Annotated in this window: 54 protein-coding genes (2 of these 54 cut by a window edge); 26 read left to right on the top strand and 28 right to left on the bottom strand. The window is 73.2% G+C overall.

The annotated features are described in order from the left end of the window. The 10 genes from ACZ466_RS34385 to rimP form a co-directional block, all read right to left on the bottom strand. Positions 1-621, bottom strand: the 5' portion of a protein-coding gene (locus ACZ466_RS34385) for a bifunctional riboflavin kinase/FAD synthetase (protein ID WP_378290581.1). Its footprint begins 321 nt before the window's first position; only the first 621 of its 942 coding nucleotides appear in the window; the start codon lies at positions 619-621; the stop codon falls past the left edge of the window. A gap of 155 nt (positions 622-776) precedes the next feature. After that, the gene (gene trhA / locus ACZ466_RS34380) at positions 777-1,544 is read right to left on the bottom strand and encodes a PAQR family membrane homeostasis protein TrhA (RefSeq protein ID WP_378290542.1); all 768 of its coding nucleotides are present in this window, start codon (positions 1,542-1,544) and stop codon (positions 777-779) included. A 127-nt stretch (positions 1,545-1,671) separates the two neighbouring features. Then, entirely contained in the window at positions 1,672-2,553 is an 882-nt protein-coding gene (gene truB, locus ACZ466_RS34375) for a tRNA pseudouridine(55) synthase TruB (protein ID WP_378290540.1), read from the bottom strand. Further along, positions 2,550-3,860: a DHH family phosphoesterase gene (locus ACZ466_RS34370; protein ID WP_378290538.1), complete on the bottom strand. Its 1,311-nt coding sequence runs from the start codon at positions 3,858-3,860 to the stop codon at positions 2,550-2,552. The genes truB and ACZ466_RS34370 overlap by 4 nt, the downstream gene beginning before the upstream one ends. Then, entirely contained in the window at positions 3,857-4,336 is a 480-nt protein-coding gene (gene rbfA, locus ACZ466_RS34365; RefSeq protein WP_378290536.1) for a 30S ribosome-binding factor RbfA, read from the bottom strand. Before rbfA ends, ACZ466_RS34370 begins: the two co-directional genes overlap by 4 nt. A 39-nt stretch (positions 4,337-4,375) precedes the next feature. Next, positions 4,376-4,684: a DUF503 domain-containing protein gene (locus tag ACZ466_RS34360; RefSeq protein WP_378290534.1), complete on the bottom strand. Its 309-nt coding sequence runs from the start codon at positions 4,682-4,684 to the stop codon at positions 4,376-4,378. Positions 4,685-4,914: 230 nt separating this feature from the next. Then, positions 4,915-8,076 (bottom strand): translation initiation factor IF-2, encoded by a 3,162-nt coding sequence (gene infB, locus ACZ466_RS34355; RefSeq protein ID WP_464041793.1) that lies wholly within the window; start codon positions 8,074-8,076, stop codon positions 4,915-4,917. Positions 8,077-8,184: 108 nt separating this feature from the next. Further along, the gene (locus ACZ466_RS34350; RefSeq protein WP_378293253.1) at positions 8,185-8,526 is read right to left on the bottom strand and encodes a YlxR family protein; all 342 of its coding nucleotides are present in this window, start codon (positions 8,524-8,526) and stop codon (positions 8,185-8,187) included. Positions 8,527-8,738: 212 nt separating this feature from the next. Next, a complete protein-coding gene (gene nusA, locus ACZ466_RS34345) occupies positions 8,739-9,863 on the bottom strand; it encodes a transcription termination factor NusA (RefSeq protein ID WP_378293255.1) in 1,125 nt (374 codons plus the stop codon). A gap of 25 nt (positions 9,864-9,888) precedes the next feature. Continuing rightward, positions 9,889-10,545 (bottom strand): ribosome maturation factor RimP, encoded by a 657-nt coding sequence (gene rimP, locus ACZ466_RS34340; RefSeq protein ID WP_378293251.1) that lies wholly within the window; start codon positions 10,543-10,545, stop codon positions 9,889-9,891. A gap of 249 nt (positions 10,546-10,794) precedes the next feature. Between rimP and ACZ466_RS34335 the strand changes: the two genes are divergently transcribed. The 3 genes from ACZ466_RS34335 to ACZ466_RS34325 all read left to right on the top strand — a co-directional run bounded on the left by ACZ466_RS34335 (position 10,795) and on the right by ACZ466_RS34325 (position 12,264). Continuing rightward, on the top strand, positions 10,795-11,325 hold the full coding sequence (locus ACZ466_RS34335) for a hypothetical protein (RefSeq protein ID WP_378293249.1): 531 nt from the start codon (positions 10,795-10,797) through the stop codon (positions 11,323-11,325). Between the two features lie 33 nt (positions 11,326-11,358). After that, entirely contained in the window at positions 11,359-11,880 is a 522-nt protein-coding gene (locus ACZ466_RS34330; protein WP_378293247.1) for a ferritin-like domain-containing protein, read from the top strand. 81 nt (positions 11,881-11,961) lie between these two features. Beyond that, complete coding sequence (locus tag ACZ466_RS34325; RefSeq protein WP_378293245.1) at positions 11,962-12,264, top strand: hypothetical protein; 303 nt, start codon at positions 11,962-11,964, stop codon at positions 12,262-12,264. A gap of 2 nt (positions 12,265-12,266) precedes the next feature. Here ACZ466_RS34325 and ACZ466_RS34320 read toward each other — a convergent pair whose 3' ends face one another. Both ACZ466_RS34320 and ACZ466_RS34315 read right to left on the bottom strand, forming a co-directional pair. Then, on the bottom strand, positions 12,267-13,520 hold the full coding sequence (locus ACZ466_RS34320) for an alpha/beta fold hydrolase (protein WP_378293243.1): 1,254 nt from the start codon (positions 13,518-13,520) through the stop codon (positions 12,267-12,269). 52 nt (positions 13,521-13,572) lie between these two features. Continuing rightward, on the bottom strand, positions 13,573-14,259 hold the full coding sequence (locus tag ACZ466_RS34315; RefSeq protein WP_378293241.1) for an HAD family hydrolase: 687 nt from the start codon (positions 14,257-14,259) through the stop codon (positions 13,573-13,575). Between the two features lie 207 nt (positions 14,260-14,466). On the opposite strand from ACZ466_RS34315, the gene ACZ466_RS34310 reads away from it, so the two are divergent. The 5 genes from ACZ466_RS34310 (at position 14,467) to ACZ466_RS34290 (ending at position 21,324) form a co-directional block, all read left to right on the top strand. Next, on the top strand, positions 14,467-16,041 hold the full coding sequence (locus tag ACZ466_RS34310) for an NHL repeat-containing protein (protein ID WP_378293239.1): 1,575 nt from the start codon (positions 14,467-14,469) through the stop codon (positions 16,039-16,041). Positions 16,042-16,162: 121 nt separating this feature from the next. After that, positions 16,163-17,389, top strand: a complete 1,227-nt coding sequence (locus ACZ466_RS34305) for a lysylphosphatidylglycerol synthase transmembrane domain-containing protein (protein ID WP_464041792.1) — start codon at positions 16,163-16,165, stop codon at positions 17,387-17,389. Positions 17,390-17,518: 129 nt separating this feature from the next. Further along, positions 17,519-18,601 (top strand): LLM class flavin-dependent oxidoreductase, encoded by a 1,083-nt coding sequence (locus ACZ466_RS34300; protein WP_378287690.1) that lies wholly within the window; start codon positions 17,519-17,521, stop codon positions 18,599-18,601. Then, the gene (locus ACZ466_RS34295; protein WP_378287689.1) at positions 18,598-19,677 is read left to right on the top strand and encodes a phenylacetate--CoA ligase family protein; all 1,080 of its coding nucleotides are present in this window, start codon (positions 18,598-18,600) and stop codon (positions 19,675-19,677) included. The genes ACZ466_RS34300 and ACZ466_RS34295 overlap by 4 nt, the downstream gene beginning before the upstream one ends. Before the next feature lie 45 nt (positions 19,678-19,722). Then, on the top strand, positions 19,723-21,324 hold the full coding sequence (locus tag ACZ466_RS34290) for an AMP-binding protein (protein WP_378287688.1): 1,602 nt from the start codon (positions 19,723-19,725) through the stop codon (positions 21,322-21,324). Here ACZ466_RS34290 and ACZ466_RS34285 read toward each other — a convergent pair. Next, positions 21,321-21,737 carry a Zn-ribbon domain-containing OB-fold protein gene (locus tag ACZ466_RS34285; protein ID WP_378287687.1) on the bottom strand — a complete coding sequence of 139 codons (417 nt, stop codon included), beginning with the start codon at positions 21,735-21,737 and terminating at the stop codon, positions 21,321-21,323. The genes ACZ466_RS34290 and ACZ466_RS34285 overlap by 4 nt on opposite strands. Beyond that, complete coding sequence (locus ACZ466_RS34280; protein WP_378287686.1) at positions 21,734-22,909, bottom strand: thiolase C-terminal domain-containing protein; 1,176 nt, start codon at positions 22,907-22,909, stop codon at positions 21,734-21,736. The genes ACZ466_RS34285 and ACZ466_RS34280 overlap by 4 nt, the downstream gene beginning before the upstream one ends. Before the next feature lie 248 nt (positions 22,910-23,157). Between ACZ466_RS34280 and ACZ466_RS34275 the strand changes: the two genes are divergently transcribed. Beyond that, positions 23,158-23,673, top strand: coding sequence for a flavin reductase family protein (locus tag ACZ466_RS34275; RefSeq protein ID WP_378287685.1), 516 nt, complete (start codon positions 23,158-23,160; stop codon positions 23,671-23,673). A gap of 183 nt (positions 23,674-23,856) precedes the next feature. On the opposite strand, the gene ACZ466_RS34270 is transcribed toward ACZ466_RS34275, so the two are convergent. From ACZ466_RS34270 to ACZ466_RS34250, 5 genes are all read right to left on the bottom strand, one after another. Then, a complete protein-coding gene (locus ACZ466_RS34270; protein ID WP_378287698.1) occupies positions 23,857-25,122 on the bottom strand; it encodes an ROK family protein in 1,266 nt (421 codons plus the stop codon). Continuing rightward, a complete protein-coding gene (locus ACZ466_RS34265) occupies positions 25,122-25,910 on the bottom strand; it encodes an ATP-binding cassette domain-containing protein (protein ID WP_378287684.1) in 789 nt (262 codons plus the stop codon). Before ACZ466_RS34265 ends, ACZ466_RS34270 begins: the two co-directional genes overlap by 1 nt. A gap of 131 nt (positions 25,911-26,041) precedes the next feature. Next, positions 26,042-27,322: a sugar ABC transporter permease gene (locus ACZ466_RS34260; RefSeq protein ID WP_378287683.1), complete on the bottom strand. Its 1,281-nt coding sequence runs from the start codon at positions 27,320-27,322 to the stop codon at positions 26,042-26,044. 10 nt (positions 27,323-27,332) lie between these two features. Beyond that, positions 27,333-28,088, bottom strand: a complete 756-nt coding sequence (locus tag ACZ466_RS34255; RefSeq protein ID WP_378287697.1) for an ATP-binding cassette domain-containing protein — start codon at positions 28,086-28,088, stop codon at positions 27,333-27,335. Positions 28,089-28,289: 201 nt separating this feature from the next. Beyond that, a complete protein-coding gene (locus ACZ466_RS34250; RefSeq protein WP_378287682.1) occupies positions 28,290-29,360 on the bottom strand; it encodes a sugar ABC transporter substrate-binding protein in 1,071 nt (356 codons plus the stop codon). Positions 29,361-29,771: 411 nt separating this feature from the next. Between ACZ466_RS34250 and ACZ466_RS34245 the strand changes: the two genes are divergently transcribed. After that, on the top strand, positions 29,772-30,998 hold the full coding sequence (locus ACZ466_RS34245) for a hypothetical protein (protein ID WP_378287681.1): 1,227 nt from the start codon (positions 29,772-29,774) through the stop codon (positions 30,996-30,998). Positions 30,999-31,014: 16 nt separating this feature from the next. Here ACZ466_RS34245 and ACZ466_RS34240 read toward each other — a convergent pair whose 3' ends face one another. Continuing rightward, positions 31,015-32,082, bottom strand: a complete 1,068-nt coding sequence (locus ACZ466_RS34240) for a zinc-binding dehydrogenase (protein ID WP_378287680.1) — start codon at positions 32,080-32,082, stop codon at positions 31,015-31,017. A gap of 196 nt (positions 32,083-32,278) precedes the next feature. Here ACZ466_RS34240 and ACZ466_RS34235 point away from each other — a divergent pair, with 196 nt between their 5' ends. Further along, on the top strand, positions 32,279-34,831 hold the full coding sequence (locus ACZ466_RS34235) for a M14 family zinc carboxypeptidase (RefSeq protein WP_378287679.1): 2,553 nt from the start codon (positions 32,279-32,281) through the stop codon (positions 34,829-34,831). 57 nt (positions 34,832-34,888) lie between these two features. On the opposite strand, the gene ACZ466_RS34230 is transcribed toward ACZ466_RS34235, so the two are convergent. Next, complete coding sequence (locus tag ACZ466_RS34230; RefSeq protein ID WP_464041790.1) at positions 34,889-35,563, bottom strand: hypothetical protein; 675 nt, start codon at positions 35,561-35,563, stop codon at positions 34,889-34,891. A gap of 207 nt (positions 35,564-35,770) precedes the next feature. Between ACZ466_RS34230 and ACZ466_RS34225 the strand changes: the two genes are divergently transcribed. The 3 genes from ACZ466_RS34225 to ACZ466_RS34215 all read left to right on the top strand — a co-directional run bounded on the left by ACZ466_RS34225 (position 35,771) and on the right by ACZ466_RS34215 (position 38,465). Next, a complete protein-coding gene (locus ACZ466_RS34225) occupies positions 35,771-36,943 on the top strand; it encodes a hypothetical protein (RefSeq protein WP_378287677.1) in 1,173 nt (390 codons plus the stop codon). 114 nt (positions 36,944-37,057) lie between these two features. Beyond that, a complete protein-coding gene (locus ACZ466_RS34220) occupies positions 37,058-37,726 on the top strand; it encodes a TetR/AcrR family transcriptional regulator (protein ID WP_378287676.1) in 669 nt (222 codons plus the stop codon). Positions 37,727-38,234: 508 nt separating this feature from the next. Further along, complete coding sequence (locus ACZ466_RS34215; RefSeq protein ID WP_378287675.1) at positions 38,235-38,465, top strand: hypothetical protein; 231 nt, start codon at positions 38,235-38,237, stop codon at positions 38,463-38,465. Between the two features lie 113 nt (positions 38,466-38,578). Here ACZ466_RS34215 and ACZ466_RS34210 read toward each other — a convergent pair whose 3' ends face one another. After that, positions 38,579-39,682 carry a thiolase C-terminal domain-containing protein gene (locus tag ACZ466_RS34210; protein WP_378287696.1) on the bottom strand — a complete coding sequence of 368 codons (1,104 nt, stop codon included), beginning with the start codon at positions 39,680-39,682 and terminating at the stop codon, positions 38,579-38,581. A gap of 390 nt (positions 39,683-40,072) precedes the next feature. On the opposite strand from ACZ466_RS34210, the gene ACZ466_RS34205 reads away from it, so the two are divergent. Further along, positions 40,073-40,678: an ankyrin repeat domain-containing protein gene (locus tag ACZ466_RS34205; protein WP_378287674.1), complete on the top strand. Its 606-nt coding sequence runs from the start codon at positions 40,073-40,075 to the stop codon at positions 40,676-40,678. A 34-nt stretch (positions 40,679-40,712) separates the two neighbouring features. On the opposite strand, the gene ACZ466_RS34200 is transcribed toward ACZ466_RS34205, so the two are convergent. Further along, complete coding sequence (locus ACZ466_RS34200; RefSeq protein WP_378287673.1) at positions 40,713-41,012, bottom strand: Dabb family protein; 300 nt, start codon at positions 41,010-41,012, stop codon at positions 40,713-40,715. A 55-nt stretch (positions 41,013-41,067) separates the two neighbouring features. Beyond that, positions 41,068-41,523, bottom strand: a complete 456-nt coding sequence (locus tag ACZ466_RS34195; RefSeq protein WP_378287671.1) for a flavodoxin family protein — start codon at positions 41,521-41,523, stop codon at positions 41,068-41,070. 185 nt (positions 41,524-41,708) lie between these two features. Between ACZ466_RS34195 and ACZ466_RS34190 the strand changes: the two genes are divergently transcribed. The 4 genes from ACZ466_RS34190 (at position 41,709) to ACZ466_RS34175 (ending at position 45,786) form a co-directional block, all read left to right on the top strand. After that, positions 41,709-42,338 carry an RNA-guided endonuclease InsQ/TnpB family protein gene (locus ACZ466_RS34190; RefSeq protein ID WP_378287695.1) on the top strand — a complete coding sequence of 210 codons (630 nt, stop codon included), beginning with the start codon at positions 41,709-41,711 and terminating at the stop codon, positions 42,336-42,338. Continuing rightward, positions 42,339-42,908, top strand: coding sequence for an RNA-guided endonuclease InsQ/TnpB family protein (locus tag ACZ466_RS34185; RefSeq protein ID WP_378287694.1), 570 nt, complete (start codon positions 42,339-42,341; stop codon positions 42,906-42,908). Between the two features lie 236 nt (positions 42,909-43,144). Continuing rightward, on the top strand, positions 43,145-44,203 hold the full coding sequence (locus ACZ466_RS34180) for an LLM class flavin-dependent oxidoreductase (RefSeq protein ID WP_378287693.1): 1,059 nt from the start codon (positions 43,145-43,147) through the stop codon (positions 44,201-44,203). A 53-nt stretch (positions 44,204-44,256) separates the two neighbouring features. After that, entirely contained in the window at positions 44,257-45,786 is a 1,530-nt protein-coding gene (locus tag ACZ466_RS34175; protein WP_378287669.1) for an AMP-binding protein, read from the top strand. Positions 45,787-45,856: 70 nt separating this feature from the next. On the opposite strand, the gene ACZ466_RS34170 is transcribed toward ACZ466_RS34175, so the two are convergent. Further along, positions 45,857-46,783: a cyclase family protein gene (locus ACZ466_RS34170; RefSeq protein WP_378287692.1), complete on the bottom strand. Its 927-nt coding sequence runs from the start codon at positions 46,781-46,783 to the stop codon at positions 45,857-45,859. Between the two features lie 36 nt (positions 46,784-46,819). Between ACZ466_RS34170 and ACZ466_RS34165 the strand changes: the two genes are divergently transcribed. Then, on the top strand, positions 46,820-48,019 hold the full coding sequence (locus ACZ466_RS34165) for a serine hydrolase domain-containing protein (protein ID WP_378287667.1): 1,200 nt from the start codon (positions 46,820-46,822) through the stop codon (positions 48,017-48,019). 5 nt (positions 48,020-48,024) lie between these two features. Here the strand turns inward: ACZ466_RS34165 and ACZ466_RS34160 are convergent, their stop codons facing one another. Beyond that, complete coding sequence (locus tag ACZ466_RS34160) at positions 48,025-48,765, bottom strand: SDR family NAD(P)-dependent oxidoreductase (protein ID WP_378287665.1); 741 nt, start codon at positions 48,763-48,765, stop codon at positions 48,025-48,027. Continuing rightward, the gene (locus tag ACZ466_RS34155) at positions 48,765-49,388 is read right to left on the bottom strand and encodes an isochorismatase family protein (protein ID WP_378287663.1); all 624 of its coding nucleotides are present in this window, start codon (positions 49,386-49,388) and stop codon (positions 48,765-48,767) included. The genes ACZ466_RS34160 and ACZ466_RS34155 overlap by 1 nt, the downstream gene beginning before the upstream one ends. A 61-nt stretch (positions 49,389-49,449) precedes the next feature. Here ACZ466_RS34155 and ACZ466_RS34150 point away from each other — a divergent pair, with 61 nt between their 5' ends. The 6 genes from ACZ466_RS34150 (at position 49,450) to ACZ466_RS34125 (ending at position 55,393) form a co-directional block, all read left to right on the top strand. Next, entirely contained in the window at positions 49,450-50,154 is a 705-nt protein-coding gene (locus tag ACZ466_RS34150; RefSeq protein WP_378287661.1) for an endonuclease V, read from the top strand. Between the two features lie 65 nt (positions 50,155-50,219). Further along, entirely contained in the window at positions 50,220-50,621 is a 402-nt protein-coding gene (locus tag ACZ466_RS34145; RefSeq protein WP_378287660.1) for a Zn-ribbon domain-containing OB-fold protein, read from the top strand. Then, positions 50,618-50,962, top strand: a complete 345-nt coding sequence (locus ACZ466_RS34140) for a VOC family protein (RefSeq protein ID WP_378287659.1) — start codon at positions 50,618-50,620, stop codon at positions 50,960-50,962. Before ACZ466_RS34145 ends, ACZ466_RS34140 begins: the two co-directional genes overlap by 4 nt. 54 nt (positions 50,963-51,016) lie before the next feature. Then, a complete protein-coding gene (locus ACZ466_RS34135; protein WP_378287658.1) occupies positions 51,017-52,591 on the top strand; it encodes a class I adenylate-forming enzyme family protein in 1,575 nt (524 codons plus the stop codon). Next, positions 52,588-54,654 carry an acetate--CoA ligase family protein gene (locus ACZ466_RS34130; RefSeq protein ID WP_378287656.1) on the top strand — a complete coding sequence of 689 codons (2,067 nt, stop codon included), beginning with the start codon at positions 52,588-52,590 and terminating at the stop codon, positions 54,652-54,654. Before ACZ466_RS34135 ends, ACZ466_RS34130 begins: the two co-directional genes overlap by 4 nt. Further along, positions 54,641-55,393, top strand: a complete 753-nt coding sequence (locus ACZ466_RS34125; RefSeq protein ID WP_378287655.1) for a glucose 1-dehydrogenase — start codon at positions 54,641-54,643, stop codon at positions 55,391-55,393. The genes ACZ466_RS34130 and ACZ466_RS34125 overlap by 14 nt, the downstream gene beginning before the upstream one ends. Here ACZ466_RS34125 and ACZ466_RS34120 read toward each other — a convergent pair. Beyond that, positions 55,380-56,495, bottom strand: partial view of an amidase gene (locus ACZ466_RS34120; protein ID WP_378287654.1) — the 3' portion only. It continues 261 nt past the right edge of the window; only the last 1,116 of its 1,377 coding nucleotides appear in the window; its start codon lies off the right edge, out of view; it ends in the stop codon at positions 55,380-55,382. The two genes, ACZ466_RS34125 and ACZ466_RS34120, sit on opposite strands and share 14 nt — an antisense overlap.

Genomic DNA, 56,495 nt, shown 5'->3' with positions numbered 1-56,495 from the left:
GGTGGGGAAGCCGAGCGCCCTGCCCCGCTGGTGCCCGCGCACCACCACGCCCTCCACCCGGTGGGGACGGCCCAGCGCGCCGGCGGCGTCCTCGACCGCGCCGGCCTCCAGCCGCTCGCGGATGTAGGTGGAGGAGATCGTGTCGCCGTTGGCCACCAGCGGCATGCCCGCCACGGTGAAGTCGTACTTGTCGCCCAGCTCGGTCAGCAGCGGCACGTCGCCCTTGGCCCGGTGGCCGAACCGGAAGTCCTCCCCGACGATCACGTGCGCCGCGTGCAGCCGCTCCACCAGGACCGACTGGACGAACTCGTCCGGCGGCACCTTCGACAGCTCCAGCGTGAACGGGACCACCGCGACCGCCTCGGTGCCGAGGCCCTCCAGCAGCCCGATCCGGCGGCGGGTCGTGGTCAGCAGGGGCGGGTGGGTACCGGGCCTGACCACCTCGTCCGGATGCGGGTCGAAGGTGATCACCACCGACCGCAGGCCGCGCTCGCGGGCCAGCTCGGCGGCGGCGCGGACGATCCGCTGATGACCGCGGTGCACGCCGTCGAACACGCCGATCGTGACGACCGACCTGCCCCAGTCGGCGGGTACCTCCTCGAGGCCGTGCCAGCGCCGCACCATGCTCTCCCTGCGTTGACCTGCCTGCCGGCCTGTGCCGGTCTGCCGTCGCCCGAAGGCCTTGCTGTCGACTTAAAGAGTGCCATGCGGCCGGAAGAGAGATGACCGAGGGGCTCCCGCTGGCGAATTCTACCCACCGGTAGCCCCTCCCACCCTCAGGCGGACTGGTAGACGACCAGCGACACCGCCACGTACTGCAGGACGTAGGCCGCCAGCGTGCACGCGTGGAAGACCTCGTGGAAGCCGAACCAGCTCGGCGAGGGGTCGGGACGGCGCAGGCCGTACACCACACCGCCCACGCTGTAGGCGATCCCGCCGGCGGCGACGAGCACGCAGGCCGCGATCCCCGCGCCCTCGAGGAACTGCGGCATGAAGAACACCGCGACCCATCCCAGGGCGATGTAGAGGGTCACGTACAGCCAGCGCGGCGCGCCCACCCACGTGGTACGGAAGATCACACCGGCGACCGCGCCCGTCCAGACGACGGCCAGCACCCCGACGCGGGTGGCGCCGTCCAGGGCCACCACGGCGAACGGCGTGTACGTCCCGGCGATGATCAGGTAGATGTTGGCGTGGTCGAAGCGGCGCAGCAGTTCGATGAGCCGGGTGGAGCGCTGCCGGTGGTAGGTCCCCGAGATCCCGAACAGCAGGCCCGAGGCCGCCACGTACACCGCCGACGCCAGCCGCGCCTGGAGGGTGGGGCCGAGCGCGACGAGCACGAGCCCGGCCACCAGCACGGCGGGGAACGCGCCCAGATGCAGCCAGCCGCGCAGCCGGGGCCTGGTCGGGGACGGAACGCCGCCCGCCGCCGCGCCGTGCCCCGGCGGCCGCGTGGCGCGCACCACCGGCGGACTGCCGGGCCGCGGCGGGGAGTCGGTCGTCGACGGGGACGCCGTGGACGGGCGGTGGCGCGATGTGGCCACGGGCAACCTCCTCGCTCACTAACCTACGCATCCGTAGGTTACGCGACCGTAGGTTGCCGTGGGAGGTGCCGCCGCACGTGAGCCTCATCACCGCGGCCCGACCTGGGGCGACGCGGGACGACGCGGGTCAGGGGACGAAGACCGCCAGCGGCTTGGCCGCCCCGCCCTGCTCCTCCACCAGTGCCAGCAGCGTCCCGTCGGGCGCGAACACGCCCACCGGCCCCGGACCGAGCCCGACCGCCGGAAGCCGCCCCCCGTGCATGACCTTGCGCGCGTCGTCGGCGTCGACCTCGCGGCGCGGGAACGCCTCCGACACCGCCTCCCCCATCGGGAGGACCTCCAGCTTCTCGGAGAGCTGCTCGATCGTCCGCGCCATGCCGAGGTCGTACGGGCCCACCCTGGTCCTGCGCAGGTACGTCAGATGCCCGCCGGTGCCCAGCGCGGCGCCCAGATCGCGGGCCAGCGCCCGGATGTAGGTGCCCGACGAGCACGCGATCGAGGCGTCCACGTCGATGACGTCGCCGTCCCGGCGCACGTCCGTCACCGTGAACGAGCGCACCGTCACCGGCCGCGCCTCCAGCGCCACCCGCTCGCCCTTGCGGGCCATCTTGTACGCCCGCTCGCCGTTCACCTTGATCGCGCTGACCTGCGGCGGCACCTGCCGGATCTCCCCGGTCAGCGCGGCGATCCCCGCCTCCAGCGCCGCATCGGCCACGCCCGCCGCCGACGCGGTCGCCGTGATCTCGCCCTCGGCGTCGTCGGTGTTGGTGGACTGCCCGAGCCGGATCGTGGCGTCGTACCCCTTCTCGGTCAGCGCCAGATGGCCGAGCAGCCGGGTCGCCTTCTCCACCCCGATCACCAGCACCCCGGTCGCCATCGGGTCCAGCGTGCCCGCGTGCCCCACCCGCCGGGTCCGCGCCAGCCGCCGCAGCTTCCCCACCACGTCGTGCGAGGTCCACTCCGCCGGCTTGTCCACGATCACCAGCCCGGAGCCCGCCTTCTCGGTCATGCCGCGTCCCTCAGTGCGTTCCTCAGGCGGTCGATGATGGCGGCGGGCTCGCCGTGGAGGGTGAACGCCGCCGCGGTGCGGTGGCCGCCGCCGCCGAGGGCCACGCAGGCGCGGCCCACGTCGACGCGGCCCTTGGACCGGGTCGAGACGTACCAGTCGCCCTGGTCGTTCTGCTTGCAGACCACCGCGACCTCGGCCTCGTCGGTACGGCGGAGCTGGTCGATGACGCCCTCCAGCTGGTCGTACGGGACACCGCGGCTGTCGCGGTCGGCGCGGCCGATGGTCGTCCAGACCAGGCCGAGGCCGCCCGCGGCGTCACGTTCCAGACGGGCCCGGGCCAGGGCGCCCGCCAGCACCATCAGGTAGCCGAACGGGGCACGGTCCCACAGCTCGCGGCTCACCGCCTCGGGGCGCACCCCGGCGGCCAGCAGGCGCCCCGCCAGGTCGTGCACCTGCGGGGTGGTGCAGGGGTACTTGAACGAACCGGTGTCGCTGGCCAGCCCCGCGTACAGGCCCTGGGCGATGTCGCGGGACAGCGGGACGCCGAGCCGGCCGATCAGCTCGTCCACCAGCACGGCGGTGGCGGCGGCGTCGGGGTCGACGAGGCGCACCGCGCCGAAGCCGGTGTTGGACGCGTGGTGGTCGACCACGATCAGCGCGGAGGCGGCGGAGGCCGGCCCGGCCAGGGACCCGAGGCGTTCCACGCCCGCCGCGTCCAGGGTGACCATGACCTCCGGCCGCTCCGGCACCCGGAACGGTTCCACCAGCAGTTCCTGGCCGGGCAGGAAGCGCAGGCTGGCCGGGATCGTGAACGGCTCGCCGAACGAGGCGACGCAGCGCTTGCCCAGGGCCCGCAGTGCCTGGCCCAGAGCCAGCATCGAGCCGAGCGCGTCGCCGTCGGGGGCGATGTGGCAGGCCAGGACGATCTCGTCGGCGGCCTGGATGAGCTCGACGGCGCGGTCCCAGTCGAGCCCGGGGCCGACGTCCCCCGGACCGCGCCGGCCGCCCGGCCCTCCGGAACCGGCGCGGAGGCCGGAAACGCCGGGTACGGGGCCTCCGGGCCCGCCGGCGGGCCCGGCCGCGGCCTCCGCCCGGACCAGGACGGCGCGCTCGGGTGCGATCAGGACGCTCAGCTCGTCGGGGAGGCGCGGTGCGGGCCCGGCCGCCGAACGCAGCGAATGGTCCACGTGCTCGGACGCGGCTCCCCACGCCGCGGCGGGCAGGCCCCACGCCGGTGCGGGGGCCTCGTGGTCGCTGGTCCAGACGGCGCCCGGTGTCCGCGCGCCCCCCGCCACCGGTTCACTCACGATGACGAGTGTCCCGCTTCGCCGCCCTCGTCGTCGCCGGTTTCGTCGACATCGCCGTCCTCGTCCGCCCGGTAGGGGTTGGCGTCGCCGGCGTGGACGGCCCCCTGCGCGGCCTTGGCGACCTCGGCGTCCCTGGCCCGCGCCTGGGCGAGCAGGTCGTCGATGTGGGCGGCGTTCTGCGCCACGGAGTCGGCGACGAAGGTGAGGCTCGGGGTGTGCCGGACACCGGTCTTGCGCCCGACCTCCGTGCGGATCACGCCCTTGGCGCTCTCCAGGGCGGCGGCGGTCTCGGCCCGCTCGCTGTCAGACCCGTACACCGTGTAGTAGACGGTGGCGTCGCGCAGGTCGTTGGTGATGCGGGCGTCCGTCACGGTGACGAACCCGAGCCGGGGGTCCTTGATCCGCCGCTCCAGCATCTCCGCCACGATCTGCTGGATGCGGTCGGCGAGCTTACGCGCGCGAGCTGCGTCCACCATGATCGCACTCCCTTTCCATGGGTCGTCGCGAGGGGGTTGTCAATCCTCGCCGTTGTAGAGCCGCCGCCGTGCCGACAGCAGCTCGATCTCGGGGCGACCGGCCACCAGCCGCTCGCACTGGTCCAGCACCTCGGTGCAGTTGCCGGCGGTCGCCGACACGACCGCCACCCCGATCTCCGCGCGGCGGTGCAGGTCGGTGGCGCCGGTCTCGGCGACGGCCACGCCCGGGAACCGCTTGCGGACCTCGGCGATGACGGGGCGGACGACCGAGCGCTTCTGCTTCAGCGACCGGACGTCCCCCAAGAGCAGATCGAGTGTCAGCGCACCCACGTACACCTGGTGGATCACCTCGGGTTTCTGTTGGAGTGGAACGACGGACGGGGCCCGGGGTGTTCCCGTGCCCCGCGTGGCGGGACGCACACGGGGGGCGGCCTCGCGGGCCGGGACGCTGGCGCGGCCGGGTCCGGGCGGCGCCGGGCGGCGGCGCCAGGACGCCGCCGACGCGACACGGCGCCAGGACGGGAGACCCGCCCTGACGCCGTGCGCGCGTACTACGGCGTACCGCTCGACGCGGTGCCTCAGTCGCGGGGCTTCTCCCGCATCTCGAAGCACTCGATGGTGTCGCCGAGCTTGATGTCGTTGTAGCCGACGCCGATACCGCACTCGAAGCCCTCGCGGACCTCGGTGGCGTCGTCCTTGAAGCGGCGCAGGGACGACACGGTGAGGTTGTCGGACACCACGACCCCGTCGCGGACCAGCCGGGCCTTGGCGTTGCGCTGGATGATCCCGGAGGTGACCATCGAACCGGCCACGTTGCCGATCCGCGGCACCTTGAAGATCTCGCGGATCTCCGCGGTGCCCAGCTGGACCTCCTCGAACTCCGGCTTCAGCATGCCCTTGAGGGCCGCCTCGACCTCCTCGATCGCCTGGTAGATGACCGAGTAGTAGCGGATGTCCACGCCCTCGCGGTCGGCCAGCTCCTGCGCGTTGCGCTCGGGCCGCACGTTGAAGCCGATGATGACCGCGCCGTCGGAGGCCAGCGACAGGTTGACGTCGTCCTGCGTGATCGCGCCGACGCCGCGGCGGATGACCCGCAGGTTGACCTCGTCGCCGACGTCGATCTTCGACAGCGAGTCCTCCAGCGCCTCCACCGAACCGGACACGTCGCCCTTGAGGATGAGCAGCAGTTCCTGCCGCTCGCCCTTCTCCAGGTCCTTGAACAGCTCTTCGAGGGAGCTGCTCTTGCGGCTCTTGAGAAGCTCGGCGTTGCGCTTGCGGGCGACCCGCTTGTCGGCGATCTGCCGGGCGACCCGGTCGTCGTCGACGACCAGGAAGTTGTCACCCGCGCCGGGCACGGCGGTGAGGCCGAGCACCAGCACCGGACGCGAGGGTGTCGCCTCCTCGACGTTGTTGCCGTTCTCGTCGAGCATCGCCCGGACGCGGCCGTAGGCCACGCCGCAGACGATCGAGTCGCCGACCCGCAGCGTGCCGCGCTGCACCAGCACGGTCGCCACGGCGCCGCGGCCCCGGTCGAGGTTGGCCTCGATGGCCGAGCCCTGGGCGGGCATGTCCGGGTTGGCCTTGAGCTCCAGCTCGGCGTCGGCGGTCAGGATGACCGCCTCGAGCAGCCCGTCGATGTTGATGCCCTGGCGGGCGGAGACGTCGACGAACTGGGTCTGGCCGCCGAACTCCTCGGCGATCAGGCCGTACTCGGTGAGCTGGGCCCGCACCCGCTGCGGATCCGCGCCCTCCACATCGATCTTGTTGACCGCGACGACGATCGGCACCCCGGCCGCCGTGGCGTGGTCGATCGCCTCGGTGGTCTGCGGCTTGACGCCGTCGTCGGCGGCGACCACCAGCACCACCAGGTCGGTGGTGTCGGCACCGCGGGCACGCATGGCGGTGAACGCCTCGTGACCCGGGGTGTCGATGAAGGTGATCTTGCGCTCCTCGCCGTCGACCTCGGTCTGCACCTGGTAGGCGCCGATGTGCTGGGTGATCCCGCCGGCCTCGCCCGCCTGGACGTTGGCGTTGCGGATCGCGTCCAGCAGCTTGGTCTTACCGTGGTCGACGTGACCCATGACGGTCACGACCGGCGGACGCGGCTGCAGGTGGTCCTCGCCGCCGTCGTCCTCGCCGTACTCGATGTCGAACGACTCGAGCAGCTCGCGGTCCTCGTCCTCCGCGCTGACGACCTGGACGTCGAAGTCCAGCTCGAGCCCGAGGGCCAGGAGGTCGTCCTGCTCCACCGACTGGGTGGCGGTGACCATCTTGCCCAGGTGCATCATGATCTGGACCAGCGAGGCCGGGTTCGCCCCGATCTTCTCGGCGAAGTCGGTCAGCGTGGCGCCCTGCGGCAGGCGGATGACCTTGCCGTTGCCGCGCGGGGCCTGGACGCCGCCGATCGCCGGCGCCTGCATGTTGTCGAACTCTTGACGCCGCTGCTTCTTGGACTTGCGCCCGCGGGCCGGACGGCCTCCGGGGCGTCCGAACGCGCCCTGCGTGCCGCCGCGGCCGCGACCGCCGCCACCGGGACGGGGACCGCCGAAGCCGCCGCCGCCACCCGGACGACCGCCGCCACCGGGACGCGGGCCGCCGAAGCCGCCGCCACCGCCGCCGGGACGACCGCCGCCACCGGGACGACCGCCGCCACCGCCACCGCCCGGACGGCCACCGCCGCCACCGGGACGGCCACCGCCGCCACCGCCGGGACCGCCGCTCCGCCCGGGGGCGGAGGGCCGCGAGGACGGCATGTTCATCGGGCTCGGCCGCGGGCCTCCCCCTGGACGCGGCGGCATGTTGCCCGGGCTGGGCCGCGGGCCGCCGGCGCCCGGGGCGCCGGTGCGCGGACCGCCGGACGGGCGCGGGCCGCCGGGGCGGTCGCCGCCGCGGTCCGGACGCTCCGGACGGTCGCCGCCCGGACGCGGGCCCGGACGGGGACCGGGCTTGGGCGCCTGGCCCATGCCGGTGTTGGTCGAGCTGAACGGGTTGTTGCCCGGACGCGGGCCGCCGGGGCCACGACCGCCGCCACCGCCACCGCCGCCTGGGCGGGGGCCGGGACGCGGGCCGGGCTTGGGCGCGCGGGGACCCGGACGCGGGCCGCCGTCGCGACCGCCCTCGCGGGGGCCGGAACGCTGACCGCCGTCGCGGGGGCCGCCTTCACGCTGACCGCCGTCGCGGGGGCCACCATCACGGTGCCCACCATCACGGGGGCCGCCGTCGCGGGGACCGCCGGCGGGGCCGCCGCCCGGTGCCCTCGGCACGGGCGGGGCGGGCGACGCCGAGGCCGCGGCCGCCGGGGCCACCGGCGTGCTGGGCGCGGGCGGGACCGGACCCGGACGCGGGCCGGGCCTGGGGCCGCCGCCCTGACCACCGGAACCACCGGAACCACCGGCGCCGCCGGCGGCGGGCCGGGGCCCGGGTGCGGCAGGACGCGGCGCCTGCGGCTTGGGCGGACCCGGACGGGCGCCCTGAGGTGCGCCGGAGGGCGCGGGACCGGACGGGCCGGGCCCGGGCCGCGGCGCCGACGGGCGCGGGCCGGGGCGCTTCGGCGCGACCCTGTTGTCCGCCTTGGCGGACGAAGAATTGGAGAACTCCTGTGTGAGCCTGCGAACGACCGGCGCCTCGATCGTGGAGGACGCCGAACGCACGAACTCGCCCATTTCCCTGAGCTTGGCCATGACGACCTTGCTCTCTACACCGAACTCCTTGGCGAGTTCGTAAACCCGGACCTTCGCCACTGCACTCCCTACTCGGTCCGGGGGTGCGGCCTCCGGACCGTCGCTAACCTGCCGTACTCATCGCGGCGTGCTCATCGAGCGCTCATAGCAATCTCGACCTGCTTCCGACTAGACGTCGCTTACCGTTCGGCCATCCTGCTGCTGCGGCGCCTGTGCCGCAAGCCCGTCTCGCAGCACACTGACATCGAGCGGCCCCGCCAGGCGAAAGGCCCGGGGGAACGCCCGACGTCGCTCAGCGAGCTCGAGACATCCCAGGTCGGGGTGCAGGTGGGCACCCCGGCCCGGCATCGCTTTGCCCAGGTCGGGGACGATGACGCCCTCGACCGCCACCAGGCGCAGCAGGTCGGACTTGGCCGTGCGAACCCGGCAGCCCACGCAGGTGCGAAGCGGGACCGCCCGGCCACGTGATGAAAGTCTACCGCGCCGAGGCGTCGGCGGGACCTGTCGCATGCTCTCCTGACGTAGTTGATCCAGATTCGCCGGATCCGGCCGCTTTGTCGTTGTCACCGGGACGGTACTGTTCCGCGCCGCCGGAGCGGTTCTCCGCCCGGCACGGACACGACCCGCCCGGCGGCGCCCGCACTGTTACGAGGCTGTGACCCGGACGGCCCGCGCCGGCCCCGTCCGCCCCGCCGCGAGGCGGGGTCGGAGCGGGGGCGCCGTCACGAGGCGGTGCCCTCCGGGGCGCCCTCCTGAGCCTGGGCCGCCCGGCCCTCCTGCCCGGCCTTGCCGGCCTGCCCGGCCTGACCTTCCTGTCCGGTCTGACCTTGCCGGCCGGTCTGGCCGGTCTGCGGGGTCTGGCCCTCCTGGCCCGGCTGCCGCGCCTGCTCGACCTGCTCGGTGTCGGACCGGATGTCGATCCGCCAGCCGGTGAGGCGGGCGGCCAGGCGGGCGTTCTGGCCCTCCTTGCCGATCGCCAGCGACAGCTGGTAGTCGGGCACGATCACCCGCGCCACCCGGGCGTCGGCGTCCACCACCTCGACGGCGGAGACCCGCGCCGGCGACAGCGCGTTGCCCACGAAGTCGGCCGGGTCCTCGGACCAGTCGACGATGTCGATCTTCTCGCCGTGCAGCTCGTGCATCACGTTGCGGACCCGGCTGCCCAGCGGGCCGATGCAGGCCCCCTTGGCGTTCACCCCGGCCTTGCGGGAGCGGACCGCGATCTTGGTGCGGTGCCCCGCCTCCCGGGCGATCGCCGCGATCTCCACGGTGCCGTCGGCGATCTCCGGGACCTCCAGCGCGAACAGCTTGCGGACCAGGTTGGGATGGGTCCGCGACAGCTGCACCGACGGGCCCCGGTGCCCCTTGCGCACCTGGACGACGTAGGCCCGCAGCCGCTCGCCGTGGTCGTAGGACTCGCCCGGCACCTGCTCCTGCGGGGGCAGCACCGCCTCGATCTTGCCGAGGTCCACCAGCACGTTCCGCGGGTCCTTGCCCTGCTGGATGATGCCGGAGACGATGTCGCCCTCACGGCCGGCGTACTCGCCGAACGTCAGCTCGTCCTCGGCGTCCCGCAGCCGCTGCAGGATGACCTGCTTGGCCGTGGTCGCCGCGATACGTCCGAACCCCGTCGGGGTGTCGTCGTATTCCCGGACGGTCTGCCCCTCCTCGTCGGTCTCGGTCGCCCACACGGTCACGTGGCCGGTGGCGCGGTCGAGCTGGACCCGCGCCTTGGGGGCCGCGCCCTCGGTGCGGTTGTAGGCGATCAGCAGGGCGTCTTCGATGGCCTTGACGGCCACGTCGAGCGAGATGTCCTTCTCGCTCTCCAGGCTGCGCAAGGCGGTCATGTCGATGTCCACGAGGCTCCCCCCTCTATTCCGGCTCAGCCGGAGAACGCGATTCCTCGGCCTCGCCGCCGGGCGGGCGGAACTCCACCTGGACCCGTCCGCGCCCCAGCTCGCCGAGGCCGAACCGGCGCCTGGTCGTCTCGGGACCGCCCTTGCCGCCCTTGGCTCCCGGCCCGCCGCCCTTGGCGGCCTTGGCTCCCTTGCCCTTACCGCCGCCCTGGCCGGTGCCGGTGACGTCGATGACGACCGACTCCTCGTCCGCGGAGACCACCCGGCCCTCGATCTGGCCGCCCTCGGCCAGCGGCGCGACGACCAGCCGGCCGGCGGCGCGGCGCCAGTGCCGGGGCTCGGTGAGGGGACGGTCGACGCCCGGCGAGGTCACCTCCAGCACGTACGGGCCGGTGCCCATGACCTCGGCGTCGTCGAGGAGGCCGGAGGCGGCCTGGCTGAGCAGCGCGACGTCGTCGAGGCTCACCCCGCCGTCGGCGTCCACCACGATCCGCACCAGCCGGCGCCGGCCGGCGGGCCGCACGTCGACCTCCTCCAGGTCGAAGCCCGCCGCGGCGACGGCGGGCGTCAGCAGGCGGGTCAGATCCTCCACGGCCGCCGCGCGGCCGCCGCCCGCGGCCGGAACGGCGTCGCGGCCCCGCTGAGCGCGTCCACCGCCGGACTCGACGCTCATGGGCTCTCCTCTGTGTGGCCTTTATTGGTGCTGTGGGCAGTGCCGGACTGTTCAGGTCGTCCCAGGTCTCTGCCCAGGTCGGACTGGAGGCCTGGTGCGGCCCGCCTTCAAGACTATCGACAGACGGGCACCTCAGCGGCCTTTCGGACGGCTCACCGGCGCGCCGGTGTATGGAATGCTTGAGCTGGCGCGATGGGCGGATCGTCCGCGCCGGGCCGACACCGCCACGGCACTCGGTGAGGAGACGCGTTGCCAGCAGCCGGACCGGGCGGCGTCGCGACGTCCAGGCGGGCGGCGCTGCTGGGCGGGGGTGCCGCGCTGACCGTCCCGCTCCTGAGCGGGTGCGCCGGCGCGGACGGCGACGGCGACCGTGCCGCGCGGGCGCCGCTCGGGGCCGGGGTGCCGATCCTGGTCGGGGCGATCGCGGCCGAGCAGGATCTGATCGCCCTCTACGAGGCGGCCCGCCGGGCGCACCCGTCCCTGGCCGGCCGCATCGACCCCGCGCTGGCCCACCACCGCGAGCATCTGGCCGTGCTGCGCCGCCACTACGTGCCCGGGACGGGCGACCGGGCCGGCGAGGGCGGCGCGATCCCGCGGCCCACGCCCAGGCAGGCGCCCGGCAAGGCGTCGCAGGCGCTGGCGGCCCTTCGCGAGGCGGAGGAGCGGGCGGCCGAAGCCCGCGCGGCCGACGCGGGCCGGGCCGATCCCGGTCTGGCCCAGCTCCTCGCCAGCATCGGCGCGTGCGAGGCCGGGCACGCGGCGGCGCTCGCGGAGGAGTAGCGGACCGGCGAGGATCCTAGGCACGGGGGTTCGATGATCACGCGAGGCCGGCGGGCGGCGTCCGTCGACGCGCTCCAGACGGTCCTGCGGGCCGAGCACGCCGCCGTCTACGGGTACGGGGTCGTGGGCGCGCGCCTGCGGGGCTCCCTCCGGGAGTCCGCCAGGACGCTGTGGAACGCCCACCGCACCAGGCGCGACGAGCTCGCGGCGCGGATCACCGGCCTCGGCGCCGAGCCCGCCGCCGCGGCGCCCGCCTACCGGCTGCCCGTCCAGGTCGCCTCCGCCCGTGGTGCCGCCCAGGTCGCGGCCGCGCTGGAGGACGATCTCGTGGTCTCCTACACCGGCCTGGCGGGGTCCGCGGACGCGGCGCTGCGCACGTTCGCGGCCCAGGCCATGCAGGAGGCGATGGCGCGGGCCGTGCGCTGGCACTCCCTGTCGGGACGGCCCGTGAAGGAGCCGTCCGCGGGGCCTTCGGTACCCGGCCCGCCCCGTACGTCGGCGTTCCCCGGACTGTCCGCCGGCGCCCTCGTCCCCAGGCCGCGACCGGGCGACTGACCGCACACCCTAGGAACATTCACCCCATTAGTCGCGTTGGTCCCTTTTGGATACCGGCATCACTCGGGGGAGGGACCGGCGATGAACACGACGCACAAGGACACGGCGGCCAGGACCAGGGCGGGCAGGACCGGGCACCCGGTCAAGAAGGAGCACGCGCACAGCGTCTCCACCTCATCGGACTCATCGGAGACCCTGGACGCGCTGCGCGCCGCCTACCAGGCGCAGCTCTCCCAGCTGGCCTCCGAGCGGGACGAGGCGCGCCGCCAGGCCCGCCGCGCCAAGGCCGAGGCGGACGTGGCCAGGGCCGACCTGGCCAGCCTCACGGCACGGGTGAACGAGCTGCTGTCGGCGGCCGCGTCCCATCTCCCGCACCGGACCTGACGTCACACCTCGCCCCTGACCATGTCGATCAGGCGGTCGAGAACATAGGAGTCGGCCGTCAGGCCGTTGTGGGCGTACTCGTTGGTGATCCACCGGCGCAGTCCCCTGACCGCCGCGGCCGTCTCCAGCGAGTGCTCGCGGTCGACGTACATGTCGTCGTGGTAGACGGCCGCCGCCACCGGGACGGTGTTGGCGGCCAGCACGCCGGGGTCGTACAGGGGCGGCCATTCCTCGTCCCGGGCCAGCATCTCGGCGCACTCCTTCAGCGGCCGCAGCGCCGGGTCCTCGTCGAAGAACCAGGGGTAGATCATCTCCCCGAAGAGCATGGCGGGCTCCTCGAACTCCGGGAACTCCTCCAGAACGCGTTGCGCCGCCCAGTTCGACGCCGTCCCCTGGCAGTAGCTCGGCTCGTGGAGCAACGCGTACAGGGGGTGGCGGGCGTAGCCGACGGCCGCGTCCACGCCGTGGAGGAAGGTGTCGGAGAGTTCCTCGCCCTCGAACGCCTCCTCCAGGAGGTGGTGCAGGTCATCGAAGTGCGCGGACGAGCCCAGGTCGTGGCCGAGCGTGCGGAACCTGCGGCCGGTGAGGCGCTCGCCGCCGGGCAGCCGCACGTCGCGGCCGTCCAGGTGGCCGACCACCCGCCGGACGAGTTCGCGGTCGCCGGGGTAGCGCGCGTAATAGCGTTCGACGGCGGCCCTGACGCGCGGGTAGGCGGCGCGGTAGACCTCGTCGGCCCCGGCGGTCAGGCTCGGCAGCCCGCCGGTGATGAACGCCTCGCGCAGCCCTTCGGGCGCCAGCGACAGGTACGTGACCGCGCAGAACCCGCCGAAGCTCTGGCCCAGCACGCTCCACGGCCGGTCGCCGGCCAGGGCGCGGCGCAGCAGTTCCGCGTCCCGCACGATCGAGTCGGCGCGGAAGTGCCGCAGCCGGCGGGCGGCCTCCGCGGGGTCGGCGGGCAGCGTCCGCCGGTTCGCCGGGGTGCTGCGGCCCGTGCCGCGCTGGTCGAGCAGCAGCACCCGGTAGTCGCGCAGCGCGCGGCCCAGCCAGGCGGCGGCGTCGCCCGGACGGGTCGCCTTGTGCCCGGGGCCGCCCTGCAGGAAGAGCAGCCACGGAAGGTCGTCGTGCTCCCGGCCCGGGGCGACGACCTCGCGCGCGTAGACCTCGATCGTGCCGCCGTCCGGATCGCCGTGGTCGAGCGGGACCTCCAGGAAGTGGTCGGTGCAGACGAAGCCGGGACGGCGGAACGTGACGGTCATGCCCCCACTATGGCCCTGACCGTCCGGCCCCCGGGGACCCGGCCTGGTTCTCTCAGGACCAGCGGTCGATGTGGTGCAGCAGGTCGCCGAGGCCCCCGATGGTGGCGTCGGGGGTGACCGAGTCCCAGGCGGGGACGGTGCTGTTGGGCACCAGCACGCCGCGCAGCCCGGCGGACTTGGCCCCGTGGATGTCGTCGTAGGGGCGGTCGCCGACGAACACGCACGCCGCCGGGTCGTCGGCGCCGACCGCCGCCATCGCGGCGCGGAACGCCTCGGCGTGCGGCTTGGTCCAGGGGATCTCGCTGGAGTAGACGGCGCCGTCGAGGAGGTCGAGCACGCCGTCGCGGGCGAAGATCCGCTCGTGCCAGTCGCGCGACCACATGGTGTTGGACAGCACGCCGACCTTGATGCCGCGCTCGCGCAGCGTCCGGAGCAGGCCGGGCGCGGCCGGGTCGATGATCGTGTGCGGGGTCCAGATGTCGAACTGGGTGGCCAGCATGGCCTCGCTCGGCGCCACCCCGGCGAGCTCGAACAGCTCCTCCAGCGTGGCGCTGCGGTGCTCGTCCCGGCCCCGCCGCCACAGCTCCAGCTCGGCGTCCAGGAGGGCGGTGGCGACCTCCTCGACCTGGTCGGGGTCGAGGTGGGCGGCGCACACCCGCCGCCACATCTCCCCCAGCTCGATGTCGTGCCACGGGGTCAGGGTGCCGCCCCAGTCGAAGATCACAGCAGAAACCGCCATGCCGGGATGGTAACCACGACGGGCCCTCCGCGGGCCTTCGGCGGGCCCGAAGGCGGCCCGGTGCACGCCCCTCGGGCGGCCCTTGAAGGACGGCGGCGGGCCATGGATGATCTTTCAGACGATGTCCTGACGCGTCCGCGCGTCCCCCGGAGGCGCGACCGGGGCTCGGGCCGACCCTGCTGAACCGATGGGAATGGCGAGGAGCTCATGTCGCGTATTCGCAGATGCCTGGCGGCCGGCGCGGTGCTGGCCGCCGTGGCCGCGCCCGGCGCCGTCCCGGCGCTGACCGCCCCGGCGGCCGCGGCGCCGGTGCCCGACGGGCCGGGCCGGGGCCTGGTGCCCGCCTACCTCGGAGCGCCCGCGACGCCTCGCCCCATGGCCGGGACGCCGATCCCCGCCAACCCGCACCAGGGGCCGGTCGGCCTGTCGTCCATGCACGCCGACAGCCACGCCTCCGACACCTACCCGTTCAGCGGGCCGCTGGGGCGGCGGCCCCAGGTCCTGTCGGAGGCGAAGGCGGGCGGGCTGCTGCCGGGGCTGTGCTCGACGGTCACGTTCGCCCGCAGGACCGGCCTCATCGTGGCGCAGTGCACGCAGGGCGCGAACTTCACGCTGCGGCTGATCGACCCGAAGACCCTCAAGGACCTGGCGACGTTCCGGCTCCCGCCCCGCCCGTCCACGGTGACGGCCGTGGTGACCGCCGACTTCGACAAGGTCCTCACCGACACCTCCGGCGGCGCGTACTACTACCTCGATCCGCGGGACCGCGCGGTGCTCGCCGACTCGGCCTTCCACCTGCGGCGGTTCGCGCACGAGAAGGGCCCGGACGGGACGTGGCGCTTCACCGTCACCGACGACTGGGACCTGAGCGGGCACCTGCCGCACGACTGCGCCACCTGGACGAACCCGTGGCCGAAGGGCGAGTGCGACCCGGTCACGGCGGTCGGCCCGGACTGGGGCGGCCTGATCTGGTGGATCACCCGGAACGGCCGGATCGGGACGGTCGATCCGGGCACCGGCACGGTCCGGGCGATCCGGCTGCCCGGCGAGGGGATCCAGAACTCCTTCGCCGCCGGCGAGGACGGGGTGTCGATCGTCTCCGACCACGCGCTCTACCGGCTGCGCGCCGGCCGCGACGGGACGCCGGAGATCGTGTGGCGGGCGCCCTACGACCGGGGAAGCGGGCGCAAGCCGGGGCAGATCGACCAGGGGTCCGGGACGACGCCCACCCTGCTCGGCACCGAGTACGTGGCGATCACCGACAACGCCGACGACCGGATGAACGTGCTGGTGCACCGCCGCTCGGACGGCCGGCGGGTCTGCGCGGTCCCGGTGTTCCGCAGTGGCGCGAGCGCCACCGACAACTCGCTGGTCGGCTACGGCCGCAGCCTGTTCGTGGAGAACAACCACGGCTACCGCAACTTCTTCGAGCTGCCGCCCGGGGGCTCGCCGGCGGGCGGGGTGAGCCGGGTGGACGTCGACGCGGACGGCCGGGGCTGCCGCACGGTCTGGGAGAGCGCGGAGCGGTCGCCGTCCACGGTCGCGAAGGCGTCGGTCCCGGCGGGGCTGCTGTACCTGTACACCAAGGAGCCCCGGAGGGATCTCATCGACGCCTGGTACCTGACGGCCGTCGACGTCCACACCGGGCGGACGGTCTACAAGGTCCTGACGGGCACCGGGAAGTGGTTCGACAACAACTGGGCGCCGATCACGCTGGGCCCGGACGGCACGGCCTATGTCGGTGTCGTGGGCGGACTGGTGGCGGTGCGCGACCGTCCCTGAGCCGGATGTGGCCATCTGAGTGATCGCGCCCACACCTGGGTTCCGGAGGGTCTCCGGCGGGAATGTTCGTGCGCGATCGGGGGTTGCGGCGAGCGGGGCTAGCTTGCGAGGTGACCGGGACATGAGCCGATCAGTCACGGCATCTACGCGACCCGCCCCCGATCACGTTCTCGATCACGGCCCCGCCGCCCAGGAGGTTCCCGCGGCTCTCGACCTGTCCGCCGAGCCCCGCGCCCGCCGTTCCCGGAGGCGCAGGCTCGCGCAGTGGGCGCTGATCGCCGCGGCCGTCGTGCTGCTGGTGGCGTTCCGCGACCGGCTGCCCGACATCGGCGCGATGGGGGACGCGGCGGCCGGGGCGCGGCCGGAGTGGCTGGCGGTGGTCGTGGTCGCCGTGGCGATCTCGATGGGCTCGTTCGCGCGCCTCCAGCGGCGGCTGCTGCGGATCGGCGGGGTGCGCATCTCGCTGCGGCGGGCGTTCGCGGTGACGTACGCGGGCAACGCGCTGTCCACCACGCTCCCGGCCGGGCCCGCGGTCAGCGTCGTCTACACCTTCCGGCAGTTCCGGCACAGCGGCGCGACGGCGCAGCTGGCGACGGCCGTGATCCTGGTCGGCGGCGTCATCACGACCTCCGCCTACTCCCTGATCGCGCTGGCGGCCCTGCTCGCGGCGCCGCAGGCGCGCGGGCCGGCGATCGCCGCGCTGGCGGTGCCCATGATCGCCGTGCCGGCGCTGTCGCTGGTGCTGGCGCTGCGCGGCCCGCGCGCCCGCGCCGCGGCGCTGGCGGGCCGGCTCGGCCGGGCCGTCCTGGCGCACCGGCGGGTCGCCCCGTTCGCGCGGTCGCTGCGCGACGGCTGCGCGGCGCTGCGCCCGTCCCGCCGCGACTGGGCGGCGCTGGTGGCGCTGGCGGTGGTGAACTGGGTGTTCGACATCCTGGCGCTGTTCGCGGCGGCGCAGGCGGTCGGCATCGACATCGCGCCGCACGGGGTGGCGCTGGCGTACTTCGCGGCACAGGCGGCGGGCAGCGTGATCCCGGTGCTGCCGGGCGGCCTGGGCGCGATCGAGAGCAGCATGGCGGCCTCGCTGGTCGCGCTCGGCGCGGCGCTGGCGCCGGCCGGGGCGGCGGTCGGGCTGTACCGGCTGATGTCGTACGTCGTCGTGGTGGCGGTGGGCTGGCTGGCGTGGGCGGTGCTGCACGAGGGCGCGCGGCTGCCGGTCCGGGCGCGGCGGTGGCTGGCGGGCGCCGGGCGGGGCGTGCTGGAGGGCCTGGCCACGGTGGCGATGATGACCATGCTGACGCCGTACACGACGGCGCGCGGCGTCCACCCCGCCGCACCGCGCCGCGGCTGACCGCCGCGGCCGACCCCCCGGGTTCACCTGACTTGTTGCGGTGGTCCGCTGCTGCTAATCTCCCAAGCGAGCGCTTGGTCATACGCGAACTCCTGGAAGTCCTGACAGCGGAGCATCACCGGAGGCTCGATGACGTCCCTACGGGTCAGCCTTGGCTACGAACTCGAAGTGCGCGGGCGGTCCCGCGAGGTCGAACGGCGGGCGTTCGAGAACGTCATGGACCAGTGCGTGCTGGCCGACGGGCTCGGCTTCGAGACCGCCTGGTTCGTCGAGCACCACTTCACCCGCGGGTTCTCGCACTCCTCGGCGCCCGATCTGGTCCTGGCCGGCATCTCCCAGCGGACCGAGCGGATCCGCCTGGGGCTGGGCGTGGTGCTGCTGCCGTTCCAGTCGCCCATCCGCACCGCCGAACGCGTGGCCACCCTGGACGTCATCTCCGGGGGCCGCGTGGAGTTCGGCACGGGCCGCGGCGCCTCCCCCCTGGAATACCAGGCCTTCCAGCGCCCCTTCGAGCAGTCCCGCAAGCTGTGGGAGGAGTCGCTGGAGGCGGTGCTCGCCATCTGGAACGCCGACGGGCAGCCGGTCACGCGCTCCAGCGAGTTCTTCGAGGTCCCCGACGTGTCGGTCTACCCGCGTCCGGTGCAGGAGCCGCACCCGCCGGTGTGGGTGGCCTCCACCTCCCTGGACGGCTACCTGGCCGCCGCGAAACAGGGCTACAACCTGCTCGGCATGACCATGCTCAAGGGCCTGAACGAGGTCGCCGACGACATCGCCAAGTACAAGGAGTGCCTGGCCGACAACGGCTTCGACCCCGAGACCCGCCGCATCGCCCTGATGATCCCCTGGCACGTGGCGCCCACCCAGCAGGAGGCCGTCGACACCTCCGCCGACCCCGTCCTGTGGTACCTGCGCCGCCAGATCAACCTGGTCGCCCCGCCCGGCTACACCGACGCCCGCCACGCCACCCACCGCGTCCTGGGACAGCAGGCCGTCGGCATGCCCCCCGAAGAGGCCATGGGCATCCTGCGCGACGAGACCATGGTCGTCATCGACGACGTCGAGGGCTCCCGCAAGGCCCTCGAACGCATCGCGGCGGCCGGCGCCACCGACATCATCATGCAGGCCCAGGTCGGGGGCCTCGCCCACGAGGACGTCTGCAACTCCATGAAGCTCTTCATGCGCGAGGTCGTCCAGGAGGAGGAGGCGAAGTGACTTGGCCCACCCGTAACACCTTCCCGGCCGGCGGCCCGGCGCAGGGCCTCCTTCTGGTGTCCCCCGAGGGCGGGCCGGTCGTCCCGCTGAACGCCGCCGACCGCGCGGCGGCGCTGGAACTGGCGTCCGCGACGCTGACCGCCGCGGGGCTGGGCCGGAACGACCGCGTCGTCGTGGCGCTCAACAACGACGGCGACCTGACCGGAGCCCTCCTCGCCGAAGCCGCCGCCGGCGTCGCCCAGGCGGCCGCGAGCGTCGGCCCGCGCGGTCGCCTGCGCCTGCACACCGCGCTGGAGAGCGTGCGCGCGACGACGCTCGTCACCACCCCGACCGGGGCGATGGACTTCCTGGCGCGGCTCCACCTGGAATTCCTGCTCGACCCGCTGGACCTCGAACTGCGGCACATCCTCCTGGTGGGAGAGGTGCCCTCCCCCAACACCCACCGGCAGCTCGCGGCCGAATTCGAGGCGTCGGTACGGGAGCTGTACGCCGACCCCTACTCCGGCACGCCGATCGCCCAACGCGACCCCGCCAGGGAACCCGTCCTCTCCCCCGTGCGGGAAGGGCTGCTCGGGCTGGCCCCCCTGGACAAGGACGTGCTCCTGGACGCCCCCTACAGCGAGGGCCTCGCCGAGCTCGTCATCACCCCCGCCTGGCACTCCTCCCTCGGGGACGCGACGCTGCGCACCGGCCAGGCCGTACGCCTCGAAGGCGGCGAAGCAGGAGTGCCCGCCCCCGCCCACACCGTGGGCGAGCACGTGCTCGTGCGGGGCCGCTGGCTGCCGGTCCCCAAGGTGGCGGCGGCGCTCAGCCGCATCGACGGCGTCAGCCACTGGGACCTGCGCGTCAGCCGGGAGGGCACGCTCGACGCCGCCGCGCTGCACGTCACGTTCAACCGGGACACCCTCGTGAAGAACCCGATGTGGAAGTCGCGGATCGCGCAGGCCCTCTACGCGCTCACGCCGGTCTCCGTCGACGTCGTCATCGAGGAGGCGGTCTCCGAGGAGCGCCGCCCCGGCACGGTCACCGACCTGCGCGGCCACCACCTCGGCCGGGACCGTTCACAACCGTCCTAGCCCGTCTCAGGCAGTCGTCGTTCGTCGCCGCTCCGAGGAGGCGCGATGGAAGTGCAGCCCGTACCCGACTGGCGGACGATCCCGCGCATGCTGCGCGACCAGGCGGCCCGGCACGGGGACACGGAGGTCGTCGTCTCCGGCGACACCACGCTGACCCTCGCCGCGCTCGCCCGGCGGGCGGGCGAGGTGGCGCGCGCGCTGATCGCCCTGGGCGTGGAGCCCGGCGACCGCGTCGCGGTGTGGGCGCCCAACACCCCGGACTGGGTCGTCGCCGCCTACGGCGTCTGGGACGCCGGGGCGATCATCACGCCGCTGTCCACGCGCTTCAAGGGCATCGAGGCGGCCGGGCTGCTGCGGAAGGTCGGCGCCAAGGTCCTGCTGGTCGCCGAAGGGTTCATGGGCACGTCCTACCTCGACATGCTCGCCGGGGAGCGCGACTCCCTGCCCGATCTCCGGCATGTCGTCGTCCTCGGCGGACCCGCCGCCGGGCAGGACGGCGCGATCGGCTGGGACGAGTTCCTCGCGGAGGGCGCGGGCGTCTCCGCGGAGGCGGCCGAGGAGCGCGCGGCGGCCGTCGGCCCCGACGACCTCGCCGAGATCATGTCGACCTCCGGCACCACCGGAACGCCCAAGGGCGTCATGCTGCACCACGAGCAGCTCCTGCGCGGCTACTGGGACTGGGCCGAGCTGGTCACGCTGCGCGAGGGCGACCGCTACCCCGTCATCGCGCCGTTCTCGCACGGCTTCGGGATCAACGCGGGGCTGCTGGCGTGCGTGCTGCGCCGCGCCACCATGATGCCGATCGCGCTGTTCGCGCCGGACGAGCTGATGGGCCTGATCGAGGAGCACCGGGTCAGCGTGCTGGCCGGGGCGCCCCCGATGTTCTTCAAGATCCTGGACGAGCTGGACGGGCCCGCGCCGCGCGAGGTCTCCTCGCTGCGGGTGGCGATCTGCGGGGCCGCCGCGGTGCCGCCCGAGCTGATCCGCCGGCTGGACGACCGGGTCGGCCTGGACCGCATGATCAACGCGTACGGGCTGATGGAGGGCACCGTGGTGTCGATGACCCGGCCGGAGGACCCGGTCGAGGTGATCGCGGGCTCCACGGGCCGGGCCGTGCCGGGCGTGACGCTGCGGATCGTCGACGACGAGGGCAAGGACCTGCCGCCGGGCGAGCGCGGCGAGATCCTGGTCGGCGGGTACGGCGTCATGCGCGGCTACTGGCGCGACCCGGAGCGGACCGCGGAGGCGGTCGACGCCGACGGCTGGCTGCACACCGGCGACATCGGCACCCTCGACGAGGCGGGCAACCTGGCCATCGTCGACCGCAAGAAGGAGATGTTCATCGTCTCCGGCTTCAACGCCTACCCGGCGGAGATCGAGGGGCTGCTGCTGCGCTGCCCGCTGGTGGCGCAGGCCGCGGTCATCGGCGTCCCGGACGAGCGGCAGGGCGAGACCGGCCGGGCCTACGTCGTACCCGCCCCCGGCGGCGCGGCGACCCCGGACGCGATCATCGCCTGGGCCAGGGACAACATGTCCAACTACAAGGTGCCGCGCCGGGTCGTGCTGGTGGACGCGCTGCCGGTCAACGCCAACGGCAAGATCGACAAGCCCGCCCTGCACGCCCGCGCCGCCGCGGGCGCCGGCTAGCGGCGGGGACGCCAGTTCACCAGGGTCGTCGACTCGTCCACGTCCGCGAACACCGCCTCGACGGGGAGCCCCGGCTCCAGGACGGCCGGCTCCCCGTCGGTGAGGTCGCCGTACATGAGCAGGTCCTCGCCGTCGTCCAGGCGCACCAGCAGCACCGGGAACGGCACCCGGCCGGCCATCGCGGGCATGAAGACCTGGTGGTTGACGATCCAGCTGTAGACGCGGCCCCTGCCGCTCACCGGCACCCACGCCGACTCCCGGCTCCGGCAGCGGTTGCAGATCGCCCGCGGGGGGAAGCGCAGCGTGCCGCACCCCTCGCAGCGCTGCACGGTGAGCTCGTGCCGCCGCACGGCCTCCCACCACGGCGCCGAGTCCCGGTCGGGCTCCGGCCTGGGCAGCCCCTGAACGCTCACGCGTCACTCCTCAGGATCAGGGCGGACGTCCCGGCGAGCACGTAACCGGGCTGGGAGGTCGACAGGGCCACCTCCGCGCCCGGCACCTGCCTGTCACCGGCCGTGCCGCGCAACTGGGACACCGCCTCGGCGACGTGGTTGATGCCGTGCACGTACCCCTCGGACAGGAAGCCGCCGTGGGTGTTGACGGGCAGCTCGCCGTCCAGGGCCAGCGCCCCGGACGCGGCGTAGGGCCCGCCCTCCCCCTTGGCGCAGAACCCGTAGTCCTCCAGCTGGACGAGGACCGAGTAGGTGAAGCAGTCGTACAGCTCGGCGACGTCGATGTCGCCTGGGCCGACCCCCGCCATCGCGTACAGGCGCGGCGCCAGCCTGGCCGCCTCCGTCACGGTGAGGTCCGTCCCGGACGGGACGCTGCCCGCGCCCGAGAAGAAGCTGTCGCCGCCCGCCCACGCGGCGCCGGAGATCAGCACGGGGACGTGCCGCAGATCGCGGGCCCGCTCCCGCGAGGTCACCACGACCGCGCAGGCCCCGTCGGTCTCCAGGCAGCAGTCCAGCAGCCGCAGCGGCTCGGCGATCCACCGCGACGCGAGATGGTCGTCCAGCGTGATCGGGTCGCGCTTGAGCGCGCGCGGGTTCTTCACCGCGTTGGCGCGCTGCCCGACCGCGATGTGCCCGAACTGCTCGGCGGTGGTCCCGTAGGCGTTCATGTGCGCCCGCGCCGCCATCGCGAACTGCTGCGGCGGGGCGAAGTACCCGTACGGCGCCTGGTACTGGACGTCGAAGATGGGCGCCGGGGCGCGGCCCGTGCCGCCCATCCGGAACTCCGAGCGCGCGTTGATCGCCCGGTAGCAGACGACCGTCCGGGCGACGCCGGACGCGACCGCCATCGCCGCCTGCCCGATCACCGAGTGCGAGACGCTGCCGCCGCCGAACTGGTCGAGGTACCAGGTGACCTCCGGGATCCCGAGCGCGGGCGCCACCACCCACGGCGGCGTGGAGTCGCCGACCCGGTGCGTGGCGAGCGCGTCCACGTCGCCCACCTCCAGGCCCGCGTCGTCCAGCGCGGCCAGGACCGCGTCGACCGCGAGGGTGAGCGTGGAGACCCCGGAGTCCTTGCTGAACGGGGTGTACCCGACGCCGGCGATGGCGGTGCCGTCCCGAAAGCCGCCCACGATCCCCTCCAACCGAGCAAGCGCTTGGCCACAAATTAGGGCGGCGCAGCACCCCCTGTCAACGCCGCGAACGCCACCGGCGCCCCTGACAGCGGAGGGGCACTCGGCTTGACACCGCGAACGGCACCCCCCTATCGTCCAAGCAAGCGCTTGGCTAAGAGAAGGGATCGGGCCCGATGGCCGAAGCAGCCACCGCACGCTTGGACGCACCGGCCGGACGACCCCCCGGCCAGGGAACGGAACGCCGCATGCACGGATCCCCCAACGGATCGGCACGGGTGACCGACATCGACTCCGCCCGCTTCCGGTCCGTCCTGGGCCGGTTCGCGACCGGAGTGGTCGCCATCACCGCCCTCGACCCCGCCACCGGACGCCCCACCGGCCTGGCCGCCAACTCCTTCACCTCGGTCTCGCTGGAACCGCCCCTGGTGGCCTTCTGCGTGGCGCACACCAGCACCACCTGGCCCCGGCTCCGCGACGCCGACCGCCTGTGCGTCAACATCCTCGGCGAACCCCAGCTCGAGGTCTGCAAGCAGCTCGCCGTCAAGGGCGGCGACAAGTTCGCCGACATCGAATGGACCGGCTCCCCCGGCGGCAGCCCCGTCATCGAGGGCGCCCTCGCCTGGATCGAGTGCGAGGTCGAGAACGAGTACGTGGCCGGCGACCACGTCATCGTCGTCGCCCGCGTCCACCACCTGGACAAGCACCACGAAGGCGACCCGCTCCTCTTCTACAAGGGAACGTACGGAAGCTTCGCCAGCTGAGCACAACCCCACGACGACCCCGGCTTTTCCACTGTCCGGCCCGGAGCGGAGCGCCAGCGGAGCGGAGGGACGGGCAGGCGGCGGGGAGCGGGTCCGCAGCGAGCCCCCAGGCGAGCGGAGAAGGCGTTCACCGCCGTCCCGGGGGGTGTGGGGGGGCGCCCCCCCACAATGAAAAGAGGCGCTTCACGCCGTCCCGGGGGGCGTGGGGGGTCGTCCCCCCACAATGACACTGTCTTCGGGGGTCTTGAGGCGGGCCAGGACCTGTACCGGGTCGGCCAGGACTTCGGCGAAGGCGAATTCGGCGGCGCCCACCAGGGTCGTGTCATCGCCCAGGGCCGCGGTGCGGAGGCGGACCTTCTCCCTGGGGGCGGCCAGGGCGCCGGTGGCCAGGACGCTGCGGACCTGGGCGGCGGCGCCGAGGTAGATGTCGCGGAGCGTGCCGCCGAAGACGACCAGGCCCGGGTTGAAGATGTTGACGAGGTTGGCGACGCCCCAGCCGAGCCAGGTGCCGACGCGGTGGAGGGCGTCGCGGGCGACGATGTCGCCGCGGTCGGCGGCGTCGACGACCGCGCGGACGGCGTCGCGGCCGACGAGGTCGGGGGACTCCTCGCGGCCCGCGTGGTCGAGGAGGGTGCGCTCGCCGACCTCGGCCTCCAGGCAGCCGCGGGAGCCGCAGGCGCACAGCCGGCCGCCGGGGTTGACCATCATGTGGCCGATCTCGCCGCCGTAGCCCTCGTCGCCGCCGAGCAACCGGCCGCCGACGATGATGCCGCCGCCGACGCCCACGTCGCCGTGCAGGTAGATGAGGTTGTCGCAGCCGACACCGGCGCCGCGCTCGTGCTCGGCGAGGGCGCCGAGATTGGCGTCGTTGCAGACGGAGACGGGGATGCCCAGGCCCAGGCGGCGCGAGAGGGCGTCGCCGAGGGCCGGGTCGCCGACGTCGAGGTTGGGGCCGAACATGATCTGGTGGTCGGCGCGGCGGACCGTGCCGGGGAAGGCGAGGGCGGCTCCGACGCAGACGGCGTCGCGCCCGGCCTTGCGCATCAGGGAGCGCGCCGCGGCGGCGAGGGCGCCCACCACCTCGCCGGGGTCGGACGGGCCGCGGGTGCGGGACGCCTCGCGGCGTTCGAGAATGGTCCCGCCGAGGCCGACCCGCGCCACGCCGAGCCGGTCGACGCCGACGTCGAAGGCCAGCACGTAGACGCGGGTGGACTCGGGGCGCACGACCAGGGAGGGCCGCCCGGCGCGGCGGCCGGGGCGGCGCGGCAGTTCCTCGCGGACCAGCCCGGCCGCGGTGAGGTCGGAGGTGAGCGCCATGATCGTGCTGCGGTTGAGGCCGAGCGACTCGGCCAGCGTCGCGCGGGAGGCGGGGCCGCGCAGATGGACGTAGCGCAGCAGCGTCCCCAGGTTGTGGCGCCGGATCTCCTCTTGTGACGGGCCCGCCTTCATCATGCGGGCGGTCCCGCCGGGGTGTCGGCGTCGCGCGGGAGCCCGAGGTCGCCGCTGCGCCCGGAGGTGATGAGCTCCACCACCTGCGCGTGCGTCACCTCCGAGGTGCTGACCTGGGCGGCCATCCGGCCCAGGTAGAGCGCGGCGATCCGGTCGGACACCGCGAACACGTCGTTCATGTTGTGCGAGATGAGCACGACCGCCAGGCCCTTGTCGGCGAGCCGCCGGACCAGTTCCAGGACCTGCTGGGTCTGGGCGACGCCGAGCGCGGCGGCGGGCTCGTCCAGGACGACCAGGCGGCTGTCCCACAGGACGGCGCGGGCGATCGCGACGGTCTGCCGCTGCCCGCCCGACAGCGCCGACACCCGCTGCCGCACCGAGCGGACGGACCGGACCGACAGGGCGGACAGCGTCGTGACGGCCAGCTCCTCCATCGCGGCCTCGTCCAGCACGGGCCCGCGGCGGCGCTCGCGGCCGAGGAACATGTTCTGGACGATGTCCAGGTTCTCGCAGAGCGCGAGGTCCTGGTGGACGACCTCGATGCCGAGCGCCGCGGCGGCGCGGGGGCTGTCGGGCCGCACCGGCCTGCCGTCCCACAGGTACCGGCCGGAGTCGAAGGAGTGGATGCCGCCGACGCACTTGACGAGCGTGGTCTTGCCCGCGCCGTTGTCGCCGACCAGCGCGGTCACCTCGCCGGCGCGCGCGGTGAAGTCGACGTCGTGCAGGACCTTGACGGGACCGAAGCTCTTGTCGATTCCGCGCAGGTCCAGAACGGGTGTCTCTGACATGCCGAAGGGCTCCCACCGTGCCGCGCCGCGGTCGCGCGGAACGCGGTCCTGCCAGGTGAGCGTAGCAGCAGCGTTCGGCGCCCGGAAAGCGGTGACCTCCGCGCGCGGCGGGCCCTCCGGGCGCCGGTCGCTCATCGTCCCGCCACCGCTCTCCGGCGGCGGGCCAGCGCGTCGATGCTGGCGGCCAGCAGCAGCACCCCGCCGGTGATGAGGAGGTTGGCGTACGCCTTGGCGCCCAGCAGGCCGAGGCCGTTCTCGATGGTGGCCACGACCAGGCCGCCCAGCACCGCGTCCCGGGCCCGGCCGCGCCCGCCGAACAGGCTGGTGCCGCCGATGACGGCGGCGCCGACCGCGTACAGCAGGGTGTTGCCCGCGCCCGCGTCGGGGGTGATGGAGTTCAGCCGGGACGCGGCCACGATGCCGGCGACCGCCGCCAGCGCCGAGCAGATCATGAACACCGACATCCGCAGCCGGGTCACGTTGATGCCCGCCCGGCGGGCCGCCTCGGCGTTGCCGCCGATGGCGTACAGGTGCCGCCCGTAGGCGGTGCGGCCCAGCACGAACGTCGCCACGATCAGCAGCACGCCCACCAGCGGCACGCCCCACGGGATGCCGGCCAGGGTGACCAGCGGGCTGGGCGCGCGGTCCAGGCTGAGCAGGTAGGTCCCGAACAGCAGCGCCGCCGCGACCACCGCGACCTGGGCGATGACCAGTTGGACGGGCTTGGAGGCCAGCCCGCGGTCGTGCTGCCGCTTCCACCGCCACAGCTGGAGCGCCCCGTACACGGCGGCGCACGTCACGGCGAGCGTCCAGCCGAGCCAGACCGGCATGTTCTTGTTGGCCAGCGCCACGATCACGTCGTCGCGGACCGGGACGGTGCCGCCCTCGCCGATCAGCCGCAGCGTGATGCCCTGCAGCCCGAGGAACAGCGCCAGCGTCACCACGAACGAGGGGATCCGCACCACCGCGACCAGCCAGCCGATCGCGGTCCCGATGATGATCCCGGTGGCGACGGCCGACAGCACCGCCACGTACCAGGGCTGGCCGGCGTCGACCATCAGGTTGGCCATCACGGCGCCGCAGACGCCGCTGGCCACCCCGGCCGACAGGTCGATCTCGCCGAGCAGCAGCACGAACACCAGGCCCATCGCCAGGATCGTCACCGGCAGGGCCTGGGTGAACAGGTTGGCGATGTTGCGCTCGCTGAGGAAGGTCTCCGGGCGCAGCGCGGTGAACAGCACGACCAGGCCGGCCAGGCCGAGGATCGCCGGCAGCGCGCCCAGGTCGCCCGAGCGGACCCGGGCCCAGTAGTCGCGCAGCGCCGAGGGCACGTCGTGCACGCGCCGGTCGGCGGCGAAGTCCGCTTCCGCGAGCTTCACGGCGGCCCCTGCCGCCTGCTTGTCGATGGACATCGAGGCCCCTTCAGATGCTCTCGGCGGCGGTCGCCGGCGCGAGGCCGAGATCGCCGGTACGGCCGGCGGTGATGAGCTCCACGACCTGCCCGGTGGTGACGTCGGCGCGGGGCACGTCCGCCGCCACCCGGCCGAGGTAGAGCGCGGTGATGCGGTCGGACACCTCGAACACGTCGTTCATGTTGTGCGAGATGAGTACCACCGCGTGACCGGTGTCGGCCAGCCGGCGGACCAGGTCGAGCACCTGCCGGGTCTGGGCGACGCCGAGCGCGGCGGTGGGCTCGTCCAGGATCACCACCTTGGAGTCCCACAGCGCGGCCTTGGCGATCGCGACGGTCTGCCGCTGCCCGCCCGACAGGCTGGCCACCTGCTGCCGCACCGACTTCACGGTGCGCACCGACAGCCGGGCCAGGGTCTCGCGGGCCGCCTGCTCCATCGCGTCCTCGTCCAGGACGATGCCGCGGCGGCGCTCGCGGCCGAGGAACATGTTCTGCACGATGTCCAGGTTGTCGGCCAGCGCGAGATCCTGGTAGACCACCTCGACGCCCAGCGCGGAGGCGTCGCGGGGCCCGGAGATCTCCACCGGACGGCCCTCGAACTCGATCGTGCCCGAGTCGATCGGATGGATCCCGGCGATGCACTTGACGAGGGTGGACTTGCCCGCCCCGTTGTCGCCGACCAGGGCCATCACCTCGCCGCGCCGCACCGCGAAGTCCACGTCGTGCAGCACGTGGACGGCGCCGAAGCTCTTGTTGAGCCCGGTCAGCCGCAGGACGGGCGCCCCGCGGCCGGGGTCGCCGCCCGCGGGGACATCGTCCGCCGCCGTGGTGTCCACGGGGGTGTCGCCGACGGGTTCACCGTTGTCTGACACGTGTCTCCCTTTCCAGGGGCCGGAGGGCCCCAGGGGTACGCCCGTGGCGGGTCCCGGGCGCCCAGGCGCCCCAGCGGCGGGACCCGCCACGAGGGCTCACTGGATGCCGGCGTCCTGGCACTTGGCGGCGTAGGCGCCGGCGCACAGCTCGTCCTTCTTCACGAAGCCGTCGTCGACGACCCGCTTGATGTTCTCCTTGGAGACCGGGACCGGGTCGAGCAGGACCGAGGGGACGTCGCGCTTGCCCTGCGGGTCGTTCACCGTCCCGGTCGTCTCGGCCTTCTGGCCCTTGAGGACGGCCAGGGCGAGCTTGGCGGCGGCGTCGGCCTCCTGCTTGACCGGCTTGTAGACCGTCATGCACTGGGTGCCGTCCAGGATGTTCTGCAGGCCCTGGAGGGTGGCGTCCTGGCCGGTGACGGGCACCTTGCCGGCCTCGCCGTTCTTCTTCAGGATCGAGATGGCCGAGTTGCCGACGCCGTCGTTGGCGGCCAGCACGCCGTCGATCTTCCCGCCCTGCTGGGTCCACATCTGCTCGAAGATCGTGGCGGCCTTCTGGTTGTCCCAGTCGGGCACGGCCTGCTCGGCGACCTTCTTGTACGTGGTGACCTTGTCCAGCACGCTGTGCGCGCCCTGCGCGAAGAGGGTGGCGTTGTTGTCGGTGGGGGCGCCGTTCAGGTAGGCGATGTTGGCGTTCTTGTCGCCCAGGCACTTCTGCAGGCCCTTGCCGAGCTCCTCGCCGACCTTGGTGTTGTCGAAGGAGACGTAGTAGTCGCCGACGCCGCCGAGGGTGAGCCGGTCGTAGTCGATGGTCTTCACGCCCTGCTGCTGCGCCTTGCGCTGCACCGCCGCGGCCGAGTTGGAGTCGATGCCGTCCACGACCAGCACGGTGACGCCGCCGGTGATCATCTGGTCGGCGATGGTCTGGAACCGCTGGGTGGAGCCCTCGGCGTTCTGGATGTCGTACTGGACGCCCGCGGCCTTGAACGCCTGCTCCAGGTAGGGCCGGTCGAAGCTCTCGTAGCGGACCGAGGACTTGGTGTCGGGCAGGATCACGCCGATCTTGCCCGCCTTGGAGCCTTCGGCGCCGCCGGAGTCGTCCCCGCAGGCGGCGAGGGTGAGCACCGCGGCCGCCGAGAGGGCGGTGAGGCTGAGGATCCCCTTGCGCATGGGCCCGGGTCCTTTCTGGGGGTGGGTGGACGGGCCATCGGTGATCGACCTCACACCGATGAATGTTGTGCCCCGCAACTTATGTCGCGAAGGCCCGATTCGTCGAGAGGTGATTTGTTGTCGGCGGTAACAATCCAGTAACACGCGGGGTGAACAGGGGGTTCTTCCGAGCAGAGGCAGCGTCCGCTCGACGGGGGCGCCGGAGGCGAGTATGTTCGCCGCCTCAACATTCGGTGATCGAGACCCGCGCGGAGCCCGGCGGCCGGGCCGGTGGCGGGGCCGCCGCGGCGCGTCCCGTCCGTCCCGCCGGCCGCGCCGGCGCCTCGGACACGGGTCGCGCGTTCGCGAATGCCCGGACGGCATCCGGGATATGTTGCGCGTAACAGTCGACGGGTCGAGATGGGGGCGGGAATGACGGCGTACGCGGGATCGAGCCCGGAGCTGCCTCGGGACCTGACCCGGCCCGACCTGCCGCTCCCCAAGCCCGGCGAGAGCAGCACCACGGCGCCGCCGCCGCTGCAACCGCCCGTCCCGCCGCCGTCCGCCGCGGGCCAGGCCCCCTCCGCCGCCAGCGGCCGGAACTGGCACCGCTACCACTACCCGATCGGCGCCTTCCTGGTCGCCTACGGGGTGACCGGATTCGCCACCGGGCTGCTCGGCTGGAGCGACCGGCGCGAGGAACTGGCCGGGTACGTCGGCTCGGGGCTCGCCACGCCCGCGCTGGCCGCGGTGAAGCTGATCGAGCTGCTGCTGGTCGCGCTGACCCTGGCCGGTCTCGCCCGCCGGCGGGACGTGTGGTTCCTGCCCGTGCTCACCGGCTGGCTGGCGGGGTTCGCGGTGTTCGCCGTCCTGGACGTCTTCAAGGGCAAGTGGCTGAGCCTCCTGGAACACGCGGTGTTCCTGGGAGGCTTCGGACTGCTGCTGTTCGTGTCGTACGGGCTGAGCGTGAAGGCCCGCGTGGGACGTGCCGCTGCCGCACCTCCGCCGGCGCCCACGGCCACGGCCACGGCCGAGGCGGGCTCGGAGGCGGGCTCGAAGGCCGCCCCCGCGCCCGCCGCCTCCGCCGCCGCTCCGGCGCCCGTCCCGGGGCAGCCGGGCGGGCTGACGCGCACGCAGGAGTTCGCCCTGGCCGCGCTCAACCGCTGGCAGCAGCGCGCCACCTCGTCCCCCGCGCCGCCCTCGGCTCCACAGCCCCCGGCCCCCGTTCCGGCCCCGGCCCCGGCGTCCGCCGACGAGACCGTGCTGGACGCCGAGCTCCCCAAGCCCAAGGCGCCCGAGCCCAAGCCGGAGCCCGCGCCCGCCCCTGAGCCGGAGCCGGAGCCGGAGGCGTCGTTCCAGGCCGACGAGACCGTGCTCGACGCCGAACTCCCCAAGCCCGTACCCCCGCCCCCGGCCCCGGTCGCTCCGGCCAAGCCCACCGTGCCGCAGCGGCTGCCCGAGCCGCCGCCCGCGGCCAAGCCGGGAGAAGGGGAAGGGGAAGGAGCCGCGAAGAGCGACGAGGCGGCCAAGAAGACCGTGCAGACGCCGCTCCCCCGCAAGCGGCGCGACTCGTCGCGGCAGGGCACCGCTCCCCTCCCGCTGCCCAAGGCGCCCGACGCGCAGGACGACCGGGACCAGGACCAGGGCAAGGACGACTAGCGGCCCGCGCGCCCGCTCACGGCACCACGACGATCTTGGCGTGCCGTTCGGGCACCGCCAGTTCCTCGAACGCCCCGGCGACCCCGTCCAGGCCGACCGTGCCGGTGATGATGGAGCCCGCGTCGATCCGGCCGGAGGCGATGTCCTCCAGGGTGGCCCCGTACTCGGCCGGGAGCGCGCCGAAGGTGCCGCGCACGGTCAGCTCCTTGCTCACCGCCACGCCCGGTTCCAGCCGGTCGGTCTGCATGCAGACCCCGACGAGCATGATGGTCGACCCGGCGGGGGCGCCGTCCAGGGCCGCGCCCAGCACCCCCGGGACGCCGACGCACTCGAAGATGACCGCCTCGCGCACCTGGGTGCCGAGCAGCTCGGCGGCGATCCGGTCGGTGATCCCCGTCGGCACGCCGAGGTCGGCCCAGCGGTCGTAAGGGGAGGCCGCCGCCGGGTCGATCAGCTCGTCGGCGCCCAGTCCCTCGGCCAGCGCGCGCCGCTTCGGCGAGAAGTCGACGGCCAGCACGGGGCCGTGCCCGCGGGCTTTGAGCGCCGCGACGACGCCGAGCCCGATCGGCCCCAGGCCGAGGACGACCGCGACGTCCCCGGCGCCGATGCCGCTGCGGCCGACCGCCCGGGTCGCCACCGAGAACGGCTCGGTGATCGCGGCGACGCGGGGGTCGAGCCCGTCCGGGACGGCGAAGGTCAGGCCCTCGTTGAGGATCATGTACTCGCCGTAGCCGCCGGGGAACATCGGGGCGTACCCGATGATCCCGGCGCCCTGCGGCCCGAACCCGATCGGCGGCCCGCACACCACGGTTCCGGCGGGCAGGGTGCGCTGCGTGCCGGGGCCGTGGTCGACGATCTCCCCGGCGAACTCGTGGCCGAACACCAGGCCGTCGCGGGGGTCGTAGGGGGTGCCGCCGGAGCGGCGGGTGGTGTCCATGAACGCCTCGGGGTCCTGGAGGGCGTGCAGGTCGGAGCCGCAGATGCCGCAGGCCAGCGTCCGTACCAGGAGCTGGCCCTCCTGCGGCACCGGGTCGGCCACCTCGGTGACGACCATGGTGTTGTCCTTGGTGAGCGCGGCGCGCATGCGTGGCCTCCGGGGGTGGGCGGCGAACAACGTCTTCACCCGCACCGAATCATGCCGGGCCCGGCCGCGGTACCCCCGACGCCACCGAATACTGGCACGTTTGTTGTCAAACGCCCCCGCCCACCCGACCGGCTGGGACGATCTTGGCAATACTTGCCCTTGGTGAACGATTCGGCCGCTGTCACCCTTTCCGCACATGAGAGCCCGAAAAATCGCGTGGTCGGTGATGCTGACCGCGTCGCTGGCGGCTCCGGCCGCGTTCGCGGCGACGGCCGCGGCGCAGCCCGCCGCCCCGGCCGGGGCGCCCGGAGCCTGCGACCCCACCCAGACCGAGCCCGTCTACCGCGGCAAGGTCCCCTCCCCCGAGCAGGTCCTCGGCATCGAGCTCGGTGAACGGGCGGTCACCGCCGCCGAGTCCGACCGGTACCTGGAGACGGTCGCCGCCAGGAGCGAGCGCGTCATCTCCGGGACCCTGGCCACCAGCGGCCAGGGCCGTCCCCTCAAGTACGCGATCGCCGGACGGCCCGAGCTGCTGACCAAGGCCGGCCTGGCCAGGGTGCGCACCGAGGCCGGGCTGCTGCGCGACCCGCGCACGCCCGAGGCGCTGGCCAAGAAGATCGCCGAACGCGGCGTGCCGATCCTGTGGGTCGCGGGCAACGTGCACGGCGACGAGCCCAGCGGCACCGACGCGGCCCTGCAGGTGCTGCGCAACCTCGGAGACCGCACCGACTGCGCCGCGACCGGCGTGCTGAACAACGCCCTGGTCGTCGTCCTGCCCACGCAGAACCCGGACGGGCGCGAGGCGGAGACCCGGCAGAACGCCTACGGCTTCGACATGAACCGCGACTGGTTCGCGCGCACCCAGCCCGAGACCGACGGCAAGCTGGCGATGCTCAACCAGTACCCGCCGGTCCTGTTCATCGACGCCCACGAGATGGGCGGCGACTCCTACTTCTTCCCGCCCAACGCCGACCCGATCTACCACGAGACGCCCGAGGAGGCGGTCGGGTGGATCAACGACGTCTACGGCGCGTCGATGATCGCCGAGTTCCGGCGGCAGGGCATCGACTTCTTCAACCGCGACGTCTACGACCTCTTCTACCAGGGGTACGGCGACACGGTCCCGACCACCGCGTTCCACGCCGCCGGGATGACCTTCGAGAAGGGCGGCGACAGCCCGTACCCCGACAGGTTCCGGGAGCAGTACCTCACGCAGTGGGTGTCGCTGTCGGCGGCCGCCGCCAGGCGCTCCACCATCCTGACGCAGTGGCACAAGATGGCCGTCGACGCCTACGCGCAGGGCCGGGCGGGGCAGCTTGAGCCCAACCAGGTCTACAACCCGCCGAACCAGATCGACCGTCCCGTGCCCGACCGCAAGGTGCGGCACTACTTCCTGCGCGCCGACGACAGGGCCAAGGCCGACGAGGTGCGCACCATCGTGCGGCGGCTGCAGCGGATGGGCGTTCAGGTCCAGCGGCTGTCCAAGCCCCTGGCCGTTCCCGACTTCAAGCCCTACGGGCGGCCCGAGGCCAAGACGACGCTCCCGGCGGGCACGTACTGGATCTCCATGGCCCAGGGCCAGAAGCACTGGATCCAGGCCATGCTGAACGAGGACTCCTACACGCCGTTCCCCTACTTCTACGACGTGACGGCGTGGAGCCTTCCGCTGCTGGGCAACGTCGCGGGCGGGTCGTCGGGCGCGGAACTGCGGCCGCGCGCCTCCACCGTCCCGCCGCTGCCCGCCGAGAAGGCCGCGCGCCCCACCGGCAAGGCCCCGAAGATCGGCGTCCTGCAGCTGTCGACGACGTCGTCCTCGGCGCGGCAGTCGGCCGGCTGGCTGCGGCACAAGCTCGACCGCGAGTGGAAGCTGCCGTTCACCCTGCTGAGTCCGGCGGACGTGGCGGCGGGACGGCTCGGCGGGGTCGAGGTGCTGCTGGTGCCCAACGGCCCGGCCGCGACCGCCTACGACCAGCTCGGCGACGGCGGGCGCGCCGCGCTCCAGAAGTGGACGCAGCAGGGCGGCCGGTACGTCGGCTGGCAGGGCGGCACGCAGCTGGCCGCGCGCCTCGGCCTGACCACCGCCCAGCTCAGCGAGCCGTCCTCCGACGTCCCCGGCACGCTGTTCCGGGTCGCGGTGGACGGCGGCAGCCCGCTGGCCCGGAACGTCGGCGCCAGGGCCTGGCAGTTCTACTCCTACGACCTGGTCATGCGGCAGTCCGACCCGGCCAAGGTCGCGGTCTCCTACCCGGCCGTGAACTCGCCCGACTGGTTCGTCTCCGGGTTCGAGCGGGGCGCGTCCGAGCTGGGCGGCACCGCCGCGGTCGTCGACGAGAGGGTCGGGAAGGGCCGTTCGGTGCTGTTCGGCGGTGAGCCCAACTTCCGGGCCTTCACCGACGGGACGGCGCAGCTGCTGGTGAACGCGATCATCGGCCCGGACCCGTCGCCGCGGGTGGCCGGAACCGGCCTGCCCGCCCCGTCCCCGTCCGGCGCCGCCGCCGTGCGGGCCGGGGCGCTGCCCCAGGCCGAGTCGCCCATCCGGGTCTCGGTCAAGGCCGCCGACGCCGCCCGCACGGCCGCGCTGCTCCGTTCGGTCGGCGCGCAGTGGCGCGAGCGCCGCACCGGGGACGCGGTGCAGTACGTCATCGACAACCCGCGGGGCCTCCCGGCGGATCAGCACCCGTTCGCGGGACGCCTGGCGTCCCAGATCCGTAAGTCGGGCATCGACCCGATCGCGGTGACACTGCCCTGACACCGTGGGGGCGCGGCGGGCCGGGAGAGCGTCCCGGCCCGCCGCGGCCCACGTGTCTCAGGCGGTCACGATCCAGCCGATGGCGGTCATCGTGCCGGGCGGCACCTCGGTGAACCCGGCGTCGCGCACCGCCACCGTCGCCTGCTCCACGCAGCGCCGCCACGGGACGTCGCGGGCGATGTGCACCCGCAGCCCGCCCTCGATCCACGCTGCGACCCGCGCCGGGTCCGCCTGCCGCAGCAGGAGCTGGGCGGCGTGCCCGGACTGGGCCGCGGCTTTGCCCGTCGTCATCGGCACGTCCGGGTTGAGGGCGATCGCCGCGTACGGGGGCTCCGGCGGCGGCTTGGGCTCCTCGTCGTCGGCCAGGTCGAGCCCGGCGACCTGGAGCTTGGCCAGTTCCGGCGGCACCTCGGTCACCGGGCCCGGCACGAACGCGCGCACCTCGGCGCCGTCCTCGTCCACCGTGACGCCGGGCAGGGCCTGCGCCTCGGGCCACCGCACGCCCCGCGCCCGCCGCGTCACCTTCCGGATCCGGTGCGACTCCCAGTGGTGGACGCGCTCGTGCCACTCCCCCTCCGGATCGGCCGCGCGGGGGTCGGTGAGCAGTCTCACGACCGCCGTCGCGGCGGCCGCGCACACCGCGGAGTGCGCGGGCGGCGCGGCCTTCTCGGACCGTGCCACCAGCTGCATCGCCCACGGGGGATCGTCGGGGGAGTCGTCGGATACGCGCACGGCAGGAGTATTCCACCGCGCATCGGCGGGATTCACGGTGACTTCCCGCCGACCGATCTGGGTACGGCAACTCCTAGCGTTTCCCGATCGTTCAACGTGGTGCGCATCGAGCCGGAGGAGGCCGACGGGACACGACGGACTGACACGACGGGACGGGACGGAACCCGACGGGAGAGGTCGGGGCGCTGGCCTGATCGGAGGTCGCCGGTGACCAGTGGTGCCTGGAGCAACTCCATCCCGGGCATCGGGACGTACTTCGTGGGGATCGACGTCGCCCCGGGCCGCTACCGCTGCGAGGACGGCAAGGGCGGCTGGTGGGTGCGCTTCACCGGCCCGGGCGGGGGCGACCCGGTCGGGTCGTGGCCGCTGCCCGCCGGGCCGACCGAGATCGAGATCGCGCCCACCGACTTCGCGTTCGAGACCCATGTCGGCACGTACTGGCACCGGATCGGGTCCGCGGACGCCGGCGACGGCGTGTCGGGGGCGCGCGAGCTGCGCCCGGTGGCCGATCCGGCCCTGCGCGCCGAACTGGACACCATCGTGGCGCGGCGCCGCCCGCTGGTGTGGCTGGCGCCGCTGACCGTGCTCGGCATCGGCGTGCTGGGCGCGCCGCTGCTGGGGTCGCTGTGGCTGCTGGGGATGGCGATGATGGCGGTGCTGGTCGCGATCGGCTCGCCGTCGGTGTCGCTGGACCTGCAGCGCGCCCGCGAGCTGTCCCGGCGCCGCGACCGCTACCTCACCCCGCAGGACTTCGACGACGACGGCCGCGCGCTGCTGGCCCGCGTGCAGGCGGCGGTCGACACCGTGCGCGACTCGCGGGTCAACCGGGAGGGCCTGCTCGACACGGTCGACAACGCCGTCACGCTGCCCCGCCAGGAGTGGGAGATCGCGCAGGTGCTGGCCCGCCAGTCCGGCCTGCGCGCCGAGCAGCGCGCGGCCGCCTCGCCCGCGCTCCCGGAGGTGGAGGCGGCGCTGCGGCCGTTCCGGGAGAAGCTCGACCTCTCGGTGCGGGCGGTCACGCGCCGGGTCGAGGCCCTGGAGCGGTACGCCGAGCGGGTGCGGGCGGCGGACGAGGCCCTGGTCGCCCAGCGCCGGCTGGAGGCGCTGTCGGCCCGCGCGCAGGAGTACGACGACCTGCTCGCCGACACCGTCCGCGACGATCTGGCGCTTCCGGCGATCGAACGGCTCACCGAGCAGAGCGACGCGCTGGTCCGGAGCCTGCGCGACCGCCTGGCGGAGGCCGCCGAGGCCGGCGGCGAGGCCGGAGTCGAACTCCCGCCCAGCACGCCCCCACCGCCACCCGGCACTCCCCCGGGGCCGCCCGGCGCTCCGCCGCCTCCGCCGGACGCGCCTCCGCCGTCCGGCGAGCGGCGGCCGTGACCGCGGCGGGCGCGCCGGTTCCCCGGATTTACACCAAGCGCTTGCTACCCGTCGTAACCTGGTGTTGACACGCAACCTGAGCAAGCGGTTGTGCGTGCACGGCATAATGAGAGGGTGACGACCACGAGCACCAATTCCGGAGGACCCAAAGCCCGTACCGGCGGTGAGGGGGGTGCCCGGCGCCGCGGCAAGGGCTCGCCCGGCCTGGCCTCGGAGCGACGGGAGCACCTGGTCAGGCTCGCGGCCGAACTCTTCGCCGAGAAGGGGTTCCAAGCCACCACGGTCCGCAACATCGCCGACGAGGCGGGGATCCTGTCCGGCAGCCTCTACCACCACTTCGACTCCAAGGAGTCGATCGTCGACGAGATCCTCTCCGGCTTCTTCGAGGAGATCATGTCGGCGTACCGCGCGGTCATCGACGAGGGCAAGGAGCCCCGGGAGACCATCGCGGGCCTGGTCCGCATCGCCTTCGGCACGCTGGAGCCGCACCGCGCGGCGATCACGGTGATGCAGAACGACTGGAACTACCTCAAGGACATGGAGCGCTTCGCCTACCTCACCAGGGCCGAGGACGAGGTGGAGAAGATGTGGGTGAGCACCATCAAGGCCGGTCAGGAGCAGGACGTGTTCCGCCCCGACATCGATCCCAAGCTCACCTACCGGATGATCCGCGACACCGTCTGGGTGGCGGTGCGCTGGTTCAAGCCCGGCGGCCGGCTCAACCCCCAGGGCCTGGCCGAGCACTATCTCAAGGTCATGTTCGACGGGATCAACACGCACTGACGGGCGCGGGGCATGGAGGCCGCCTTCCTCGGCACCGGGGACGCGTCCGGCAACAGCGGCCGCTGCGACCACACCGGCGGCGCGCTGCGGGCGGTGTCCGACACTGGCCGGACGCGCGCCCGGACGCGCATCCGGACGCCGGATCGCTCCGGCGACACCGTCCGGGCCGGCACTCTCATGGAGCGTTCCCGCGGCGCCGACCTGCTCGTGCGCGAGGACCGCTTCCAACGACCGCGAGGTGCCGTACCGCCTGAGCCACCGCCCCCTGGCGGCCGGGGCGCACCGGCCGCGCCGCCTCCGGAACGTGCTCACCCCATGACTCCGGCCATGCCCGGACGCGAGAACATCGGGCACGAGCGCGCCCATGGCGGCATGGTGGTAGCGCTGGGACCGCGGCCGCCCGGCACGCGAAGGAAGCCGCGGTGTTTTTCGTCACAATTTGACAAATCGTGGTGATGTTCCGGGCGGACCGGGCGCTGTTACGGGTGAGATGGAGGGGGGAGGCGACATGACGGGGCAACGGGGCACCGCCGGTCACGAGGAACCGACACCGGCGCAGCTGCGGGCGGCCACCGTCCGCAGCCTCCAGGGCCAGTTCCCCGGCGTGCGCGTGTGGTACGGCGAGGCGACCGGGTCATGGTGGGCGATGGTCCCGCTGCGCGACGGACCGCGGCTGATCGAGGCACCGACGCCTCAGGAGATCCGCGACCTGATCCTGAGGGCGCGGTCACTGGGGTGACCGCCGCCGGGCGCGGCGAGCACCAGGGCACGACAAGCCGGAACACGGCCCGCCAGGGCACGGCACATCACGGCACGGCACGTCTCGGGCACCGCACGGGACGTGCCGCGGCCTTACGGTGCGGTGAGGATGGCGGCGCTGCCGTAGCCGCCGCCGAAGCCGGTGCACAGGGCCACGGAGGCGGCGCCGACCTGGCTGGTGCCCGTGCCGCGAAGCTGGCGCACGGCCTCCGCCACGTTGTTGAGGCCGTGCACGTAGCCCTCTGAGAGCAGCCCTCCGTGGGGGTTCACGGGAACGCGTCCCTTCCAGGAGAGTTCGCCGGTCTCCAGCACGGCGCCCAGGTCGGCCCGTGCGACCAGGCCGAAGTCCTCGAGCTGGCGCGGTACGAGCCAGCTGTAGGCGTCGTACAGCAGGGCCACGTCGACATGCTCGGGCTTCATCCCCGCAGCCGCGTAGAGGGGCGCCGCGAGGTAGGACGAGAAAATCCGGGTGACGTCGTCGGCCTTGTCCATGGTGGAGGCGCCCGGGCCTCCGCCTCGTACGACCGCGTGGATCCTGGGCGCGGCCGGGGCCCGGTCGGCCTTGGTGACGACGAGGGCGCACGCGCCGTCCGTCTCCTGGCAGCAGTCGAGACGGCGCAGGGGCGAGGCCACCATGGGGTCGTCCAGGTACTCGAAGATGTCGATCCTCTGGCGCCGCAGTGCCCTCGGGTTGCCGGCGGCGTGTTCCCTGGACTGGGCGACGACGGCGTAGGTGTGGCGCTCGGCCAGGCCCGTGTCGTAGAGGTAGCGCTGTCCGGCCAGGGCGAACTGGTGGACGGGTCCGGCCATGCCGTAGGGGTGCGTGAACTGCTCCTCGGTCCCCTCGCCCAGTTTCAGTCCAAGGGCGTTCATGCGCTTCCCGGAGCGCCCGTTGAGGGCCCGGTAGACCAGGACCGTCCCGGCCAGCCCGGTGTCGATGAGCATGGCGGCGTCGGCGAGGATCGAGGCGCTCTGCGTGCCGCCGCCGTAGATCTCGTTGTGCCAGCCGATCTCGTGCAGGCGCAGGGCGCGGGCCAGGTAGAGGACGGGCGCCGAGTCGTTGAGGTGGTAGCTGAGGATCGCGTCCGGGCGCACGGCCTCGCCGAGGGTCTCGGCGGCGTCGGCGAGGGCGGCCTGGGACGCCTCCAGGGCGAGTTCCAGTTCCGTGCGGCCGGAGGCGCGCGACAGGGCGGTCATCCCGACGCCCGCGACCGCCGCCTTGCCCGAGAAGCCCTGCCGGGCCGCGGGGCCGTGGCCTCCGATCACGCGTCCTCCGTCACTTTCCGGGCCGCCGCTCCGGGCGGCCGGTCCGGGGCGATGCCGCCCGCCGGAGACGGGGCGCGATCCGTCCCCGGCGAGCGGCGCCCTGGATTGGCAGACCGGGGGACGAGGGGGACGTCCCCCGGCGGTGCCGTCGCAGGCGAACCTAACCCGCCGCCCCGGCTCTTCACAAGCGCTTGCTCGGTTTCACTCGCCCGCGTCCAGGTATCCCCGGTTGGACGATCTTCGGGACGGCGCCCCGCCCTTCCCGCAATGATGATCAACACGGGTCCGGCGCGGCCGGCCCCGGCGCAGGAAGAGGAGCCCGTGACCGAGCCCGTGAACGACGAGGAACTGCTGACGGCGGCCGCCAGGGGCGACGCCGCCGGGGTGCGGGACGCGCTGCAGGGCGGCGCGGCCCCGGAGGCCCGCGACAGCCGCGGCCGGACGGCGCTGCTGCTGGCCGCGGCGGCCGGCCATGTCGAGGCCGCCGAGGTCCTGGTGCGGGCGGGCGCCGATCCCGACGCGCGCGACCACCAGCGCGACACCCCGTTCCTGGTGACCGGGCGGACGGGGAACACCGCGATGCTCCGGGCGCTGCTCCCGGCCCGCCCTGACCTGACCCTCAGCGACCGGGACGGCGCGGTGGCGCTCATCCCCGCCTGCGGGCGCGGCCACGCCGGCTACGTGCGGGAGGTGCTGGCGGCGGGGATCGAGGTCGACCACGTCAGCCGGCTGGGCTGGACGGGCCTGCTGGAGGCGATCGTGATGGGCGACGGCTCCCGGCCGTTCCGGGAGATCGTGGGGCTGCTGATCGAGGCGGGCGCCGATGTGAACCTGGCCGACGGGGAGGGCGTCTCGCCGCTCCGGCACGCGCTGGACAAGGGGCACCGGGAGATCGCCGCGCTGCTGCGCGCCGCCGGGGCGCGCTGAGCCCGGCGGGCCCGGGCGGCCCCGGCGGCCCACGTCACATCTCGTACTGGACGGCGGCGCGGCGGTCGAGGATCGGCTTGATGTAGCCGTCCACGACGGCGCGGTGGGCCGGGTGGTCGCGGTAGGCGATGTAGGCGTCGCGGTCGGCGAAGTCGCCGACCACCACGAAGTCGAAGTTGCCCGCGTTGACTCCGGCGTCGGCGCCCAGGCTGAGCGAGCCCACCTCGGGGATCACGGCGGGCAGCTCGGCCAGCCTGGTCCGGACCTCCTCCTGCTGGGACGTGGTCGTCCCCTCGGCCCACGCGAACATCACCACATGCCGGAATCCGCTCATGGGGATCACGGTAGCGTCCGTGCGGGTCAGGGACGTGCGGATCAGGGCGCGCGGATCAGACGGTGCCGAGCTCGGCGGCCACGGTCGCGCCGAGTTCCCAGCACTCCTCCAGGCCGGCCTTGCCTGGCTCGCCGGTCACCACCACGGGCGGGCGCACGGCGCGCCACTTCAGCCCGGTCGTGATCGACTCCAGCGCGCGCAGGGCTCCGGCGGCGTCGCTGTTGCCGTGCAGGTAGGCGCCGAAGGGGCGGCGCACCGTCTCCTCCAGGCACGGGTAGTACACCAGGTCGAAGAAGTGCTTGAGGGCCCCGGAGAGGTAGCCGAGGTTGACCGGGGTGCCCAGCAGGTAGCCGTCGGCCTCCAGGACGTCCACGGCCGAGGCGGTCAGGGCCGGGCGCGCCACCACCTCGACGCCCTCGATCTCGTCGGTGGTGGCGCCGGCGCGCACCGCCTCGTACATGGCCTGCAGCGTCGGCGACGGCGTGTGGTGGACGATCAGGAGCCTCTTCATCAAAGGACCTCCGAGGAGACCCCGGCCTTGATTTGAGGCCGGGGACGAATCGGACCCCTGCGAAGCAGGGCAGGCAAAGGAGACTCGCCCCCGGGGCGGATACCGGTTGACCAGGCACCATCCAGCACATTTTCGCCCATGTGTTCGAGCGTGCACGCTAGGCTCGCCTCGTACCGCGCTACCGCCTGGACCCCACGCGAGAGCAGGAGCAAGCCTTGGTCTCGCATTGCGCGCACGCCCGGTACGTGTGGAACCTGGCCGTGGAGCAGCACGGCTTCTGGTCCCGGCACCGGGGCGGGGCGCCCGGCTGCAACGCCCAGTCCCGGCAGCTGACCGAGGCCCGTGCCGAGTTCGACTGGTTGCGGGCCGGGTCCCACACCGTGCAGCAGCAGGCCGTGCGTGACTTCGCGCAGGCGTTGAGCAACTTCTTCGCCGGGACGCACAAGCGCCCCACCTGGCGCAAGCAAGGCGTGCATGAAGGCTTCCGGCAGGTCGGCCTCAAACCCCACCAGGTCAAGCGGTTGTCGCGCAAGTGGGGGGCGGTGCTGGTGCCCAAGTGCGGATGGGTCAGGTTCCGCCTGTCGCGACCGGTACCCGAAGGCGTGAAGTCCTATCGGGTGACTCGTGATCGGGTCGGGCGCTGGCATGTGGCGTTCGCGTACATCCCCGACCCGGTCCCCGGGCCCGGCGACGGGACCGTGGTCGGGGTGGACCGCGGCGTCACCGTCAGCGCCGCCCTCTCGACCGGGGACCTGCTGCACGTCCCCGGCCTCACCTCCGGGGAGAAGCGACGCCTGCGACTGCTGGCCCGCTAGCTGGGCCGTGCCAAACGCGGCTCCGGCCGCCGCGCCAGGCTCAAGGCCGCGCTCGCCCGGTTCCAGGCCCGCCAGAGCAATCGCCGCAAAAACTGGGTGGAACAGACCTCCACGATGCTGGCCCGCCAGTTCGACGTGATCGGTGTCGAGGACCTCAACATCGCAGGCATGACCCGCTCGGCCAAAGGCACCACCGAGCGGCCGGGGCGCAATGTGGCCGCCAAGGCGGGGCTGAACCGGGGCATCCTGGCCGGCGGTTGGGGGATGCTGGTCGAGCGGCTGGAGCATAAGGCGCCCAGCCGCGTGTACAGGATCGATCCCGCGGGCACCTCGCAGCGTTGCTCGGCGTGCAGGATCAGGGACCCGGAGGCGCGTGAGAGCCAAGCGCGTTTCCGGTGCCGGTCCTGCGGTTTCGCCTGCAACGCCGATGTGAACGCGGCACGCGACATCGCCCACGAGACCACACTCATACTCATGGGTACGGCGGCCGGACCGGCCGTTGCTGCGCGGGGACGCTCCGGGTCGCCGGGGCGGACGAACCGCGAACCCCAACCTGTCCCCCTCTCCTGAGGCCACGGGTTGGAATCCCCCTCGTTCATTCACGAGGGGGAGGAGGTCAACACCTCCGACCCTAGCCAGCGCGGGGCGCCGCGGCGGGAGCGGATGACCTGTTAGGCTTCCCAAGCGAGCGCTTGGTACGTAATGATGGGTCATGGCGGCACCGGCGCGGCGGCGGAGTCCCCTCCCGCCCGCGCCTCCCCGCCAGGCCCGGCGACGAAGGAGCCGTACACGTGGCTGACCGCCCGATGAAGTTCTCGACCTTCCACCTGTTCCACCAGTTCGCGGGGCATACCGCGAGGGAGGTGTACGACTACCAGATCGAGATCGTCGAACTGCTCGAGGAACTCGGCTTCGACGGGGTGTGGGTCGCCGAGCACCACTTCCGGGACTACGGCACGGTGCCCAACATCTTCACCATGCTCTCGCATCTGGCGGCCCGTACCGAGCGGCTGCGGCTGGGCACCGGCATCGTCGTGCTGCCCCTGCACAACCCCGTCCACGTGGCCGAGGAGGCCGCGATGGTCGATCTGCTGTCGGGCGGGCGGCTGTCGATGGGCGTGGGGCGCGGCTACCAGAGCATCGAGTTCGAGAACTTCGGCCTGGACCTGTCGGAGGCCCGCGACCGGTTCAACGAGTCGCTGGACATGCTGATCGGCCTGTGGACCAAGGACGACTTCGAGTACAAGGGCCGCTTCTACGAGACCCACCACCCGCTGACGCTGACGCCCGGTCCCGTGCAGCGCCCGCACCCGCCGCTGCACGTGGCGGCGGTGAGCCCCGAGACGGTGGAGATGTACGCGGCGCGCGGCCTGCCGATCCTCGCCGACCCGGCAGCCCCGTTCAAGAAGATCGCCAAGGCGGCGGAGACCTGGCACGCCACCGCCGCCGCCGCCGGCATCGACACCGCCGGCGTCGAACTGGTCGCGAGCCGGTCGGTGTACGTGGCCCCGACGCAGGAGCAGGCCCGCGAGGACCAGGCCCGGTTCGAGGCGAGCTTCGACCGGTCCCGGATCTTCAACGTGCGCAGCGCCCCCATCGACCCCAGCACCGGCCAGGCCGCCAAGGGCTTCGAGTTCTACCAGGACCGCTACCTCAAGGGCGGGTCGGTGGACAACGAGTTCCGCTGGAACCAGCTGGAGGTCATCGGCGACCCCGAACGGGTCGTCGGCCAGATCAAGATGATCCAGGAGATGGGGTTCGACAACCTCATGTGCGACTTCGGCAGCACCCGCGAGCTCCCCCTCGAGGACATGAAGAAGGTCCTGAGGTTCTTCGCCGCCGAGGTCATGCCCGCCTTCCGCTAGCCCCGGCCCACGTCCGGCACCTGTTTCCGGCACCTGTTCGACCAGGAGGCGCGATGTCCGTCGTACACCGGCTCACACTCGGGGACGTGCTGAGCGAGCACCGCCGCGGCCGCCCGCTGGGCACCGCCGTCGTCGACGGCCCGGTCCGGCTGACCTATCCCGAGCTCGACGAGCGGGTGGACCGCCTGGCGGGCGCGCTGGCGGGCGACGGGGTCCGCGCCGGCGAGCGCGTGCTGTGGCTCGGCCAGAACTCCTTCCGCGTCCTGGAACTGCTGCTGGCCTGCGGCCGGCTCGGCGCCGTCTTCTGCCCGGCCAACTGGCGGCAGAGCGCCGACGAGCTCGCCCACGTCCTGGACGACCTCGCGCCCGCGGTCGTGGTGTGGGACGAGTCCGAGGCCGTGGAGAAGGCGCGTGGCGCCCATGAGACCAGGGGGCAGGTGTCCCTGGACGCCCGCTGGGTGAAGTCGGGCGACGAGTACGAGTCGTACGTGAGCGCCGCGCAGCCCGCACCCGTGACGGCGACCGAGGTCGACGCCGAGGCCCCCGTCCTCGCCCTCTACACGGCCGCGTTCGACGGGCGTCCCAACGCGGCGCTGCTGAGCCACTCCGCGCTGATCGCGCACAGCATGGCGCTGCTGCACATCCGCCAGATGGAGGACGGCTTCACGTTCCTGGCCTGCGGCCCGCTGTTCCACGTCGGGACGATGATGTTCACGCTGGCGACCTTCCAGATCGGCGGGAAGCTGGTGTTCACCCCCGCCTACGAGCCGGTCGAGGTCTGCCGGCTGATCGAGGCCGAGCGGTGCACGCAGGCGTTCCTGTTCGGCCCGATGATCGACGGGCTGGTGGAGGCGAACAAGGACCGCGCCTACGACCTGTCCTCGCTGCGCTTCGTGGCGCACTCCCCCGAGTGGGACGAGATGATCACGGTGGACGACAGCCCGTGGTGCGCGTCCACGATGGGCGGCTACGGCCAGACCGAGGTCGGCGGCATGCTGACCTTCCTCGGCCTGGGCATGGGCGGCGCGGGCTTCGCCGGGCGCAGTTCCCCGCTGGTCCACGTGCGGCTGCTGGACGCCGACGGCGAGGAGGTCCCGGCGGGCGAGGTCGGGGAGATCTGCGCGCGCGGACAGAGCGTCTTCTCCGGCTACTGGAACCGTCCCGAGCTGAACGCGGCCCGGGCCGCCGGGGGCTGGCACCACACCGGCGACCTGGGGCGGCGCGAGCCGGACGGCACGCTCACCTTCATCGGGCCCCGGCTGCGCATGATCAAGTCGGCCAACGAGAACATCTACCCGGCCGAGGTCGAGCGCGCCCTGAAGTCGCATCCGGCGGTCGCCGACGCGGCCGTGATCGGCGTGCCCGACGACCGCTTCGGCCAGTCGCCCAAGGCGATCGTCGTCCTGGCGGAGGGCGCGGAGGCGACCGCCGAGCAGATCGTCGAGCATGTGCGCGGGGAGATCGCCTCGTACAAGAAGCCGCGCGATGTCGAGTTCGCCGGGTCGATCCCGAAGAAGGGCTACATCCCCGACTACGACGCCCTGGACGAGCAGTACGGAGGCGGCGCCTATCCCGGCTCGTAGCCGCCGGCAGGGACGCGGGAGGGGCCCCGGCCGTCGCCGGGGCCCCTCCCCCTGTACGAGGGTGCTCCGCTCACAGGACGGCGATCGGGTTGATGGGGCTGGCCGTGCCGCCCTCGATGCGCAGCGGCGCCGCGACGAACAGGAACTCGGCCCGGCCGGCCTCCGCCAGTTCCTCCAGCCAGAGCATCTCGGCGAGGTACACGCCGTGCCGCCACAGGAGGATCATGTGGAGGTCGTCGGCGAGGTCCTCGTCGGCGAGCTGCCGCGCGTTGAGGCCGCCGATCGCGGCGTTGTCGGCGGCGACCACGCACACGTCGCGGGCGGCGAGCCAGCGCCCGCCGTCCGCCGACAGGCCGGGCTGGCCCGCCCAGTACCCCTCCGGCCCCTCGCTCTGCCAGACGAGCGGCCACCCCGTGCGGACCACTGCCACGTCCCCCGGACGCAGTTCGACCCCTGCCTCGTCCAGGCATGCCTGGAGTTCGTCGGGGCCGATGCGGTCGTCCACGGCGAGGTGGGGGACGCCCTTGAGCCGCGGTATGTCGAACAGGACTCCCCTGGCGACGACGGGTCCGGCCTTGTCGATGCCGCAGCGTCCTGCGCCGTACGATCGGACCCTGTCGGCGGAGTGGCCGTTGTAGAGGCGGTCCCCCGACCACATGTGGCACAGGGCGTCCATGTGGGTGGTGGTGCCGTGCGGTGTCACGACCAGGGCGTCGTCCGCCATTTTCAGGCCCGCGCCCACGGCCCTGGTACCGGCGGCGTAGTCTCCTCCGTCCACCGACATGAAGTGCTGCGGCAGCGGCCGCCCCCGCAGGTGCGGGACGGTCGTGGGGGCGGGTGAGGAGGTGGCCCCGCGGATGGGCAGGGACAGCTCCAGCACGCGCCCCTCGCGGACGCACCCGGCGGCGGCCGCGACGACCTCGGGGGTGAGCAGGTTGAGGGCGCCCCGCTCGTCGTCGTGACCCCACCGTCCCCAGTTATCGGATTCATCGAGCATCATTCGGTTTCAGACCTTCCAGTGAGAGGACCGCAAATGACGACTGTCGAGGGCACGTGCGATCCGGCCTTCTCCGGCGTGCGGGACGTCTTCGAGCGGAACTTCGCCGAGGGGCGCGAGCTCGGGGCCGCCGTGGCGGTGTACGCGGGCGGCCGCAAGGTCGTGGACCTGTGGGGCGGTGTCGCCGACCGCCGCACGGGCCGAGCCTGGGAGGCTGGCACCCCCTGCTTCGCCTTCTCCTGCACCAAGGCGCTGACGGCGACGGCCGCGCTGCTGCTGGCCGAGCGGGGCGCCTACGACGTGGACGGGCCGGTGACCGACTGGTGGCCGGAGTACGGCGCGCGCGGCAAGGAGGGAACGACGGCCGCGCATCTGCTGTCGCACCAGGCGGGGCTGCCCGCGTTCGCCCGTTCCGTCTCCGCCGAGGAGGCCGCGGACGCCCCGGCGCGGGCCGCCGAGCTGGCGGGGCAGGAGCCGGAGTGGACGCCCGGTGAGGGGCACGGCTACCACGCGCTGACGTACGGGTGGCTGGCCGGGGAGATCGTGCGCAGGCTGTCGCCGGGGAACCGCACCGTCGGCGAGTTCGTCCGCGACGAGTTCGCCGGGGACCGCGACCTGTGGATCGGCTCCCCCGACGACGTCATCGAGCGCGCCGCCAAGCTGACCGCCCGGCGCCCCACCGCGTCCAGCGACGCACCCGCGGGCGGCGGCACGACCCCGGGCGCGCCAAGCGGGGACGACAACATCCTCAGCCGCCTGGCCAACGCCTACACCGACCCCGGCAGCGGCTTCAACCGCGCCATCAACAACCCCCACCCTGGGAAGGGCGGTTACAACAACCCCGTGGTGCTGCGGGCGGGCTGGCCTGCGGCGGGGATGCTCACCACCGCTCCGGCGCTGGCCGGTTTCTACCGTGACCTCGTGGCGGAACGGATTCTCAGGCCCGAAACGCTGCACGAGGCCATCAAGCCCAGGGTGAGCGGCCCCGACCGCACGATGCTGGTGGACAGCGCCTTCGGCCTGGGCTACATGCGTCCGGCGATGACGTTCTTCGTCCCCGCGGCGGGACGGGAGTCGGCGTTCGGCCACACGGGTGCGGGCGGCTCCATCGGCCTGGGCGACATCGAGGCGGACCTGGCCGTGGCCTACCTCCCCAACCTGATGGGCGACCAACTGTCCGGCGACCTGCGCGCCTACGGAGTGCTGGAGGCCGCCTACGGCGCGCTCACGCCCTGATCCCCTCAATGCATCGTGATGCCGCCGCTGACCGAGATGGTCTGGCCGGTGATGTACTCGGCGCGGTCGGTGCAGAGGAAGGCGACGAGTCCGGCGATGTCGTCCGGGCGGCCTATGCGGCGCAGCGGGATCTGCTTGGCGAGCTTGTCGAGCAGGCCGGGGTGCTGGTCGGACACCGTCCGGACCATCGGGGTGTCGGTGGGGCCGGGGCAGACGACGTTGCTGGTGACGCCGCCGCGCGCCGCCTCGCGGGCGAGGGTCTTGGCGAACCCGAACAGCCCCGACTTGGTGGCCGAGTAGGCGCCCTCGCCGCCCGACCCGGCGCGCGCGCCGTCGGAGGAGATGAACACCAGGCGCCCCCAGCCGCGCTCGGTCATGGCGGGGAGGAGGGCCCGGGTCAGCAGCATCGGGGCGCGGAGGTTGATCCGCCACATGAGGTCCCAGTGGTCGGGGTCGCTCTCCACGAACGGCCCGACGATGCTGACGCCGGCGTTGTGCACCAGGATGTCGGCGGAACCCGTCTCGGCCGCGAAACGGTCGATGTCGGCGGGGTCCCCCAGGTCGACCCTGAGGGCGGCGCAGTCGCCGCTGAGGGATTTGGCCGTCTCCTGAGCGGCGGGCAGGTCGAGGTCGGCCACGACCACGCGCGCTCCGAGCGCGGCCAGGTCTGCGCATATGGCGCGTCCGATGCCGCCCGCGCCGCCGGTGACCACGGCGGTGCGTCCCGCCAGGGCGGTCCCTTCCATCAGGTCCTCCATGCCGCGATGAGGTCGTCGGTCGTCACCCGGGCCGCCAGCAGGCTGATGGTGTTCGCCATGACCGCGTCCCCGTACTCGGCGGGCATGCCCGCCACCGCGTCGGTCAGCACGACGACCCGGTAGCCCAGGTTCACGGCCTCCAGGCACAGCCCGGGTATGCCGAGGTTGAGGGAGAGCCCCATGACCACGACGGTGCGCGCTCCCAGCGAGCGCAGGGTCTGGTCCAGGGACGTCCCGGTGAACGGGGAGAAGCCGTGGTAGCGGCGGGCCTCCAGGTCGGCGGGGTCGTCCAGTTCGGGGAGGACCTCGACGGCGCCGGTGCCCTCCAGCATGTGCCCTGGGTCGCGGAGCAGCCCCTTGATGAACGGGGCGTTGTCGGTATGGCTGCCCGCCCGGTCGGCGCGGAACGCGGCGGTGCACTGCACGACGCGTACACCCGCGGCGCGGGCGGCGGAGGCGGCGCGCGCGGCGTTGCCGACCACTCCGCGCTCCGCGCAGGTCTTCACCAGCTCGGGGAACTTGGCGAGGTCCCCGACGACGCCGCGCTGCATCTCCATCACCAGCAGCGCGGTGTGCCCGGGTCCGGCCAGTTCGGCAAGATCGATCGCCACATCACGCAATCTAGCACTTGCTTGGGAGTCTGTCCGGGGGCGGAACGGTAGCGTTCCCTGCATGGAGGTACGCGACCTGCATCCGTGGCCCGGCACCCCCGAGGAGGCCCGGGCGATCCAGGACCGGCTCCGTCCCCTGCTCGACCTGGACGACCCCGCCCCCGTCTCCCCGCGCACCGTCGCCGGGCTGGACGTCTCCTACGCGGGCGACGGCCGCGACGACGGGACGGCCGCCCGCCTGGCCGCCGCCGTCGTGGTCCTGGACGCCGGCTCCCTGGAGGTCGTGGAGGAGTCGGTCGTCACCGGCACGGCGGCGTTCCCGTACGTGCCCGGCCTCTTCGCCTTCCGCGAGCTGCCCGCGCTGGTCGAGGCGCTGCGGCGGCTGAACACCGTGCCGGACCTGCTGGTGTGCGACGGCTACGGGCTGGCCCATCCGCGCCGCTTCGGCCTGGCGTGCCACCTGGGGGTGCTGACCGGGCTGCCGTCGCTCGGGATCGCCAAGAGGCCGTTCGTGGGCGCGTACGACCCGCCCGGCGAGGAGCGGGGCTCGGCCGGGCCGCTGCGCGACGGCGGCGAGGTGGTCGGGCGGGTGCTGCGCACGCGGCAGGGCGTCAAGCCGGTGTTCGTGTCCGTGGGCCACCGCATCGGGCTGGACGAGGCGTGCCGGGTCGCGCTGGCGCTGAGCCCGGAGTTCAGGCTGCCGGAGACGACCCGCCGCGCCGACCGCCTGTCCCGCGACGCCCTGGCCGGCCTGCTGCCGTCCTGAGGTGGCCGCGCGGCCGCGGAGCGGGGTATTGTCCGTCAACCAAGCGTGCGCTAGGTTGGCTCGCGATGGACCAGCCGCGCCCCGTACCAGCGCCGAACCCGCGCACCGAGCCCTACTGGGCCGCCTGCGGGCGCGGTGAGCTGGCGCTCCAGCACTGCGCCGGATGCGCGCGGTACGTGCACTTCCCCGAGCCCCGGTGCCCCTACTGCGGCGCCGCCGACCTGCCGTACGCGACGGTGGGCGGGCGCGGGACCGTGCACACCTTCAGCGTCGTGCACCGCTCGTTCCTCCCCGGCTTCGACCCGCCCTACGTCGTCGCGTGGATCGACCTGCCCGAGGGGGCCCGGGTCTTCGGGGACGTCACCGGCTGCCCGCCCGAGTCCGTACGGATCGGGATGCCGGTGGAAGTGCACTTCGGCGAGCTCGAAGGCTTCGGCCCGATCCCCCACTGGAGGCCCGCGTCATGACCCGGATCGGCAATGTCCTCTACGGCGCCAGGGACGTGGAAGAAGCGGTCCGCTTCTACCGCGACGCCCTGGGGCTGGCCGTGAAGTTCCAGGACGGAAGCCGGTTCGCGGCACTGGACGGAGGCGGCACCACCTTCGCCATAGCCGGCCCTGAAGAGGACGTCACCGGGGGCGAACCCGCCGTGTCGTTCAAGGTGGACGACGTCGCGGCCATGGCGGACAAGCTCACCGCGGCGGGCGCCAGGCTCGTCCGCGGCCCGGAGGAAGGCCCCCACGAGGTGCGGGCCGTGTTGCGCGACCCCGCGGGAAACCCCTTCGTCCTCTACGCAAGCCGCACCTAGACCCCCTCACCCCCACACACGGCCCCTTGTGACCACCCGGCAAGGAGACGAGCCATGGCGCGAGTGAACTCCCCCTACAGCAACTACGCCCACGCGATCCTGACCGCGAACGCGCTTCGCGCCCCCGACCGGACGGCGCTCACCTACTGCGGCGAGCAGAGCTTCACCTACGACCAGCTCAACCGGAAGGTCAACCGGGTCGCGCACGCGCTCCTGGCGGCGGGCGTCGAGCCCGGCACCCGCGTGGCCTCCCTCATGAACGAGACGCTGCACGTCGCCGAGGTCTACCTCGCCCAGATGAAGATCGGCTCGGTGGTGGCCGCGCTCAACCCGTACTGGCCCGCCGACACGCTGCGGCAGGTCGTGGAGCACTCCGAGTGCACCGCGTTCGTGTACGACGCCACCGTCGAGAAGCTGATCGAGGAGATCCGGCCGGAGTTGCCGGGCGTCAAGCTGTGGCTGCGGGTGGGCGGCCCCGCCGAGAGCTCGGTCGACCTCGACGCACTGGCGGAAACGGCGAGCGAAGCCGAGCCGCCGCTCGGCGGGTACGGCGACGACCTGTGCGCCCTCTACTACACCTCCGGAACCACGGGCCTGCCCAAGGCCGTCATGCACACCCACGCCAGTTCGCTGGCCAGCGCCCAGATCTGGCTGGACGTCGACCGCGACCAGGACTCGGTGATGGGCACCGGCGCCATCATCTGGGGCATCGGCTTCCCCGCCCTCGTCGGCCCGGCCTTCTACGCGGGGATGACGCTGGTGCTGGAGCAGGACTGGGGGCCGTCCAACTTCCTCAAGGTCGTCCCGAGGGAGAAGGTCACCCACGTCAGCCTGATCCCCAGCTTCTTCTCCGCGCTGCTCGGCTCCGACGAGCACGAGGGCGTCGACCTGTCGTCCCTCAAGGCGATCGTGCTGGGCGGCGAGCCGCTGCTGCCCGCCCTGCGCGAGCGCATCATGAAGCGGGTGCCCGGCTCGGCCATCTACAGCTACTACGGGCAGACCGAGGCCCCCTACACCTGCTTCGGGCGCCATGACGACGGCAGCCAGGACATCTCCTCGGTCGGCCGGGCGCGGATGTCGTGCGCGGTGCGGGTCACCGACCCGTCCGGCGCCCGGGTCGTCGGCGAGGTCGGCGAGATCAACCTCAACGGGCCCAACGTCATGGCCGGCTACGACAAGCAGCCGGACAAGACCGCCGAGGTGCTGCGCGACGGCTGGTACGTCGGCGGCGACCTGGGCCGGATGGACGAGGACGGCTTCGTGTACGTGCTGGGCCGCCGGGAGGACTCCATCCTGAAAGGCGGCCAGTGGTCCCAGCCCGTCCAGATCGAGGAGGCGGCGATCGAGGTCGACGGCGTCGCCGAGGCCGGCGTCGTCGGCGTCCCCGCCCACCCGGAGGGGCAGGACGCGGTCGAGCAGAAGATCCTCGTCGCGGTGGTGCCGCGATCGAACACCTCCCTGGACGCCGACGCGGTGAAGGCCGCGCTGGCCGGCAGGCTGCCCGCCCACCAGGCGCCCGACACGGTCGTCGTCGCTTCCGAGCTGCCGCACACCCAGGACGCCTCGGGCGGCCCCGGCAAGCTGCTGCGCCGCGGCATCCGCGACCAGTACGCCGACCGCGTCCGGTGAGCACGCAGCCTGAGCACGCCGTCAAGGAGTGGATCTCCGGGTTCGGCGTGAACGTGCCGCGCGGCGCGACCGCCCCGGACCCGGCGTCCCTCCAGGCCGCCGCCGCCGGCCTGGCGCCGCCCCTGGTAGTGAAGGCGTACGGCCCCGGACTCCTGCACAAGAGCGACGCGGGCGCCGTCCGCCTCGGCCTGGACTCTCCAAGGGCCGCGGCCGAAGCAGCAGCAGAGATGCTGGCGCGCGGCATCGTCCCGGACGGTTTCCTGGTCGAGGAGCAGGCGGACTCGGGCGTCGAGGTCATCGTGGGCGCCGTGCGCGACCCCGCGTTCGGTCCCGTCCTGCTGGCCGGGCTGGGCGGGGTCTGGACGGAGGTGCTGCGGGACACGGCGCTGCGCCTGTGCCCGATCACCGAGGCCGACGCCCGCTCGATGCTGGACGAGCTGCGCGGCCGGGCCCTCCTGGACGGCTTCCGAGGCGGCCCGCCCGTCGACAGGGACGCCCTGGTCAAAGTCCTGCTGGCAGTAGGCGGCCCAGGCGGAGTCGTCGAATCCCTAGACAACCGACTCACCGAGTTCGAACTCAACCCGGTCATCTGCGGCCCCTCCGGAGCGGTAGCCGTAGACGCCCGCCTCCTCACAACCGAAGAACCCCCCGCCCCCTCCCAGAAAACCCGTGACACGGACTTCGAGCGACTCTTCGCCCCCCGCGGCGTGGCCGTCGTCGGGGCGTCCACGAAGAGGCCCGGCTTCGGGAACATGTTCCTGAACTTCTACAAGGCCGCCGGTTTCACGGGGCGGCTGGTGGCCGTCCACCCGACCGCGCCCGACATCGACGGCGTGCCCTGCGTGCCGTCCCTCTCCGGGGCGGACGTGGACTACGCCCTGGTCGCGGTGCCCGCCGCCCGCTGCGCCGATGTCGTACGGGAGGCGGCCGGGATCCCCTTCGTCCAGGTGATGAGCGGCGGATTCCGCGAAATGGGCGAACCCACCCTCGAAGAGGACCTGCTCGCCGCCGCCCAAACCGCAGGCGTGCGTCTCCTGGGTCCCAACTGCATGGGCGTCTACTCTCCCGCGGGCGGCCAGACGTTCCTCGGCGGCGCCCAGGGACGTCCCGGGCGGATCGCGGTGGTCTCGCAGAGCGGCGGCCTCGCGGGCGAGGTCATCAAGGTCGGCGAACGGCGCGGACTGGCCTTCTCCAAGGTCGCCACCGTCGGCAACAGCGCGGACGTCACCCCCGCCGAGCTGCTCCGCTTCCTCGCCGCCGACGACGACACCGCCGTGATCGGCCTCTACCTGGAGGACCCGCGCGACGGCCGCGGCCTCTACGAGGCGCTCACCACCCTACGGAAACCCGTCGTCGCCCTGGTCGGGGGACGCAGCGGGCAGGGCCGCAAGGCCGCCGCCTCGCACACCGGGGGAATGATCAGCGACACCCGCGTCTGGTCCGCGCTGGCCGAGCAGACCGGCATCACCCTCGTCACCAGCCAGGACGACCTGATCGGCGCGCTGGACCTCCTCGACCTGCACGCCCAGCGCCCCGCGCCCGACAACCCCGGCGTCCTCGTCATCGGCCCCAGCGGCGGAGCCAGCGTGCTAGCGGCCGACGTGTTCGACACCGCCGGCCTGGACTTGTCCCCCCTCCCCGCCCCCGCAACCGCCGCCCTACGCGACCTCGGCCTAGGCGCGGGCAGCTCGCTGGCCAACCCCCTGGAAATCCCGGTCGGCCCCCAGGGCAACCCCGAACTCATACAGCGCGCGGTAACGGCAATCCTGGCCGCCCACCCCTACCCGGACGTCATCGCACACGTCAACGTGCAGAGCTTCTTCACCTTCGGCGACAGCGCCGACCCCCTCCTCGCGTACACGCGCAGCGTCGGCGCCCTGCAACAGGAACTCGCCGCCACCCGGATCACCCTCGTCATCCGGAACGCCGAATGCGCCCCACCCGGCGTGGAGGACGCCGTCCGGGAGCTGGCGCGGGCATCCGGCGTACCGGTCTACAGGAACATGGAAGCCGCCTCGGTGGCGGTGACCGCGGGCAAGAGGAGCGCGCATGGGACAGCTTGACGGCAAGGTCGCCCTGATCACCGGCGGCGCGCGGGGCATGGGCAAGGCCCACGTCCGCCGCTTCGTGGACGAGGGCGCCAAGGTCGTCTTCGGGGACGTCCTGGACGAGGAGGGCGCCAAGCTCGCCGCCGACCTCGACGGCGCCGCCTACGTGCACCTGGACGTCACCGAACCCGCCGACTGGGAGGCCGCCGTCCGCGCCGCCGTCGACGCGCACGGCGCCCTGCACGTCCTGGTCAACAACGCCGGGATCATGAAGCACAAGACCATCGAGGAGATGACCCTCGAGGAGTGCCGCCGCATCATCGAGGTCAACCTGGTCGGCCAGTGGCTCGGCATCAAGACCGCGACCCCGGCGCTGCGCGACTCCGGCGGCGGCTCCATCATCAACGTCTCGTCCACCGAGGGTTTCATCGGCGCCGCCGGGATGTCCGCCTACAGCTCCAGCAAGTTCGGCGTGCGCGGCCTCACCAAGTCCGCCGCCCGCGAACTGGGCCAGTACGGCATCCGCGTCAACTCGATCCACCCGGGCGGCATCATCACCGCCATGTCGATGCAGCACGACGTCGTCGAGGCCACCGCGCACCGCGCCGAGGCCATCCTCGACAACCTCCCCCTCCGCCGCCTGGGCGGCACCAAGGAAGTATCCGGCCTGCTCGTCTTCCTGGCCTCCGACGACTCCTCGTACTGCACCGGCAGCGAGGTCCTGGTAGACGGCGGCCTGGTCACAGGCTTCTAGCAGGCCACCGCTCCGTCCACCCCTCGACCGCCTCAAGCTGTGCGGCCAGCGAGATCAACATCGCCTCGTCCGAGTCATGCCCCAGCAACTGCGCCCCAATGGGCAGACCCCCCTTACTCAGCCCGGCAGGCACGTTCACCCCGGGCCACCCCAGCACATTCCAGGGCCACGCATAGGGACAGGCCGCCGCAACGCCTCCTTGCGTCTTGCGCCACCCCACCCCCTCGTACTCGCCCACCCGCAAGGGCATCTGCGCAGTAGTAGGCGTAAGCACAACATCGGCATACCGAAAAATGCGCCCCACCCTCCTCTGCAACCGAGGCTCCAACCACTTCGCCACAGGCAGCAGCCTCCGCCCGACAACCCGCCCCAAACGCGCCTCTGCAAGCGTCCGAGCCTCGAACACACCCTCCTCCATCGCCTCAACCCAGTCCGCCACACCCGCCGTCCCCCGCGGCACAAGGCCCAGCCCCACGGGCCCATAGTCGGGATCGGCGGGAAACACCTTGTGCCCCAACGCGGTCAGCCTCCGCGCAACCCGTTCAACGGCCCCCCGTATCTCCGGATCCAGCTTCCCCCCGAGCGCCATCCGGAACGAAACCGCCACCCGCAACCTCTGAGGCTCAACCCGCGCAGCCTCCTCAAAAGACTTAACGGGCGCATCCAGCCGATGCACATCCTCCGGATGACTCCCCGTAAGCACGTCCAACAACAACGCCGCATCCCCCACACTCCGCGCCAGCGGCCCATAAACCGTCAACCCGTAAAACGGATCGGTGTGCGGATAGCCCGACACCCTCCCCCGCTGGGGCTTGATCCCCACCAGCCCGCTCCAGGCCGCCGGAATCCGGATCGACCCCGCCCCGTCCGACCCCACCGCCCCCGCGACGATCCCCGCAGCCACCGCCGCCGCACTCCCACCCGAAGACCCACCAGGCGTACGGGCAACATCCCAGGGATTGCGGGCACACCCGGTAGAAGACTCACTGAACGGCCACAACCCGACCTCACACGTGGTCGTCTTCCCGACGATCACCGCCCCCGCCTCCCGCAACCGCCGCACCACCTCGGCATCCCTCTCAGCCACGGGATGCCGCCCCCC

The sequence above is a fragment of the Actinomadura rugatobispora genome, from assembly GCF_055379765.1.
This window is presented reverse-complemented; position numbering and strand designations above follow the sequence as displayed.

Coding starts and splice junctions, on each gene's coding strand:
- ACZ466_RS34240 (WP_378287680.1), bottom strand. CDS start 32,082: ATGCGCGCCGCGCTCACCAAGGACAACACCATGGTCGTCACCGAGGTG.
- ACZ466_RS34330 (WP_378293247.1), top strand. CDS start 11,359: ATGATCACGCGAGGCCGGCGGGCGGCGTCCGTCGACGCGCTCCAGACG.
- ACZ466_RS34210 (WP_378287696.1), bottom strand. CDS start 39,682: ATGACCGCCCTGTCGCGCGCCTCCGGCCGCACGGAACTGGAACTCGCC.
- ACZ466_RS34315 (WP_378293241.1), bottom strand. CDS start 14,259: ATGGCGGTTTCTGCTGTGATCTTCGACTGGGGCGGCACCCTGACCCCG.
- ACZ466_RS34140 (WP_378287659.1), top strand. CDS start 50,618: ATGACCCGGATCGGCAATGTCCTCTACGGCGCCAGGGACGTGGAAGAA.
- ACZ466_RS34245 (WP_378287681.1), top strand. CDS start 29,772: ATGACGGCGTACGCGGGATCGAGCCCGGAGCTGCCTCGGGACCTGACC.
- ACZ466_RS34165 (WP_378287667.1), top strand. CDS start 46,820: ATGACGACTGTCGAGGGCACGTGCGATCCGGCCTTCTCCGGCGTGCGG.
- ACZ466_RS34300 (WP_378287690.1), top strand. CDS start 17,519: ATGACGTCCCTACGGGTCAGCCTTGGCTACGAACTCGAAGTGCGCGGG.
- ACZ466_RS34215 (WP_378287675.1), top strand. CDS start 38,235: ATGACGGGGCAACGGGGCACCGCCGGTCACGAGGAACCGACACCGGCG.
- ACZ466_RS34150 (WP_378287661.1), top strand. CDS start 49,450: ATGGAGGTACGCGACCTGCATCCGTGGCCCGGCACCCCCGAGGAGGCC.
- ACZ466_RS34250 (WP_378287682.1), bottom strand. CDS start 29,360: ATGCGCAAGGGGATCCTCAGCCTCACCGCCCTCTCGGCGGCCGCGGTG.
- ACZ466_RS34325 (WP_378293245.1), top strand. CDS start 11,962: ATGAACACGACGCACAAGGACACGGCGGCCAGGACCAGGGCGGGCAGG.
- ACZ466_RS34170 (WP_378287692.1), bottom strand. CDS start 46,783: ATGCTCGATGAATCCGATAACTGGGGACGGTGGGGTCACGACGACGAG.
- ACZ466_RS34275 (WP_378287685.1), top strand. CDS start 23,158: ATGCACGGATCCCCCAACGGATCGGCACGGGTGACCGACATCGACTCC.
- ACZ466_RS34145 (WP_378287660.1), top strand. CDS start 50,220: ATGGACCAGCCGCGCCCCGTACCAGCGCCGAACCCGCGCACCGAGCCC.
- truB (WP_378290540.1), bottom strand. CDS start 2,553: ATGACCGAGAAGGCGGGCTCCGGGCTGGTGATCGTGGACAAGCCGGCG.
- rbfA (WP_378290536.1), bottom strand. CDS start 4,336: ATGGTGGACGCAGCTCGCGCGCGTAAGCTCGCCGACCGCATCCAGCAG.
- ACZ466_RS34320 (WP_378293243.1), bottom strand. CDS start 13,520: ATGACCGTCACGTTCCGCCGTCCCGGCTTCGTCTGCACCGACCACTTC.
- ACZ466_RS34175 (WP_378287669.1), top strand. CDS start 44,257: ATGTCCGTCGTACACCGGCTCACACTCGGGGACGTGCTGAGCGAGCAC.
- ACZ466_RS34195 (WP_378287671.1), bottom strand. CDS start 41,523: ATGAAGAGGCTCCTGATCGTCCACCACACGCCGTCGCCGACGCTGCAG.
- ACZ466_RS34260 (WP_378287683.1), bottom strand. CDS start 27,322: ATGTCCATCGACAAGCAGGCGGCAGGGGCCGCCGTGAAGCTCGCGGAA.
- ACZ466_RS34350 (WP_378293253.1), bottom strand. CDS start 8,526: ATGCGACAGGTCCCGCCGACGCCTCGGCGCGGTAGACTTTCATCACGT.
- nusA (WP_378293255.1), bottom strand. CDS start 9,863: ATGACCGCCTTGCGCAGCCTGGAGAGCGAGAAGGACATCTCGCTCGAC.
- ACZ466_RS34270 (WP_378287698.1), bottom strand. CDS start 25,122: ATGAAGGCGGGCCCGTCACAAGAGGAGATCCGGCGCCACAACCTGGGG.
- ACZ466_RS34200 (WP_378287673.1), bottom strand. CDS start 41,012: ATGAGCGGATTCCGGCATGTGGTGATGTTCGCGTGGGCCGAGGGGACG.
- ACZ466_RS34310 (WP_378293239.1), top strand. CDS start 14,467: ATGTCGCGTATTCGCAGATGCCTGGCGGCCGGCGCGGTGCTGGCCGCC.
- ACZ466_RS34235 (WP_378287679.1), top strand. CDS start 32,279: ATGAGAGCCCGAAAAATCGCGTGGTCGGTGATGCTGACCGCGTCGCTG.
- ACZ466_RS34265 (WP_378287684.1), bottom strand. CDS start 25,910: ATGTCAGAGACACCCGTTCTGGACCTGCGCGGAATCGACAAGAGCTTC.
- ACZ466_RS34125 (WP_378287655.1), top strand. CDS start 54,641: ATGGGACAGCTTGACGGCAAGGTCGCCCTGATCACCGGCGGCGCGCGG.
- rimP (WP_378293251.1), bottom strand. CDS start 10,545: ATGAGCGTCGAGTCCGGCGGTGGACGCGCTCAGCGGGGCCGCGACGCC.
- ACZ466_RS34180 (WP_378287693.1), top strand. CDS start 43,145: ATGAAGTTCTCGACCTTCCACCTGTTCCACCAGTTCGCGGGGCATACC.
- ACZ466_RS34160 (WP_378287665.1), bottom strand. CDS start 48,765: ATGGAAGGGACCGCCCTGGCGGGACGCACCGCCGTGGTCACCGGCGGC.
- ACZ466_RS34135 (WP_378287658.1), top strand. CDS start 51,017: ATGGCGCGAGTGAACTCCCCCTACAGCAACTACGCCCACGCGATCCTG.
- ACZ466_RS34305 (WP_464041792.1), top strand. CDS start 16,163: ATGAGCCGATCAGTCACGGCATCTACGCGACCCGCCCCCGATCACGTT.
- ACZ466_RS34290 (WP_378287688.1), top strand. CDS start 19,723: ATGGAAGTGCAGCCCGTACCCGACTGGCGGACGATCCCGCGCATGCTG.